This is a genomic window from Caballeronia sp. SBC1 (assembly GCF_011493005.1).
Taxonomy (GTDB): domain Bacteria; phylum Pseudomonadota; class Gammaproteobacteria; order Burkholderiales; family Burkholderiaceae; genus Caballeronia.
Map to the genome: position 1 here is coordinate 1,378,713 of NZ_CP049156.1, position 56,544 is coordinate 1,435,256.

Below are 56,544 nucleotides of genomic sequence, written 5' to 3' on the forward strand. Positions count from 1 at the left end.
TGATCATCACTATGTCAGCGCCTGAACAGTCACCTACGCCACCCACGCCACCGACCACCGCCAGTGCATGGATCGAGCAGTGGTCGCATCTGGTGGAGCAGGGCGGCGCGGTACTCGACGTCGCGTCGGGCAACGGCCGCCATGCGCGTTATTTTGCGTTGCGCGGGCATCCGGTGCTGGCGCTGGATCGCGATGAAACTGCATTGGCGAGTCTCGCTGCTGGGCAGCACATCAGCACGCGTTGCGCCGATCTGGAAAACGCAGGCTGGCCGCTACGGGAGGACGAGAAATTCGCCGCGATCGTCGTGACGAATTACCTTCACCGGCCTCTGTTCCCCTATTTATTCGATGCCCTCGCGCCCGGCGGCGTGCTGCTCTATGAGACCTTCGCGGCGGGCAATGAACGTTTTGGCAAGCCGTCGAACCCGGACTTCCTGCTGAATCCCGGCGAGTTGCTCGACGCCGTGCGGGGCCGGTTGCGGGTCATCGCTTATCAGGATGGTTTTATCAACGTGCCGCGCGCATCCTGCGTACAGCGCATCGTCGCTGTCGCTCCGGCGCGGCCCACGCTCACAGGCCTTACGGAACGTAACAATGCATCAGATCCCGTTCGTTACGTGCTGCAGGGCTAATCCGCTACAATCGCGGTTTACCGACCAATTTCATAGCGTTTCATGACAAACGGAACACACGGCGGCATCCAGATCCGCGGCAGCATTCCTGCCATCGTCACCCCGATGCACGAGGACGGTAGTCTCGATCTGCCGGCGTTTCGAAAACTGATCGACTGGCATGTGGAAGAGGGCTCGAACGGCCTCGTCGTGGTCGGCACGAGCGGCGAATCGGCCACGCTCTCAGTGGACGAACACATCCTGATGGTGAAAACCGCCGTCGAACACACGGCCAAGCGCTTTCCGATCATCGCTGGCGCGGGGGGGAACTCCACGTCGGAGGCGGTCGAGCTGGCAAAAGCGGCGAAGGAAGTCGGCGCTGACGCCACGCTGCAAGTAGTTCCTTACTACAACAAGCCGACGCAAGAAGGCATGTACCAGCACTTCCGCAAAATCGCGGAATCCGTCGACCTGCCCGTCATCCTGTATAACGTTCCGGGCCGGACGGTTGCCGACATGAACCACGACACCGTGCTGCGTCTCGCCGACGTGCCGGGCATCGTGGGTGTGAAAGAGGCAACGGGAAATATCGACCGTGCGGCAAACCTGATCAAGTACGCGCCGGCGCATTTTGCAATCTACAGCGGTGACGATCCGACCGCGATCGCATTGATGCTGCTCGGCGGCCACGGCAACATTTCGGTGACGGCGAACGTCGCGCCGAGAGCGATGAGCGAACTCTGCCGCGCGGCGCTGGCCGGCGACGCGATCACCGCGCGCAAGATTCATCTGAGCTTGCTGTCGCTGCACAAGCAGATGTTTTGCGAGTCGAATCCGATCCCCGCGAAGTGGGCGCTGGCTGCGCTCGGGCGCATGGAAAGCGGGATTCGCCTGCCGCTGACGCCGCTCGACGCGCGCTATCACGACGTTGTGCGGGACGCGTTGCGCGAAACAGGACTTCTGGCCTGACGGCCGGCAGTGGGGCGCAGTTAAAACATGCGCCCCACTGCAATGCAGTGGTTTCGGCCTTACTACCGTTTGGCCAGCCAGCGAGTGTCATCAACCCGTCGTTCATCGACCCGTTTCCGGCTTAGCTTTCACGCTTAGCTTCCAGGCAACGCGCATTCAGCATCACGAAGGACCTCATGAAACGTTCCGCCTTATTCAATCACGCTCGCACCCTGAGCGTGCTGTCGCTTGGAATCGGCACGCTGATCTCGCTTGCCGGTTGTGACACGTTGAACGACTGGCTCGCGCCGGATCGGGTCAATTACAAGGGTGCTGAAACGGCGCCTGCGCTGACCGTGCCGTCAGATCTGAGCACCGCGGACATCAGCCAGCGTTATGCCGCGCCGCCCAAGCTGAATACGCTTGGCGGCGCTGCGCCGCGTGCGCTTACGCCCGCAGGCAATGCAACCGTCGGCGTGCCGAGCCCGCAAGACCCGTTCGGCATGCACGTGGAGCGTGACGGCGATCGCCGCTGGCTAGTCGTCGATGGCCGTTCCCCGGACCAGCTCTGGCCGCAGTTGCAAGAGTTCTGGGAAGAGAACGGCTTCACGCTCAAGACAGATGCTGCTGCTACCGGCATCATGACGACCGACTGGGCTGAAAATCGCGCGAACATTCCGGACGACTGGTTCAGGAAGAGCATTGGCAAGCTGGTCGACTTTGCGTATTCGTCGGGTACACGCGATCAGTTCAGTACGCTGGTCGAGCGCGGTGCGAGTGGTTCCACCGATATCTCCATCAGCCATAGCGCGATGGAAGAAGTGCTGACGGGTCAGGACAAGACATCGTCGAAATGGGTGGAGCGGCCGCGTAATCCGGCACTCGAAGCTGCGTTCCTTGCGAAGCTGATGGAGAAGTTCGGTCTCACCGACGCGCAGGCCAAGCAACTGTTGACCGATGCAACCCCCGCGAGCGCAACGGCGACGGCAGATCCGACACGTGGCGCCTCCACGCTCGATCTCTCCGAGCCATTCGACAGCGCCTGGTTGCGAGTGGGCCTTGCACTCGACCGGACCAACTTCACCGTCGACAACCGGGATCGTGCGAAGGGCCTGTATTACGTGCGCTTCTCGGACTCCATGCAGGAGTTGAAGAAGGAAGGTTTGCTCGGCAAGTTCTTTAGCGGTGGCACACCCAAGCCTTCGCGCGAGTTCATGGTCAACGTGCGTCCGAAGGCCGACACGGTTACGGAGATTGCCGTGGTAGACGCCAACGGCCAGGTGGATACATCGACCGACGCGCAACGCATTGTCGCGCTGTTGCACGCGCAGTTGAACTAGGTTTTCGCCGATGCCGATGCGGTTTGCCAGTCTCGGCAGCGGCAGCGAAGGCAACGCGTTGCTGGTCGAGTCGGTCAGCGGCACGACGACCACGCGCGTGCTGCTGGATTGTGGATTCTCTGCGAAGGAAGTCGAACGGCGCCTGGCGCGGCTCGACGTGCGGGCGGACCAGATCGACGCCATTCTCATCACGCATGAGCACGCGGACCACATTGGCGGCGCGCTGACTTTGGCGCGCAGATGGTCTATTCCGTTGCATATGAGCTGGGGCACTGCGCGCGCAGTAGGTGCGGACGATGCCCCGGTAGATCTTCACGTGCTCTGGGGCGATGAGAGCGTGATGGTGGGGGACCTGGAAGTGCTCCCTTACACAGTGCCCCACGACGCGCGCGAGCCCCTGCAATACGTGTTCTCGGACGGCGCAAGCCGTTTGGGCGTCCTGACGGATGTCGGGGGCGCGACAGCCCACATCACGAATGTACTGAGCGGTTGCGATGCCCTGGTGCTCGAATCGAATCACGATGTCGGGATGCTCGCGACAAGCCGTTATCCAGCCTCGCTCAAGGCGCGTATTGGCGGTATGCACGGACACCTGAACAACGACGCTGCAGCAGGGATTCTTGCTGCGCTCGATAGATCGAAGCTGCGCCATCTGGTGGCCGCTCACCTGAGTCGGGAGAACAACTTGCCTGAGTTGGCCCAGGCGGCGCTCGCCGCAGCGCTGGGCGGCACGCCGGCCGATGTCGTGGTCGCCACGCAAGGCGATGGGTTCGACTGGTTGTCGGTATGAAACCCCTCTGTATTTCCCTATAGGCGCTGCAACACGCGCTGCATAACGCCGCATATAGGCATTTCGCGTATTCACAGCAAGAAACACCAGACGTAAAAAAACCGGCCCGAGGGCCGGTTTTTTCATAAGCCTCCCAGAATGACTTCCCTGCGAGGCTTACTGCGGAGGCTTCGTTTTCAGCTAAATGGATCAGCTAAAGAGCGGAAAACTGGGCCCCTGACTAGGTGCTTACTGGCTTGCGCCCGAAGCAGGAGCAGCTGCAGAAGCTGCGTCGGTTGCCGATGCAGCAGCCGCAGTTGCGTCGCTTGCAGCAGCCGTAGCGCTCGAAGCTGCGTCGCTAGCAGCAGCTGCAGAATCCGAAGCAGCAGCAGCAGGTGCCGAAGCAGCCGAGGTATCGCTAGCAGCGCCCGGAGCAGCCGTATCGCTAGACTTGTTGCATGCAGCAAGAGCAACAGCAGCCAACAGGGATGCTACGAGGAGAGATTTCTTCATGATCACGTCCTTTTATGGTTAAAGGTAAGCAACAGCGCAAAGTACCGGTAATGTGTGCTCCAACACCGACCCGGGCCGTTGTGGACTCACATTATGTATGTCTGTGAGACTTCCTACGGCTTGGGCGGAAATTATATGCACTTTCGTATCGACCGTCGATAAATCAGGGGACAATACGTTGTCTTTCTCATACATTTCAACCCACGGAACAGCAAGACAGGCCAAACACTAGGCGTTTGCGTTGACTTGTATCCAGCCCGCACAATACCACTCGTGCAGTAGCACTGTCATTGACGAATCGCCTGAGAGTGTTACAAAGCGTTTCCCCTCCAAATAGCGTTTGTCGGCGAGTTCAGGTAGCCATTTTTTGACCTTTCCGGACAATAAATCCTGCTCGCCATTCATAAAATAAGCGTGCTTGTCATAAAGCAGCACGGTCTTTTTATCGAGCTTCAAACCAGACTGTTTCGCGCGTTCGATAAACCGGTTCTCATTCAAAGGGCGTCGCGGCGGATCAAATACGACATTCGGCTTGGGTTCGCTCAAGTAAGTGCCGAGAAACGAAGCAACGTCCTTCTCATTCCAATCAATGTTCGCAAGGATCGCGCCAACCCGTTCGATCATGAGCGGCGGGAGCAATGCCGGGTGGCTGACAGCGGGCTGAGCCGGGTCGCGGTAGCGTTGCGCGCCATCCTTGGCACCCTTCGCGCTGGCGCTGCAGGCATCGTCCAGGCGCTCCGCGAGGTGATATAGGAACTGGCCTGTCAGTTCGCTTGCAGAAGGCGCCCGGAAGCCGATCGAGGCGGTCATGCACTCGCCTTCGGCCACGCCGTCATGAGCAATGTGAGGCGGCAAATAAAGCATGTCGCCCGGTTCCAGCACCCACTCCTCATCCGCTTCGAAGTGCTGTAAAACTTTCAACGGCAACCCCTCTTTTAGCGAGAGATCGCGCTGCGCGCCGAAGCGCCAGCGCCGTTTGCCGTGCACTTGCAACAGGAAGACGTCGTAGGAATCGAAGTGCGCGCCCACGCCGCCGCCGTCGGTGGCGTACGAGATCATGAGATCGTCAACGCGGGCGTCGGGGATGAAACGGAAGCGGTCCAGCAGCGCGCGCGCACGGTCGTCGTGCAGGTTTACCCCTTGCACGAGTAATGTCCAGTCACGCTTTTTCACAGATGGCAATTCATCGGGCGCAAAAGGACCGTGCTCCATCGCCCAGGACTTGCGAAAATGCGTGATGAGGCGCGATTCCGCGTCTTCGCTGTCGGCGAGTTCGAACAGTTCGTCGCGCGACAGAGGGGGTTGAATGCCAGGAATCGCCTGACGGATCAGGAACGGCTTTTTCTGCCAGTACCGGCGCATGAATTGCGCAGGCGTGAGGTTACCGAGCAGGGTTGAAGGTTCGTCGGGAAGCGGCACCGCGAAAGGACTTGAGGGAACGTTAGGGGACCGCGCTGGCATCGTATAATTGAGGCTTGTATCTTGGAGAATCCAATGAAAATCGCAAAAGACACCGTCGTATCAGTAGCCTATAAGCTCTCAGACGCTCATGGCAATCTGATCGAGGAAAGCGACGAGCCGATGGTCTATCTGCACGGCGGCTATGATGGCACGTTCCCCAAGATCGAGGAAGCACTCGACGGTCAGGAAGCAGGCTATCAGACCCAGCTGCAGCTCGAACCGCAGGATGCGTTCGGTGAGTACGATCCCGATCTCGTGAAAGTCGAGGCGCGCGGCCGGTTTCCGGAACCGCTTGAAGTCGGCATGCAGTTTGAAGGCACCCCGGAAGACGGCGAGGACGAACTCGATTCGCTGATCTACACGGTCACCGACGTGGCGGAAGATAAAGTCGTGCTCGACGGCAATCATCCGCTTGCAGGTATGGCGTTACGCTTCGCGCTGAACGTGCAGGAAGTCCGCGAAGCCACCGAGGACGAGAAAGAACATCAGCACGCGCATGGCCTCGACGGTCTTGAAGTCCTTGACGAGGACGACGAAGAGCCGGGCAAGGACGTGGGCCCCACCTTGCACTGAGGGATTTGTTCAGGTTGAACGAAGCGATGTGAAACAAGGCGCAGGCAGTTTGCTGCGCCTTGTTTTATTTCGAACGGTTGATTTGTGGACGGGTTTATTGGCCCGTGCCCGTGCCTGTGCCCGATCCGCTGCTCGCGGGACTCGTCGGCACCGGCAGGATCGGCGGCAGGTTTGCGGGCGAGTTCAAGTTCAGCATTGGCGGCACTGAAGACGCGGGCGTGCCAGTGTCCGGTTGCGGCGCCGGCGCGGAGTGTTGCATTTGCTGCGTTGGCTGCACCGGTTGCATCTGCTGGAAAAACGATGAAGGCCCGGGGGTGTCGTTCTCAACGCCGGGTATTGACGAAGACGACGAAGGCGCAGACGCCGACGACGGTGCCGACGAAGACGCGGGCACGCTCGGCGCTGACGCCTGAGCGGGTGCCACCGGCCGCACGATCACGTCGCGCACGCGTACCCGAAAGGGTGGCCGCCATGCGAAGTCGGACTCCACTTCCAGCCATTGCGATTGCGGTTTCTTCAAGCCGATCGCGATGCGCGTCAAATTGGCCACCACCGTGCCTTTGTCGTTGCGCAGTGGCTGGTCGATGCGAAAGCCGCGGGGTATCGGCGTATCCGATTCGTGGATCACGATCACGGGTCCGCGAAACAATTCGGCGGCTTTGACAAGACTGCGCTTGAGTTCGAGAAAACCATCGCGCGTCGCGTCGCCGCGAGCAAAGTGCAGCCATGCGAAACGATCGCGACGCTCGTAACGCGCGAAGTCAGGGTCGCCCTGCAGGATCACGACGACCGCACGCATCTCCGAGCGTCGCGCGGTTTCCACCGCATGCTCCAGCCAGAATGCATTGGCGACAGAGCGGTCCTCAAATTCTCCGTTGCGTCCGCCCGCGGTCAGATAGTGATTGTTCGGCGCGGGCGCGTTCAAGCCAATGAACGCAACACCTTCGGTTTGCCATCGGACATTTTCGCGGAACGGCCGAAAGCGCGCGACATCGCTTTCGCGGATCACGGTCATCGGCGTCTGGCCGAGTGAACTCGAGTCACCGAAGAGCAACTGGCGGATGAAATCCAGCCGCTCGACCGGATCGTAACTGCCTGCTTGCGCGAGACTGCAAGACGCCCAGTCGTTGCCGCCGGGTAACAAGACGACTGGTTTGCGGGAGCTGTCGAAGATATGCTGACGCGTGTCGTAAAGCGAATCCCGACACGGTTCCGCTTCGCCTTTGATGTCGCCGTCGTAGACGATGAACGACGTGCTCCGTTCTCGTCCGATGGCGTCGAGCATATGCCGGAGCGCAGTTTCGCCGGTGGGTTGGTCTACTACATTCGACGCGATCGCGAATGTGAGTGGTGTGAGGGATGTGAGCGGCGGCGCTTCGGCTTGCGCGCGGGGCGATCTTCCGATCAACAGGAAGAGGGCGCTCAAGCCAGTAACGATGACGCGGGTGCACACCATGCGGCACGCGCCCGGCGAGCGGGTGCTTAAGTCCGCCTTAGCGCGACGCATCCGGAGCGTTCGACGCCAGCTCATGTAGTTCGTAGAGCAGATCGAGTGCATCGCGTGGGCGCAATTCGTTCGGATCGATTGCCCGGAGCCGGTCAAGCGCGGGGTGCGATTGTGCTTCGACCGGTTCATCATGTTGGTAGGCGTCAGCTATTTCCACCACAGGCGCTGCGAACAGATCGAATTGCGGCGACGGCTGGCCGATCGACTGCTGCTCAAGATGCGCCAGATGTTTCCTTGCAGCCTTGATGACAGCCGGCGGTACACCTGCCAGTTGCGCGACCTGCAAGCCATAGCTCTGGTTCGCCGGACCTTCGTTTACCGCGTGCAGGAACACGATGCCGTGATCGTGTTCGACCGCCGACAAATGCACGTTTGCTGCCTGAGCGAACTCGGCCGGTAACTGCGTCAGTTCGAAATAATGCGTGGCGAACAGCGTATGGCAGCCGTTATGCGACAGCAGATGGCGCGCGATGGCCCATGCGAGCGCGAGGCCGTCGAAGGTGGACGTACCGCGGCCGATCTCGTCCATCAGCACCAGGCTTGACGGTGTGGCGTCGTTGAGAATGGCCGCCGCTTCCGTCATTTCGACCATGAACGTGGAACGACCGCCGGCGAGGTCGTCAGCGGCGCCGATGCGCGTGAAGATCCGGTCGATCGAGCCAAAGCGCGCGCGTTTCGCGGGCACATAGCTGCCCACATAAGCGAGTAGTGCGATCAATGCGGTCTGTCGCATGAACGTTGACTTACCGCCCATGTTTGGCCCGGTGATCAGCAGCAGCTTGCGCTCGCTATTCAGGGAGCAGTCGTTCGCGATGAATTGCTCGACCTGTGCTTCCACCACTGGATGCCGCCCTTGCTCAATATCGATACCGGCGTCGCCCGCGAACTCCGGCGCGATCCAGTCGAGCGCGAGCGCCCGTTCTGCGAACGCGCCAAGCAGGTCGAGCTCAGCGAGCGCAGCCGCTACGCGCTGGCAGTCACCAATGTGCGGCAACAGCGTTTGCAGCAGCGCGTCGTAGAGCAAACGCTCGCGGGCTAGTGCGCGATCCTGCGCGGACAGCGCCTTGTCTTCGAAGGTCTTCAACTCCGGTGTGATGTATCGCTCGGCGTTTTTCAGTGTCTGGCGACGCCGGTAGTCATCTGGAACCTTGTCCGTCTGGCCGCGCGTGACTTCGATATAAAAGCCATGCACCTTGTTGTACTCGACCCGCAGGTTCGTAATGCCCGTACGCGTGCGTTCACGCGTTTCCAGGTCGATCAGGAACTGGTCGCAGTTCTCGGAGATGTCGCGAAGCTCATCGAGGTCGGCGTCGTAACCGCGTGCGATCACACCACCGTCACGGATCAGCGCCGCGGGTTCGGGCGCGATTGCGCGGCTCAGGAGCGCGAGGCATTCGGGCGGTGGCTCGAGCGATAGATCGATACGTTCAAGCGATACCGCATTCATCTTGACGGCGTCAAGCCGTTCGCGCAGTTGGGGGAGTGCAGCGAAGGTATCGCGCAGGCTGGAGAGATCGCGCGGCCGGGCCGACAGCAGCGCCAGCCGTCCCGTAATCCGTTCAATATCAGAAATCTGCCGCAACGCTGCGCGCAAACCATCCAGGCTCGCGGCTGCGGGTGCGTCGAGCAATGCGCCAATTGCACGTTGCCGGCTTTGCGCGATGGTGAAGTCGCGCGGCGGATGATGCAGCCAGTGCCGCAGCAGACGGCTGCCCATGGTCGTGCAGCAGGTGTCCAGCAGTGAGCACAAGGTGGGAGATTCCGTGCCGCGCAGGGTCTCGGTCAGTTCGAGATTGCGTCGCGTGGCCGGGTCGAGGCCGATGTACTCGGATTCGTACTCTACTTTCAGGCTGCGTACGTGCCGCAGTTGCTGGCCCTGGGTGGCGGCTGCGTACAGCAGCAGCGCACCCGCGGCGCCGCACGCGCAGGTCAGCGAGTGCGCACCGAAGCCGTCAAGGCTGGCGACATCGAGTTGCTCGCGCAGACGTTGCGTGCCCGAGTCGATATCGAAATGCCACGCGGGCGCCCGCGTCGTCGCCCCTATGTTCGGCACTTCGAACGGCGCGTTGGTCGTAGAAAACGAGTCGGCTATCAGCGTTTCCGCCGGGCGAATGCGTTCAAGCGCCGCGCTCAATTGATCGGGCGCGACTTCGGCGAGGCGCAATGCGCCACTCGCCAGGTTCAGCCACGCGAGGCCGACGCTCGTGACCACGCCGCGGCGATTATGTGCCGGGCAGAGGGCGAGCAGGAAGACGTCGTTTTTGTCCGAGAGAAGCGCTGCATCAGTCAGCGTTCCGGGCGTGACTACGCGCACGACCTTGCGCTCGACCGGTCCTTTCGATGTTGCCGGGTCGCCGATCTGCTCGCAAATAGCGACGGATTCGCCAAATTTTACGAGCTTCGCCAGATATTGCTCGCACGAATGATGGGGGATGCCGGCCATCTTGATCGGGTTTCCGCCTGACGCCCCGCGTTGTGTGAGCGTGAGGTCGAGCAGGCGCGAAGCTTTGACGGCGTCGTCGAAGAATAGCTCATAGAAATCGCCCATCCGGTAGAACACGAGCGTGCCGGGGTGCTCCGCTTTGATTCGGAGGTACTGCTGCATCATGGGAGTGTGATGCGACAGATCGACGGCGCCGCCGGGTTCTTGCGCGGCGGGGCTCGGATCTTGAGCGGTAGACGAAACGGAGATATGCGTAGCCATCTTGCGTGCTTGAATGTGCGAAAGTCCTAAGGGCACGAGTGTACCGCGTCGGCTGGTTGCGGGAATGTCGGCCGAATGGCTAACGCGGGGTAGGATATTTCCAGGAAGGCGGTCAATACGCGGCCAATACGGGAATCATCACAAAACGGCGCCTGTAAAGTAAAACCGCCGGATGTCCCGGCGGTTTTACTTCTTCGGGAATCTCATGCAAGACCAATCATGAACGCCCAGCCAGGAATTCGACCAGCAGGGCGGATCCTCTGGCAGCGCCGAGGATCGTCGAAAGGGTGGCTCATGCCAAAGGTCACATTACCCTCTGTACTATCGCTTCGGCGCCAACTGTCGCAGCCGTTGCGAGCGCGAGGCTTACCTCGGAATGAATCAGATAGTCAGCTTTCACGCGGGCATCGATCAATGGACGGAGATTTTTACTGAGCGCCTGGGAGACAAAGTAGTTGTCGGTTTGTTTGCTGCATGTTGGATTTGCCAACTGAGCGAGCAACTGCTGATGGCGTCCCCGCGCGGTGCCCACCGATCCTGGCGCGGAAAGGGCATTGTGAAACGCGTTGGCAGCGTGAAATGCGCCGTAGTACGCGCGACTGCATACCGCGCGATACCGCGGCTCGCCCACAGCCTGCTTCAGCAAGTCAACAGCGCAGTCAACCAGCTCTCGGGGCGTGGAACTCACTATGCCACCGCTTCAAAGACGACGTCGAATGCAACGTTCTTGTTGATCCCCGCTTTATCTTCTGCTCTCGCCAGTTCCACGTTCATGTCGAACGCTTTTTCGGCCCCCACGGGTACCGCAAGAGAGTAAGTGACGCCGCTAAAAAAATCGTCCGCCGACGTTACGAGCACTGACGCGTTCGGCCGGATTTGATAGCGCCGAAGGACCACACCTGCCACGTCGAGTTGCCGCCCGATCTGTTGGTCCGAAATTCCGGCGTGACGAAGAATGGCGTCGGCCTTCATGATTTCGCGGACTTGATTCTCATCCCATTTGATGCGCATTTCTCTAGCCCTCTCGATAAACGAGGCTGCTTGCCCAATTGCGCCGGCTTTGTAGCCGTCCTCGAGCAGCAGTGTGAAGTAACCTGTTGCTGGATGTCCAATAGCCGCGTAAAGGCTCTGGGCAGCAGAAAACAGGCCAGATTCAAGCGGTTTCTCATCCAGTTTTCGCGGTTCGAACCGGAGTTTCCCAGTCGAACGCTGTTCGCAAATGCGGCTTCAGTCCCTGCCACGTCTCCAGCGAGACTCTTCCATGCGCCGGCTGTTTCCCAGGCGGCGCACGCGTCCACCTTCATTAGCGAATCAATTTCGTTCCTGATCTCCCGCCACTCACGCACGAGAGGCGTTAATTGCGATGAGTTGAAGTAGTGCGAAGTTGTTGCCTGTAGCGCGTTAATCCGGTCAAGAATTTGCGCTGTCTTTGGTTGAGCTATCGCTTTCATTAGTCCTACTGTGCTGACGTCAGGAGCGTACGCTTGTTGGGGATTCTTCGCCTGTCAAACTCGGACGCGTGAAGAAATAAATTTTTTACTTAACCATGCAAGTTGTTGTTGACAGCTTCTACGGACCGTCCGGCCAGGTATTGGGCGTGTTGAAAAGCGTTGCAGACTTGTGATCGTTCGTACGCGGAAGTGCCAAGACCTAAGCCTACCGCGTTGGCTCCACGCAGTAACCCTGACCGGACGGCTAACGCCGAACCGGACGCAATTTTTAGTCGCGCGTGCAGATGATAGAAAGCGTGCGTCCAAAAACCAAAACGCCGGCATGCCGGCGTTTTGGTTTTTGCTCGAATCTCACGCAAGACCGATCAGGATCGTCCCGCCAGAAATCCGACCAGCAACGCGAGTCCTGCCACCGCGCCAAGCGTATGCCACGGCTTGTCGTGTACGAATTCATCGGCGTAACCGGCGGCGTCGTTCAGCCGTCCTGCAATGGCGGAGGACGAACCGTCGAACTGGGCGCGCGCCGCCTTCAACTTGGCTTGCAAGTCTTTGCGCAGCTTGTCGACATCGATGTCCTTCGCATCGCGGATTGAACTGTCGAGGTCGTCGAGCAGGCCGCGCAACTGCGTGCTCGCGGTATCAACCGCGTCACTTGCGCCCTGAACCGCGCGATGGCCCACTTTGGCCGCGCCATTGATGTTGCTATCGAGTGTGGAACGTGTGAACAGACCCATTTGCAGCTCCTTTGACGTGTCGTTTGTTTGCTTTAAATCGCCCACTCCGCGGAGGGTGCGACTTCTTTCCGGCCGAACAAAGCATGCAGCAGATTTCGTTCCCGCACTCTGATCGCCGTCACTCTTGAACCAATGCGCCCAGATCCACCGTCCGCTCATTGCGTGCATGGCGCCGCATGGCAAGCCACATCATCAGGCAGATAAACACGCCGAACACCACGATAATCCATTCCACAGGCAGGTTGGTCGTCAGCAGAAGCGCGTACGCGCCGAGCATCGATAAAACGGCAAGATTCTGGTTGAAATTCTGAACTGCTATGGATGCCCCGGCGGACAGCAGCGTCGCACCGCGATGCTGCAGAATGGAATTCATCGGCACGATGAAAAAGCCCGACAGCGCGCCCAGCAGAATCATCAGCGGATACGCGCCCAAAATATAGAGCGGCGCGAACAGCGGGCCGATATGCACGCCGGAACCCACCGGAAACAGATCCTTGTTGTAGAACGCCATGCCGACGGCCACAGCACCGGTCACCACGCCGATCGGCAGGACCTTGAGCGAGCTGCGCAACGGCACCCACGCGGCGGCGGCACTCGCGCCGATCGCAATACCGAGCCCCGTCACGCCCTGCAGCACCGCCGCTTTCGATAATGACAAGCCCAGGTTCGCCGCCGCCCATTTGAGCACCAACAGTTGCAGCGTGACCGCCGCACCCCACAGCAAGGTCGTGACCCACAATGCGATCTGCGCCAGCTTGTCGCCCCATAACACCTTGAATGCATGGATGAAATCGCCGACGAGCTTCGACGGTTCCTTCAGCCGGTTAGGGTATCGCGCGCCGGTATCCGGAATCCCGATATTGATCACCGCGGCCGCCGCATAAACGATCATGACGGCAAACATGGCTGCGTCGGCGGCGGAGCGGATCAGGACCCAATGCGCGCCGCTAACAAAGTGCTGAACGTACTGGCTGACCAGCGCACCGCCGATTACGGTGCCGAGAATTGTCGATCCGACTGTTGCCGACTCAAGCCACGCATTGGCCGGGATGAGCTTTTCGGGCGGCAAAAGCTCAGTGAGGATGCCGTATTTCGCCGGGGAATACGCTGCGGCGCCAAGACCGACCACGCCGTAAGCGATCATGGGGTGCACGCCAAAAATCATCAGCGCGCAGCCGCCGGCCTTTAGCGCGTTGGAGACGAACATGACGTAGCGTTTCTGGATGGAATCAGCGAATGCACCCACGAACGGCGCGAGCAGCACGTACGAGACCGTGAAGAAAATCTGCAACAGCGGCGTGACCCACGACGCGGAATGCATCACCGAAAGCATCGCTATGGCGGCGATCAGCAGCGCGTTGTCGGCGAGCGACGAAACGAACTGCGCGGCAATAATCGTATAGAAGCCTTTTTTCATTAGACAGAAAGGAGGGCGGCAGTAAGAGTGGGGATGCCGCGGACGGCGAGCAGGACACTTTAGCGGAGCCGGCGGCGGCGCGCAGAATCGCACGGGCGAACGTCAGCCTTTCGGACGCTTGCAGCGCGTTTCGGCACGCGTGGAGCAAGACGGCTTCAAAGCCGCTGCGTACCGACGTTGCGCGTGGGAAACCGCGCGCTCCAAAACAAAAAAGGCGGCCGCAGCCGCCTTTTTCAACCGTTACGCGCTCTGGCGCGTGGTGGTGAAGGGATCAAGGATCTTGATCATCTGCGCGTAGACCTTCGGATTGCCCGCTACGATCTCGCTCTTGTGCAGGAAATCCGATTCGCCAGTGTAGTTACCCACCAGCCCGCCTGCTTCGGTGATCAGCAAGCTGCCTGCCGCCACGTCCCACGCGCTGATCCCTTGCTCGAAGAACGCATCGAGGCGGCCTGCGGCCACATTCGCCAGATCCAGCGCGGCGGCGCCTGGGCGGCGCAAGCCGGCACAGGCTTCAGTCATCTGCGCAAAGAGTTTGCAATACGCGTCAAGGCCCGCGCCGTCGCGGAACGGGAAACCCGTGCCGACGAGCGCGTCGTTGAGCCGGTCCAGTTTTGCCACGCGAATGCGCCGCTCGTTCAGATAAGCGCCGCTGCCGCGCGACGCAGTGAACAGGTCGTTGCGGGTAGGGTCGTACACAACCGCTTGCGTGATGATGCCCTTGTGAGCGAGCGCGATGGAGACGCAGTAATACTGGAAACCGTGGATGAAGTTGGTCGTGCCGTCGAGCGGATCGATGATCCACTGGAACTCCGAGTCCTTGTCCTGCACGCCCGATTCCTCGGCGAGGATGGAGTGTTTCGGATAGGCGGTGGTCAGCGTTTCGATGATCGCTGCCTCGGAGGCCTTGTCGACTTCCGTCACGAAGTCGTTATGCTGTTTTTTGCTGACCTGGATGCGGTCCAGGTCCAGCGACGCGCGGTTGATGATCTGTCCGGCGCGGCGAGCGGCCTTGACAGCAATATTGAGCATCGGATGCATGAAAATAGTCCTTTGGCCGGCGGCTGTGCTCCACGCACGCGCGTGAAGTCTCAACCCCGAACGGAAAACGGCCCAAACCAGCGGGCAAAACGACGTGTGTCGACGGCAACGAATTGAAGAAGAGCGGGGCGCGTGCCTTCTTGGAACCTGCAAAAACGCCTGATTACAGCGACTTGCAACAGCGGACACACGCGAACGGCGTATTTTACCCGAGTCGGCCGCCGGCGCGTCATGCGCAGTCAGCTTATGTGGCCGGAGAGGTCGCCGGATGGACCGCGCGGCGCTACCATGATGTCTCTTTCAACCTTCCTGCAAGCGTTTCCCCTTGGACCTGAACTCCTCATCAAACTCCCCGGATCGCCCGGACGACGCTTTTGCGTCGACCCGCTTCGTGCTGGTCGAACCGAGCCATCCTGGAAATGTCGGCGCGGCCGCGCGCGCGCTCAAGACGATGGGATTTTCCCGGCTAGTTGTTGTCGCACCGAAAATCGCGTTCGTCACGCGCGAGCCGGAAGCGATCGCGATGGCGAGCGGCGCAGACGACGTGCTCGCGTCGGCGCAAGTTGTCGAAACACTCGCCGATGCCCTGACCGGCGTGCATTGGTCGATCGCGTTGACGGCGCGTTCGCGGGAGTATGGGCCGCCGCAGATGGCGCCGCGCGCCGCGGCGGAGAAGGCCTGCGAGTTTGTGGGGCAAGGGCGCGGCGGGAGTTCGGGCGCCATCGCGCTTGTATTCGGTAATGAGCGCGTGGGCTTGTCGAATGCCGACGTGGAGCGCTGTAGCGCCCTCGCGCACATTCCGGCGAATCCTGCCTATAGCTCGTTGAATCTGGCGCAGGCGGTTCAGGTTCTGGCCTACGAGCTGCGGCTGGCGCTACTCAGTCGCGCGAACGCAATTCCAGCCATTCCCGCGACGGCGAGCCCGATAACGTCTGCCCCAAGCGCGTCCAGTGACGAGATAGAAGGCATGTACACGCATCTGGAACAAGCGCTGGTCGCACTTGATTTCCTCGATCCGGCCAACCCGAAGAAACTGATGTCGCGGATGCGACGGCTTTTCTCGCGCTCGGGACTGGAGCACGAGGAAGTGAACATCCTGCGGGGTATCGCCAAGCATATTCTTCTAAAGATCAAACGATAGGAAGGTCGCGGGCGCTTCAGAGTCGCAGGGAAGCAGTGGTTTTATCCCGTTAGGCAGCAGCGAAGACGAGCCGCGCCGCCCGCGTTTCGCCGCTCGCGGATTCGTGATCAACGCCAATACCCAACCCTACCCGTTTTGCCAGCGGGGGCATCGCAGCGAATTTCCACGGCTCGTCCTACAATCTGCGGAAATCAAACTATTGATTCCCGAATTCGTGCTGAGCCGCGCGTTCGAGAGTCCGCCCCCGGTCATCCACAGAGCCACCGCCATGTTTAATCGACTCCGCGAAGACATCGCCGCCATCCGCGAGCGCGATCCGGCCGCCCGCAGCGCTTGGGAAGTCGTGACGTGTTATCCGGGCTTTCATGCTGTCGTCCTGCACCGGATCGCCCACGCTTGCTGGCGCGCGGGCTGGCGCTGGCTCGGGCGGTTTGTCTCGCAGTTCGGGCGATTCATGACGGGCATCGAGATCCATCCCGGCGCGACGCTTGGACGGCGGGTGTTCATCGATCACGGCATGGGCGTGGTGGTTGGCGAAACGGCGGAAATTGGCGACGACTGCACGATCTATCAAGGCGTGACGCTTGGTGGCACGTCGCTCGCGCGCGGCGCGAAGCGGCATCCGACGCTTGAGCGCGGCGTGATTGTGGGGGCGGGCGCGAAAGTGCTCGGCGGGTTCACGGTCGGCGCGGAAGCGAAGATTGGGTCGAACGCGGTGGTGGTGAAGCCGGTTCCGGCGGGCGGGACGGCCGTGGGAAATCCGGCGCGCGTGGTCGTGCCGGCAGCCGTCAAACCCGCGCAAAAAGGCTCGGGCGTTTTTGAGCGTGCCGCATTCTGTGCGTACGGCATTACGCCGAACGCCGACGATCCGGTGTCGCTCGCCATCCACGGCCTGATTGATCACGCGTCTACGCAAGCGCATCGGGTGGATGAAATTGTTGCGGCGCTTGAGAAATTGGGCACGCGCATAGATGCGATGAGCGGCGTCGAGAATGCCGCGTTCATCGATCTAAAGCGTCTCTCCGATGCAATGAAAGGCGAAGCAGCGCGGCGCTGAAGCGACGGCGGTTTTCCATCATCGGGCATTGGCACGATAGCGTGCAAGAAACAGCCCGTTGGAGTTCACTCCAGCGGCAACGCCCGAATACCGTCCGCGTCCACGCGCAGATATCCGCCGCGTGGCTCGCCGTGATCCAGTTCCCAATCCGGCATGACCCAGCGCACGCCATCTGTTTCCCGGTGGCGCGCGGGCAAATGCGTGTGGCCGTGGATCATCGTGTGGGTGTTGGTGCTCGCGAACAACTCCGCCACCGCCTCGCGCGTCACGTCATATTTCGCCTGCGCCGGACGCGTCCTGCCGTCTTCGCTGGTCGATCGCATGCGCTCCGCAATCAATAAGCGCAGCTTCAGCGGCAAGCTCAAGAATAGTTGTTGCGCTACCGGGTTACGCGCAAACCGGCGAAAGCGCTGATATGCGGGGTCGGCCGTGCAAAGCGCATCGCCATGCGCCACCACGATGCGCGTGCCGAACGCTGTGATAACGAATGGATCGGGCAACCGCAGCGCCCCGGCGGCTCGCATGAAACGCTTGCCTAGCAGGAAATCGCGGTTGCCGTGCATCACATACAAGGCAATGCCGCGTTCGGACAAGGTATGCATCAACGCCGTCATGCGCCTCGCAAACGCGGCGCGTGGACCTGGCACCGATGCATCCAGCACGTCGTCGCCCACCCAGAATTCGAACAGGTCGCCGAGGATGAACACCGAGTCGGCATCGTTCGCCGTCACCTCGATGAAATGCTCGAACGCCGCCACGGTGCGCGGAATGGCGTCGCTCAAATGGAGATCGGAAATGAAAAACAGCGGGCGCGCTGTATCTTTCGCGCCCGCTGTTTCTTCTGAATCGATCACGCTGTGCGTCGAGTCGATCATTCCCCGACGACGACAGCCTTTTCGATCACGACGTCATCCACCGGCACGTCCTGATGAAAACCCTTCGAGCCCGTCTTGACCTTGCGGATCTTGTCGACGATATCGAGGCCCTCCACGACCTTGCCGAATACCGCGTAACCCCAGCCTTGCGGCGACGGCGACGAGTGGTTCAGGAACTCGTTGTCACCCACATTGATGAAGAACTGCGCGGTGGCCGAATGCGGGTCGTTGGTACGCGCCATGGCGACGGAACCGTGTTCGTTCTTCAGGCCGTTATTTGCTTCGTTGTCAATAGGTGCGTCCGTCGGCTTTTGCTTCATGCCCGGTTCGAAACCGCCGCCCTGGATCATGAAACCGTCGATCACGCGATGGAACACGGTGTTGTCGTAGTGGCCTTTCTTTACGTAGTTCAGAAAGTTTTCGACCGACTTCGGAGCCTTCTCAGCGTTCAGCTCGATCTTGATGATGCCGTGATTCGTATGCAGTTCGACCATGATGAGTTCCTTTCCTTTTCAAGAGTAGATGGGGCAATACGCGACGCGCACGGCGCATGCCTGCTTTTTGCCTGCTCGCCATGAAGGCGAGCGGCCACGGACTTGTTCCCCGACTTGGCTTTTGAGGCCTGCTTCAAGGCTTATTGCCCTGCTGATTCCCCAGCATACTTCCCAACGATTACTTCCCGACGACGCTAGCCGACTGGATCACGACGTTCGTTTGCGGCACATCGGCCATCGGGCCGCGCGTGGTAGTCGGCGTGCCTTCAATCTTCTTCACTACGTCCATGCCCGCGACCACCTTGCCGAACACGGCATAACCGTTGCCGTCGCCGTTGGGGTAATCGAGGCCGGTGTTATCGACCGTGTTGATGAAGAACTGCGATGTCGCCGAATCCGGATCGCTCGTGCGTGCCATGGCGAGCGTGCCGGTCGTATTCTTCAGCCCGTTCTTGCTTTCAAGCGGAATGGGCGCCCGCGTCGGTTTTTCGACGAAGCTGGTCGTGTACCCGCCGCCCTGAATCATGAAGCCCGGAATCACGCGATGAAAAATCGTGCCGTTGTACTGGCCGGACTTTACATAGTCCAGAAAGTTGGCGACGCTTTTCGGCGCCTTCTCAGGATACAACTCAACCTTGATGTCGCCTTGTGAAGTCTTGAGCAGCACGGTCGGGTGAGCAGCAGTCTGCGAGGACTGAGCAAAGGCGGGTGCTTGGGCGATGAGTGCAGCGCTGCCAAGCGCCAACAACAAACTTTTCATGAGTAATCGATCCTCTGGTTGGAGCAGCTACGGGTGAAGACTTTGTCGAACGTTCAAACGTCCAGGTGTCTGGCCGTCTGAACGTTCGATCGTGCCGGATTATCGGATTATCGGATTGTCGGATTATGGATTCGTGGGCGCGAAGTAAGGCGTGGTCGAAAGCGGCACGCTCGGTCCGGAGAACGGCGAGTAAAGCGGCGACGACATGTCGTTGGACGTGGTACCCGAAGTCGTGCTCGTCCAGTCATTAGAGGTTGCACTCGACGAAGACGCGGCCGTTGCCGACGAAGCCGCCGCCGGCGCCGACGCGGCCGACACATGCGAGGCGCCCGACGCGGCCGCCGCTGCGGCTGCTGCAGCCGCGGCTTCCGGACGGCGTCGCGGCGGCGGCGACACGATGTTCTGGATGTCGCCCACGCGCTGCGCCGTCAACGGGCTCTTTGATCCGAGCGCCTGCGCCCGCTTATACGATTCGCTCGCAAGCCGCAAATACAGATCGCCAAGATTTTCGTACGCCAGCGCGTAACTCGGATTCGCCTTCGTCGCCGTTTCGAGCGCTACGCGTGCTTCATCGTAGCGGCCCTTCTTGGCGTAGAGCGCGGCAAGGTTGTTATACGGCTCGGGCAGTTCGGGGTAGGCCTGGGTGAGCTCGGTGAACGCGGCTATGGCTTCGTCGTCCCGGTTCAAGCGCGCGAGTACGGTCGCGCGCTTGAACTTGGCCTGCACGTCGCGCGGATTGGTCTTGATGCGTGCGTCGAGTTGCGCGAGCGCGCTTGGCCATTGCTTCTGCGCAATAGCCTGGTCGATGGCGGGCGTGTCGTCCGCGGTGGCGGTGGAGACTTGCGCAAGCGCTGGCGTAACCGCCAAAAACGTTGCGCCAAGTCCGAATGTGACGGTTGCAAGGGCGGTCGCCGCTAGCTTGGCAACGCTTGATGCGCGGCCGCTGGAAGGTTTCATAGGCTCTGGTCTGGATGTTATACTCCGACCCATTCTAACAAAACGTCTGTAACGTTCCGTTGAACGTCCAGACAGTCTTTACGCCACTCGCGGCCGCCTCCGTTTTGATCGCAGCATGACCGTCATGTTTCTCGCGACGGCACGCACGGTTCCCAGCGCTTCAAGTTCGAAGCCGGGCCGGGTCAAACATGTTGAACGTGCTGGAACTTGCTGGAACGTGTCATATCGCTGATGTCGCGTTGACGTCGTTCTCGTCGCTGGTCTCATTGTCGTTCTTGATGTTGCTGTCGTTTCACGGCTACCTGTAGCATGGGTCGCAGCAGTGCAGAATGCACCGTTGCTATCGGCAGCCGGAAACGAATGCGAACGAACGCGGACATGCGGCATGCCGTCACAATCGCCGTCACAACCAATCGCCGTCACAACATTGGCCAGCAGTCGAAACACGGATGTCCCGGCCCACGCACCATCGCTTATGAACTCATTGCGCATCTACAACACGCTCGCGCGTGACAAGCAACCTTTCGTGCCGCTCCGTGCAGGAGAAGTGCGCATGTATGTTTGCGGAATCACGGTGTATGACTATTGTCATGTCGGGCACGCACGCATGATGATCGTGTTCGATATTGTCCAGCGCTGGCTTCGCACGCTTGGATACAACGTGACTTATGTGCGCAACATCACAGACATCGACGACAAGATCATTCGTCGCGCGGTGGAAAACGGCGAGTCGATCAAGGCGCTGACGGGGCGATTCATCCAGGCCATGTACGACGATCTCGATGCGCTCGGCGTAGCCCGTCCCGATCTCGAACCGCGTGCGACCGACTTCGTTCCGCAGATGCTGGGCATGATCCAGACGCTCGTGCAGAACGGTTATGCGTATCAGGGGAAAGACGGCGACGTGAACTATGCGGTGCGCAAGTTCGAGGGCTACGGCAAGCTGTCGGGCAAATCGATCGAAGACTTGCGTGCGGGCGAACGCGTGGCTGCAAACGACGCTAAGCAAGATCCACTCGACTTCGTGTTGTGGAAACGCGCGAAGGAAGGGGAGCCGCCGGACACGGGCTGGGATTCGGCATGGGGGCGCGGCCGGCCGGGCTGGCATATCGAATGTTCGGCCATGGGCTGCACCTTGTTGGGCGATCGTTTTGACATTCATGGTGGCGGTCAGGACCTGCAGTTTCCGCACCATGAGAATGAAATTGCGCAGAGCGAGGCGGCAACGGGCGTTCAGTTCGTGAACTACTGGATGCATAACGGCTTCGTGCAGATCGACAGCGAAAAGATGTCGAAGTCGCTGGGCAACTTCTTTACCATCCGCGAAGTCCTCGAAAAATTCGATGCGGAAGTCGTGCGTTTTTTTATAGCAAGGGCACACTATCGTTCGCCGCTCAATTACAGCGACGTTCATATAGAAGACGCACGTGGGGCGCTCACGCGTTTGTATACAGCGCTGAAAGACGTGAGCCCGGATGTGGCGCCGCTCGACTGGAACGAAGCGCATGCGCAACGTTTTCGCGCGGCGATGAACGACGATTTCAACACGCCGGTTGCGATCGCCGTGTTGTTCGAATTGGCAAGCGAAGTGAATCGCTCGCAGGACACTGTGCTCGCACGTCAATTGAAGAAACTGGCCGCTGTGCTCGGGTTGTTGCAACGTGAGCCGCGTGCGTTTCTTCAGGACACGCCGCGTAGCAATCGCAATATGGTTGGCCAAGAGGGTGCAGAAAGCCTCACGCCTGCCGATATAGAAATGAAGATTGCCGCTCGTGTTGCTGCGAAGCAGGCAAAGAACTATGCCGAAGCAGACCGGATTCGCGCCGAATTGCTCGAAGCCGGGATTGCACTTGAAGACAAACCGGGTGGGTTGACCGAATGGCGTCGTGCTTAAGCGCCTCTCGTTCCCTTTGATCGACTCGCCAGGTAGGAGGCATGATGGCAACGGCCAGAAAGGCGCCGGCTAAACGAGCCGCGTCCGGTAGTATCGCAGTGCCCGCGAGCAGGGTCGCGCGGCGTGCGCAGGTGAAAACGTCGAAGGTGTCGACGCCCGAGGCGAAACTCGCCAACGGTGCTGCCCACGACGGAGAACGCAAGACGGCATCGAAAAAACGTGCGGTCAATGGCGTAGTTCATGACGGCGTTGCTAAAACGAACGGCCTCGTTCGTGCACACAAGACAGTGCGGGCAACCGCGCCGAAAGTGGCATCCAAGGTGGCGCCCAAGAAGGCGAGCGGCGACGCTAATGGCGTGCTCGACGTGAAAGCCGTCGAGACCAACGTCAGCGCTGACGCAATGCAGGCGCTCGTGCGTGCTCCGCAGAGCGACGGCGAGATTGTCCGCAAGTCGCGTGCGATCACGGCCGAGAAAACTGTGCCGGTGCAGACGCCCGGCTTGTCGGTGGAAGCCGCTCGTCCCGAGTATTGGGACAAGGCGTGTGCCGACCTCGTCAAGCGCGACCGTATTCTCAAGAAACTGATTCCGAAGTTCGGCCCGGTGCATCTGATCAATCGCGACGATCCGTTCACCACACTTGCGCGTTCGGTTGTCGGTCAGCAAATTTCCGTGACGGCCGCGCAGGCTATCTGGAAGCGTGTGGAGGGTGCGTGCCCGACGCTCGCGCCGCAGCAGTTCATCAAGGTGGGACCGGCGAAGTTGCAGTCGTGCGGGTTATCGAAACGGAAGTCGGAATATATCCTCGACGTCGCGCAGCATTTCGTTTCGGGCGCGCTGCACGTGGATAGCTGGACATCAATGGAAGATGAAGCTGTGATCGCGGAGTTGACGCAGATTCGCGGCATTGGCCGATGGACGGCGGAAATGTTCCTGATCTTCAACTTGTCGCGCCCGGACGTCCTGCCGCTCGATGACCTCGGCCTGATCCAGGCCATCAGCGTCAACTATTTCAGCGGTGAACCCGTAACCCGCAGCGAAGCGCGCGAAGTCGCGGCCAACTGGGAACCGTGGCGCACCGTCGCGACCTGGTACATGTGGCGCAGCCTTTACCCCGTCCCCGCCGATCACTAAAATTCCCCGGTCGCATTATCCGGTGGCAGTCGGTGAGTCGATGAACTATTGATATCTTATAATCGATAGTTGCGACCCGGAATTTAGTGAGGCTGGCGCGGTTAGAATACGCGCTGCCCGATGCTCTAGGATTCGAACATATGAAGACCACGTTTCTGGATTTCGAACAGCCTATCGCTGAACTCGAAGCGAAGATCGAAGAATTGCGCTTCGTTCAGGACGATTCCGCTGTCGATATTTCGGAAGAAATCGAGCGGCTGTCGAAGAAGAGCCAGCAACTCACCAAAGATCTTTATGCAAACCTGACCCCCTGGCAGGTTTCGCAGATCGCGCGCCATCCGCAGCGCCCGTACACGCTCGACTATGTGAACGAGCTTTTCACCGACTTCCACGAACTCCATGGCGACCGCTCTTATGCGGACGACCTGGCTATTGTCGGCGGTCTGGCGCGATTCAACGGCCAGCCTTGCATGGTGATCGGCCAGCAGAAGGGCCGCGACACGAAAGAGCGCGCAGCGCGCAATTTCGGCATGCCGCGCCCGGAGGGGTATCGGAAGGCTGAGCGGCTCATGCGTCTGGCCGAGAAATTCGGCTTGCCGATTTTTACGTTCATCGATACCCCCGGCGCGTACCCTGGTATTGGGGCAGAGGAGCGTGGGCAGTCGGAAGCAATCGGCCGTAATCTGTATGTGATGGCCGAACTGAAGACGCCGATTGTGGCGACCATCATCGGCGAAGGTGGTTCAGGCGGCGCGCTGGCTATTGCCGTTGCTGACAGCGTGCTAATGCTGCAATTCTCAACTTATTCGGTGATTTCGCCCGAGGGTTGTGCGTCCATTTTGTGGAAAAGCGCCGCGAAGGCGCCGGAAGCGGCCGAAGCGCTGGGTTTGACGGCTCATCGGCTGAAGGCGTTGGGATTGATCGACAAGATCGTCAACGAGCCGCTGGGCGGCGCGCATCGCGATCCGAAAGGCATGGCGGCATTGCTGCGCCGTGCACTAGCCGATACCCTGCGCCAGTTCCACGGCATGAATGCGCTCGACGTTCGCGCGCGCCGCTTCGACAAGCTGATGGCATACGGCAAGTTCAAGGAAAACCTGCCGGGTGCGTGAAGCTTGAGCGCGGCGCTCGCTGTTCCCTGTGCGCAGCTTGCCCTGACAGGCTGCCTCGAAGGTGCCCTGAAGGCACCTTAACAAGCCGACTTCCGTGACATCCGACACTGATACTCCCGCCAGCCGTCTCGTGATCGATGCGGTGCGCGCGGCGTTCGCCGATGTGCCGGCCTCTCCCCAAAGCGCGATCGCCGTTGCGTTCAGCGGCGGTCTCGACTCGACTGCGCTGCTCGATGCAGCGGTTCGATGCGCGGGACCAACGCGTGTCATCGCGTTGCACATTCACCATGGTTTGAGTCCGAACGCAGATGCCTGGGCCGCGCATTGTCGCGCGTTCGCGCAGACGCTGGGCGTGAGGTTCGCGTCGCGTCAGGTCGACGTGGTACGCGAAGGCGGCGAGAGTCTGGAAGCGGCGGCACGTGATGCGCGTTATCGTGCGCTCGACGCGCTGTGCGACGAGCAGGGTGCGAGCGCGCTTTGGCTCGCGCATCATGCCGACGATCAGGCGGAAACCGTGTTGCTGCAATTGCTGCGCGGCGCGGGCGTCGCCGGGCTTGCCGCGATGGCGCCGCAACGGGTGGATGGCGCCTCCACGCCGCGCGTGCGGCCGTTATTGCATCTGTTGCGTGCACAACTCGAGCATTACGCGCATGAGCGCGATTTGCGCTGGATCGACGACGAATCCAACGCCGATACCCGCTATGCCCGCAACGCGCTGCGTCATGACGTCCTGCCTGCACTCGCTGTGCATTTTCCTGGTTTCCGCGATGCGCTTGCGCGGACCGCGTCCCATGCGGCGTCGGCGCAAAGGTTGCTCGATGAACTTGCTCGCATCGACATGGCATCGGCACAAGGCGATGATGAGGGCGCGTTGAGCCTATCGGCGGTACTCGCTTTCGACGATGAACGCGCGATCAACTTGCTGCGTTACTGGATGCGTTCGCTCGGGCTGCAGGCGGCATCGGCAGCGCGTATTGGCGAGGTGCTGCGGCAATTGCGCGACGCCGCGGTTTCCCGGAACGGCCACGCGTTGCGCATCGATCACACCGGGTCTTGCTTGCGGGCGTATCGCGATGCGATTTTCTGGGAAAAGGGCGATAGCGCGGACCCCGCCGATCTCGACGATGGGGCACATCCCGCCCGCATGGCGAGCGTGCTGAACTGGGACGGCGAAAGTATTTGGCGCCTGCCGCATTGGCGCGGGACGTTCGTGTTCAAACCCGCGGCACACGGCGATGAGGACGCGGTCTCCGAAGCCACGCTGCGCGCCGCGCCGCTCGGAGCGCGTTCGCGCGCGGGCGGCGAGCGCTTGCGCTTGAGCGCGGATGGACCCGGCCGGACCCTGAAAAACCTGTTTCAGGAGCGCGGCGTGCCGGCCTGGAAACGCGACGTCCCTCTGGTGTTTCTCGGCGAAACCTTGTTGTTCGTGCCGTTCATTGGCGTCAATCGCGCGTACGCCGAAGTCGGCGGTGAGGACGCCGTGTATAGGCGGATTGAGTGGCGGCCGGATCTGGTGATTGCCTGAGCGCTTGAACGGATAGCCGGCGCGCTCACGCGCTGTATCTGCGGCGGGTCCGGCGGGCGAAACTCGATCTGCCCCAATTTTCAGTGTTTCATGCGCGGGAACAAATCCCGGTCAACTTTTCCTGGCGAACGCCTGCGAGCGGTCTGCAAACGGTCTGCGAACGAGTCGAATCGGCCGTTCCGGCTTGTGTTTTAGACCTCGATCGGGTACGTTTACCGGTTTCCCGCAACGCTTTTCAAGCAGCTTTTCCGTCCAGAAGACGCGTTTTTAGCCGCCAGAATTGCATTTTGCGCGCGAGCCAACCTTGCGCGTGCGGCTACCGCGCTTCGTCGTCACGCTTAAGTCGTCGATCGCACCGATCCAGGGTTTGCTTGTGTTTCTTCAAGCCGGCTTCTGATGCAATACGTGAAACACGTGCAGTACGCGGCGCATCAAACGGCGCGCCAGCGCGGCTTTTTCTCCTGTTCAAAACGACAATGGCACTCATCGTACATAAATACGGCGGCACTTCGATGGGCTCGGTCGAGCGCATCAAGAACGTCGCCAAGCGCGTCGCGAAATGGCACAAGGCCGGCCACAAGATGGTCGTCGTCCCGTCGGCCATGTCCGGCGAAACGAACCGCCTGCTGGGCCTCGCGCGCGAAATCACCCCTCATCCGGACCCGCGTGAACTCGACATGATCGCCTCCACGGGCGAACAAGTCAGCGTCGGCCTGCTCGCCATCGCGTTGCACGCCGAAGGGCTCGAAGCCGTCAGCTATGCGGGCTGGCAAGTGCCGATCAAGACGGACAGCGCGTTCACGAAAGCACGCATCAGCGACATCGACGGCACGCGCGTGCTCGCCGATCTCGACGCGGGCAAAGTCGTCGTGATCACGGGCTTCCAGGGCGTTGACCCAGAGGGTCATATTGCCACGCTGGGACGCGGCGGTTCGGACACCTCGGCCGTGGCAATTGCGGCGGCATTGAAAGCCGACGAATGCCTGATCTATACGGACGTTGATGGTGTCTACACCACGGACCCGCGCGTGGTCGAAGAAGCGCGCAGGCTGGATCGCGTGACGTTCGAAGAGATGTTGGAAATGGCGAGCCTCGGGTCGAAGGTGCTGCAGATCCGTTCGGTGGAATTCGCCGGCAAATATCAGGTCAAGACGCGCGTGTTGTCGAGCCTGACGGACCCGTTGATTCCGCTCGAAACCGAAATGCGCTCGGGCACCCTGATTACTTTTGAAGAAGACGAGACCATGGAAAAAGCTGTTATCTCGGGCATCGCATTTCAGCGCGACGAAGCGCGTATTGCCGTGATGGGCGTGCCCGACAAGCCGGGCATTGCGTACCAGATCCTCGGGCCGGTGGCCGATGCGAATATCGACATCGACATGATCATCCAGAACACGAGCGTGGACGGCAAGACAGACTTTACGTTCACGGTCGGCCGCGGTGATTATGCGCATGCCATGGAGATCCTGGCGAACCAGGTGAAGGACCACGTCAAGGCCGAGCAGGTTCGGGGCGATCCGAAGGTGTCGAAGGTGTCGGTGGTCGGCGTGGGCATGCGCTCGCACGTGGGTATTGCGAGCACGATGTTCCGTACGCTGGCGGAAGAGGGCATCAATATCCAGATGATCTCGACGTCGGAGATCAAGATCTCGGTGCTGATCGACGAAAAATATACCGAGCTCGCCGTGCGCGCGCTGCATAAGGTGTTCGAACTCGATCGCGGCTGAAGACACGCGGGAAACGGCGTGGGTGTGACAGCTTGCAGTGTGTTTTTTGGCCGTAGTCGAAACAAGCGGCGCAATAAGCGGCGAAACACTGTTCGATGCAATTCATGAGATGAAAAATTTTGTCTCACGAAATTGACCCGCAGCCGCTAACCCGCTATCATCTTGGCTTCGTCGCGCTGACTCCCGCGCGGCAGAAAGTGCAGGAGACGTGGCCGAGAGGTTGAAGGTACTCCCCTGCTAAGGGAGCATCTGGGCTAAAACCTGGATCGAGGGTTCGAATCCCTCCGTCTCCGCCAGAAGAATGCAAAGCCCCGTAGGTCTAACGACTTACGGGGTTTTTGTTTTTTTGGCCCCTATTGGGTGTTCCACGGGCGGAAGGCAATGCGTGTGTCCCAATGGCTCCGCTCAATGCGCGTGTTTGTCACCCTTTCGGCGCGCTGCTCGGTTTCCACTGCAACACACGCATATGGACGGTTGCAGGTGCGGCGTCCGGTTCTTGGAGCGTGGATCAACGGCGTTTGGAGAGCTGATGGATAACGGGGCCACCGCTGAGTTGCAACGCCGCCGCAGTCGCTTCATCTGCCGGAAAAAACAATTCGATCGCGAGCTCCGACAGCGTGATATCAATTGGGGTGCCAAACATCATCGTTGTACTAATGAATGATAGTTGCCCTGCGGCAGTGCTCAATACGAACGGGATCACGATAGAGGATTCCATCGTGTGATTCCGGCTGGATACCCCGGGATAACTCTTCAACTCATCGCGCAACGCGGCCAACTGCGGATCGGCCGTGAGTGCGATCTGACGCCCCAGCCGTTCAAGTAAATGCGCGCGCCATTGCCCGAGATTCGCAATCTTCGGCGCCAACCCCCGCGGATGCAGACTCAACCGCAACACATTCACCGGCGGTTCAAGCAAAGACGGATCAGCATCGGCGATAAGCGCAGCCACCGCACCATTCGCCGACACCAGATTCCAATGCCGGTCGATAGCCAGCGCCGGATAAGGCTCGTGCCCCTTCAGGATCTGTTCGACTGCGGTTCGCGCAGGCTGCATCGATTGATCATCGAATGGACGTTCCTGGAACACCGGCGCGAACCCCGCCGCGGTCAGCAACTGGTTGCGTTCGCGCAGCGGCACCTCGAGATACTCGGCAAGCCGCAGCACCATCGCGCGGCTCGGCACGGCGCGTCCCGTTTCGATAAAACTCAGATGCCGGCTCGAAATCTCCGCTTCGCTGGCCAGATAAAGCTGGCTCATGCGGCGTCGTTCGCGCCAGTGCTTGATCATCGGGCCAATACCAACAGCCGTCGCAGTCAGTGTGTTCATGGTCGTACCTTATCAAACCGCCGCACGCAGCTCCATTACCTGCCAGGTAATCGACGCACGACATGCCCGTCCCGATGATTGATCCCAGGCCGCGCTAATCCGGTGCCGCCATAGCCTGGAAGATTATCGAAGGAGAGAATCATGACTGAGCATGACGTGCTGGTGGGTCGCTATATCGATACATGGAACGAGACGAATCCGTCGCGACGCAACGCTCTTGCAGAGTTGGTTTTGCTTGACGGCGCCAGTTACACCGATCCAATGATGAGCAGCACTGGCCCGAAAGAGTTCGCCGAGATGATCGGCGCGTTCCAGGCGCAGATGCCTGGGTTGACGTTCGAGCGGGTCGGCGGGATTGATGCGACGGGTGCAATGGTCCGCTTCAGTTGGCGTCTGGTCGATGCTGCCGGCCGGCAACTGGCGAGCGGGACGGATTTCGGCGAATTTTCCACCGATGGCCGGTTCGCCGGCATCACGGGTTTTCTCGACAGCACGCTGATGGGCCCGGCTTGGTGCGTGGAAAAGTACGCCGCGTTCTGGGCGGCGCCGGACTTCGGCCGGCCGAGCGATGAACTGGCGGCGGATATCGAAGGATATTGGCCGGGTTTGCACGCGCCATTGAAAGGCGTGGACGCCTATGTACGGCCGCTGCATGAGCTGCTGCGCCAGGTTCCGGATTTCAGGCTTGAAGTTGCCGACCACGCGAGTCGCGGCGATACCGTCTTCATCCGATGGATTGCCACGGGAACGCACGGCGATGTGCCGTTGCGCTTCGAAGGGGTGGACTGCGTGCGTCACAGTAATGGCCAGGTTTATGAGAACCGGATCTACTGCGATCATCCGCTGATTCAGGCGTTGAACCGCTAACCGAATCTGAAACCGTGCTTTTTCCCGATCGAGCAGGGCGCTGCGTTGGGCCGATATGCCCGCGCGAGCGCCCGAGGACGCTCAGACTTCGTCGCCGTCTAGGTCGTCCGGTCCCTGCAGGTCCGTTTGTCCCGTTTCACCGCGCACGACTCGACGTTTGCGCTGCACATGGTAGGCCGTTAGTACAGCGTGCACGACCATATCCAGCGCGGGTTTCGCATTACCTTGCTTGTCAATCCAGGTTTTCGGCGTCAGTGCGCCGGCGAGCGATACGCTGTCGCCGTCATCGAGCGCCTGGAGCGCGTCCTTGACGGTGTCGTCGAAGGCAATCACGTTCACGAACAGACTCTCGCCGTCACCGGCCGAGGCGCGAACACGACATGTCACGAAGTGAGTGCCGTGCTGACCCGTACGCACTTGCGCCGTGCCGTATAGACGTCCGGAAACCAGGCCGTCAATCATGATGTGCCTCTCCAAAATTCACCGATTGTCTCACTCGTACGCAGTTACTTCCGCTTCGCTTCTTCGAGACACGCCGCCAGCTTCTCGAAATACTCGAGCGCCTTGCGCGTGGGTACGACGGTCTTGGACCGCAGATCCGTACTTGATTCATCGACCGAGACAAGTCCTTCCCGTCTGAGCCGCGCGAGTTTGCGGTGCACCGTCGCCGGCGCGCCTGCGACCGATAGCGCCATCGTCTCGGTCACGGTCAGCGTACGCCCGGCGTGCCAGGCCGCTGTCAGCGCTTCGAGCAGCCGTTCCTCGGCGGCGTCGAGTTTGGGAACGGACGGCAACGCCTGCACCGCCTGAGCGAGATTCAGGAAGCGAAAATAGGTATCCACAAGGTGTTTTTTTGCCATGGAGGCGGACTCGAAATGCGTCTGTGAATCATAGCATCGCCCAGTAAACCGTCTTCCAAACCCTTATCAGTTTGATAATTAAATGTTACGATTCGTGAAAGAGGGCGCTTGCCGATGTAATGAAGTAGCGCGTAACTAGACCTGAGAGCCACAAGAAAAGAGCACGTTGCCCTGCGGTGGACGCGGGGCAACGTAGCCAATTGAGCCATCATGATGGAATCAAACAAGCATCGTGAAGCGGCGACGGCAGGGCGCTTTGGAGCGCAATATGCCGACGGCGAAATTGCTCATCTGCGGCATATGATTCGCTGCGTGAACCGGGCCGGTGCGATGAATGCCGATTATTGGCGTGCCCGTATAGAGCGGCTGCAACTCGACGCCGATCTGCTCCCGCAACAATGCGATTGCCTGAAAGCCTTGGTGCGTGAACTGGAAACCCTGTCCGCCCAGCTTCATGGCTCCTTTGACGGTGCTTGAGCTACGCTCGCGAGAGAACCGCTAATGCGCTGACACGGAGGTTCAGCGTCAGCGCGATGCCCGATGCATCGACGCATGCGTGCGCGTGACGAACCAAAGACCCAGCTTGAGCGTGTAGATAATCACGAGCGTACCGGTCAAGTCCCCGATAAACATCACGATAAACCGTTCGCCGAGATTGGCGGTATCGCCGCTCAACGCACACCACGCTTGCTGCATTGCAGGGCCCGCGATCGAATAGAGCAGGATCAGGACTAACAGACGTCCGGCCGTGAGATTAGCGAGTGACTCACTGAGCCCAAGTTTGCGCGTGGCGAAGAGATACACGAGATACGGCGCGAGCGCAGAGATAATGCCGCCGAAAGTCGCGCGAACTGGATCGTTCGGAAAATAATAGAAGAAGCAACTGATCCAGGACGCGATGAGTATTCCTGTCGCACCCAGCGCGCCGAATAACAGCGTGCACAGCAGGCGTATGCCGGCAGGCAAGTAGATCCAGTTGACGCCGCGCACAAACTCGGAATGCCTGAAAATCCATTCGTTCGCGACCAGCGCCAGCAGGAACACAAGGGTGGTGCCGCAGACCACAGCGAGGCGATGGCGGATATGCATAGATAAATCAGAACCCAAACGTGGTTGCGCGCAACTCCGGCGGGAGGCAAAACTGAACCGTCGCCCGCACGTTGCGAACATCACTCGGGCTGCGGTGATCGATGAACAATACGTGAACGATAAGTGAACAATGGCTGCTTTAGTATCGAATTCTATCAGCCACCTCAATCCACTCGGTGCGCGTGCCCAATCCAGCGAGCATTTCAGCAAGAAAGGACGCTCAGCTAAAGAAATGTTGTGTCACACCCTGTTGGCACCCGTAATTCGGAGTTACCAACTTGAAACATCTAGAGCCGGTCGTTCCGCTAAGATTTACTCAACGAACCTACTCCGTTGAGGTGCACTTCAAATGAACAACAAACTGAAGACTTCCATTTTTGCCGGCGCAGTTGTAATCGGGGCGCTTGGAATGTCCGGCGCGGCAATGGCCCAAGTGCGTCTTGGTATCAATATCGGCGTGCCCGCGCCGGTGTACGTTGCGCCGCAGCCGGTCTACGCACCGCCGCCGCCCCCGGTCGTCTACGCGCCGCCTCCACCGGTGTATGCTGCAGCGCCGGTCCTGGTAATCGGCTGGCATGGCGATCGTTACTGGGACGGCCGCCGCTACTGGAACCGTAATGACTGGTACCGCTATCACGGCGGTCCGCGATACGACCATCGCGGCTGGCACTAAATACCGGCTGCAATCGGCTGCAATCAGCACCCGTCAGATATCTGGCCCAAAGGCCATCCGGCGAAAGCCGGGTGGCCTTTGTCTTTCCAGCGTCCCGCCGGCTCTTGATCCAGTGCGGTCCCCGTAATTGCGTTTTTTCATGATGTAACAAAGAGTAAGCTTTCAGCAGACAATACCCCTGCGCCAAAGAACAACTTACAAAGTCGAAGTACCGGATTGAAGGCGATCCGCTATATTCGCTTCCACCTGAACAATGATGGTCAAAGGCGCGCCTTTACATGAATAAGATAAAAAGCATCCGGATCCTGACTGGCGTTGCCGGTCTGTGCCTCGTAACAATGTCCTGCGTGGCCCACGCCCAAGTGCGGCTGGGGATCAACATCGGGGTTCCTGCCCCGGTCTACGTCGCGCCGCAGCCTTACTACGCACCGCCGCCGCCACCGGTCGTCTATCAACCGGCGCCGGTCTATGTGCAGCCGGGCATCGTGATCGGCTGGTACGGCAATCGTTACTACGATGGTCGCCGTTATTGGGGGCGTGATGAGTGGTATCGGCACAATGGCGGCCGTCCGAATTATGGCCATGGCGGCCCGGGATACGGCCATGGTGGCAATTACAACCACGGCGGGAACTACAATCATGGCGGGAATGGCGGCCACAACGGCTATCGCAATTAAGCACCTTGGCCAGACGCATTAAAAAAGCCGTCCCGCGCAAGCGGGACGGCTTTGATTTTATCGGCGGCTGGAAAGAGAGGCCGCTATCTGACCACTATTCCGACACCGCCGGCGCAGTCATCCCGCCAACCACGGCGTTAAAGCCGCCATCGACGTGGATGATCTCGGCGCTCACGCCGCCCGCCAGGTCCGACAACAGGAACGCGGCCACATTGCCGACTTGATCGATGCTCACATTGCGCTTCAACGGCGCATTGTTTTCGACGAACTCGAGAATCTTGCCGAAGCTCTTGATGCCGCTTGCTGCCAGCGTCTTGATCGGCCCCGCCGAGATGCCGTTCACGCGCACCCCCTTGTCTCCAAGCGACACCGCCAGATACCGCACGCTGGCTTCGAGCGATGCCTTCGCCAGGCCCATCGTGTTGTAGTTCGGGATCGCGCGCTCAGCGCCGAGATAGCTCAGCGTGAGCAACGAAGCGCCGGGGGAGAGCATGGATTGCGCGGCTTTGGCGAGCGCCGGGAAGCTGTACGCGGAAATATCGTGGGCGATGCGGAAGTTCTCGCGCGTCATGCCGTCGAGGAAATTCCCCGTGATTGCCTCGCGCGGCGCAAAGCCGATGGAATGCACGAGACCGTCGAGTGTGTCCCAGCGGTCTTTCAGCGAGACGAAGAGGGCGTCGATTTCCTCGTCGCTACCCACGTCGCAGGGAAACACGAGGTCACTGCCGAATTCGGTCGCGAACTCGGTAATGCGGTCCTTGAAGCGGTCACCGACATAGGTGAATGCGAGTTCGGCGCCTTCGCGCTTGCAAGCCGCCGCAATGCCATAGGCGATCGAGCGGTTCGACAACAAGCCCGTCAGCAGAATCCGTTTTCCAGCGAGAAATCCCATGAATGCTCCTTAAGAAGTCGATATCGCACATGCCCGGATCGAGCGCGCGCAAGCGGTGCGCACGTCGTTACAATGCCCGGGACAGTGGTTTTAGTAGAATTCTCTCACATCACCTCATGTCGCTTAAGGCGCGTAGCGCTTTGGGGCGTTACGAGTGAGCCGGGAGCTGGCTCTGAACGGCAGGCTGATTTTCCGATTATCGTTTCACTGGTACTTATGAAGGCACTCATGGCGACTGGCTCCCGACGGGTCCTCGGTCTTCTGTTTGGAAGCTTGCTGATTGGCCTCGGCGGGCTCGCGGTACCGAAAGCCGCATTGGCCGTCTATGCCATCGCGCAGTATGGCGAGCCGAAATATCCTGCAAATTTCAAGCACTTCGACTATGTGAATCCGGATGCACCGCGTGGCGGCACGCTGGTTCTGGCGAATCCGGACCGGCTTACGAGCTTCGATAAATTCAACCCGTTCACCCAGCGCGGCAACCCCGCGCCCGGCCTCGGTTATATGTTCGAGAGTTTGACAACGGGTAGTCTTGACGAGGTATCGACGGCGTACGGTCTTCTCGCCGACGACATCAACATCGCGCCTGACGGCCTGTCCGTCACGTTTCAAATCAACCCCAAAGCGCACTTTTCGAACGGCGATCCGGTCACAGCGGAAGACGTCAAATATTCGTTCGATACCCTGAAAAGCCCGCAGGCCGCGCCGCAATATGCGGTGCTTTTCGGCCAGATCTCGGACGCGGTGATTCTTGATCCGCTGACCATTCGCTTCGACTTCAAGGTGCGCACGCGGGAGATGCCGTTTATCGCGGGCACAATGCCGGTGTTCTCACGCAAGTGGGGCATGAGGCCCGATGGCAGCCACATTCCCTTCGATCAACTCGCGTTTCAGAAGCCGATAACAAGCGGTCCGTATGTCATCGAACAATACGACAACGGCCGCACGCTCACCCTCAAGCGTGATCCCGGGTATTGGGGCAATACGTTGCCGGTACGCGTGGGGACGTTCAACTTCGAGCGCATTAACTACAAGCTCTATTCGGATGGCGTCGCGCGGCTCGAGGCGTTCAAGGCCGGCGAGTACGACGCGCTGGTCGAATATGTTGCGCGTAACTGGGTGCGTCGCGACATAGGCAAACGCTTCGACAACGGTGAGCTGATCAAGCGCGAATTCCGCAATCACAACGGCACGGGCATGCAGGGTTTTTACATGAACCTGCGCCGGCCGATTTTCCAGGACGTGCGCGTGCGTCAGGCGCTCGATCTCGCGTTCGACTTCCAGTGGTTGAACCGGCAACTGTTTTTCAACCAATACACGCGCACCGACAGTTTCTTCGCGAACACCGACTTGCAAGCGACGGGCAAACCGAGCACGGGCGAACTCGCGATCCTCTCGCCGTTACGCGCGCAGCTCGATCCCGCTGTATTTGGCGACATGGTGAAGCAGCCCGACACCGATCCACCCGGTTCGCTGCGAGCGAATCTGATCAAGGCGCGCAATCTGCTGGCCGATGCGGGCTGGACCTTTAAAAATGGCGCGTTGCGCAACGCGCGCGGCGAGCCCTTCGTGTTCGAGATTCTCGACGACTCGGGCGGCGGGGCGTCGATGGAACCCGTGGTCGCCACGTTCCAGCGCAATTTGCAGAAGCTGGGGATTGTCGTGAACTTCCGCACGGTCGACTTTGCGCTGATCCAGAAGCGGCTCGACGCGTTCGACTTCGACATGACCAGCCTGCGCATGCCCGACGTGCAAATTCCAGGCACCGAACAGGATTCACGTTTTGGCAGCAAGTCGGCGGATCAGCAGGGCTCGGATAACATCAACGGGCTCAAGTCGCGTGCAGTCGACTCGATCGTGCATACCTTGCTTGGCGCGCAGACCCGCGAGCAACTTCTCGATGCCACTCACGCGCTCGACCGTGTCCTGATGCACGGCTACTATGTGATCCCGCATTGGTACACGGCTTCGCACAGGGTGGCGTACCGCAACACGCTCGCGTATCCGGCGACGTTGCCGCTGTATTACACGGCCGAGGACTGGATCATATCGACATGGTGGATCAAGCCGGGCGGCGCTCCGTCCAACCCTGCGTCGGCCGCTGCCGCCGCAAAGTAAATCCACGCACTTAATCACTGAAGCGGACCGCGCCCATGTGGAGCTACATCCTAAAACGCATTTTGCTGATGATCCCGACGTTGCTCGGCGTCCTCACGCTGACGTTTGCCGTGATCCAGTTCGTGCCGGGCGGACCGGTCGAGCAAGCCGTGCACGAATTGCGGCGCGGCGAGCAAGGCACAAGGTTCGGCATGCGCCTGCACACGGGCGTGGATGCGCAGCAAGTCGCGCAACTTCGCGCGCTCTACGGCTTCGATAAACCGCCGCTCGAACGCTACTGGCTGATGCTCGGACGCTTCGCCCGTTTCGATCTCGGCGACAGCTATTTCCGTCATCAAAGCGTGTGGTCGCTGATTGTGTCGAAGCTGCCAGTGTCGATCAGTATCGGCGTGTGGACGTTCTTTCTGACTTATCTGATTTCAGTGCCGCTCGGGATAGCGAAGGCGGTGCGCAACGGCTCCACGTTCGATTTCACCACCAGCCTGCTCGTGCTCGTCGGTTTCGCCATTCCTGGCTTCGTGCTTGGCGTGCTGCTTCTTGTGCTGTTCGGCGGCGGGTCGTTCTGGCAACTGTTTCCGCTGCGCAACCTCACCTCCGACAACTGGGCAACGTTGAGCCTCGGCGGGAAGATAGCCGACTATCTGTGGCACATTACGTTGCCCATCATTGCGTCGGTGGTCGGCAGCTTCGCGGTCGTCACCATGCTGACCAAGAACGCGTTCCTCGATGAAATCCGCAAACAATATGTGCTGACGGCGAGGGCCAAGGGGTTGTCGGAGAGAAGGGTGCTGTGGAAGCACGTGTTCCGCAACGCGTTGTTGCCGCTGATCGTGGGCTTTCCGGGTGCGTTCATCGGGGCGTTCTTTACCGGCAGTTTGCTGATAGAAACGCTTTTTTCACTCGATGGCCTCGGCCTGCTTTCCTATGAGTCCGTCGTGCGGCGCGATTATCCGGTGGTGCTCGGCACGCTGTATCTGTTCACGCTGATTGGACTTGCCACCAAGCTGATCTCCGACCTCTGCTATGTCTGGGTCGATCCGCGCATTCAATTCGAACAACTGGAGCGTTGAGTTGAACCGTTCCCTGCTCCGTACACCTCAAGACAGCGACGCCCAGCCGCTCAGCGTGCCTGTGTCGATCACGCCGGGCCAACGCGTCTGGCAACGTTTCAAACGCAACCGGCTCGGCTACTGGAGCCTGGTGATTTTCGTGATCGCGTTCGCGATCAGTCTCGCGGGACCGTTGTGGTCGAACGACAAACCATTGGTCGTCCGTTATCAGGGGCATCTTTATTTCCCGCTGGTCAAGACGTACGCAGAGACCACGTTCGGCGGCGATTTTCCGACACCTGCCGATTACCTCGATCCGTATATTCGCGACCGTTTTAGCGAGGGCAGCAACTTCGCCGTTTATCCGCCGAACCACTATTACTACGACACGCTCAACTATTTTTCCAAGGCCTCGAACCCGGCGCCGCCATCGCGTGAAAACTGGCTCGGCACCGACGATCGCGGCCGCGATGTGTTCGCCCGATTGCTCTATGGCTTTCGCGTCTCGGTCATCTTCGCGCTCGTCCTGACGGCCATAGGGACCGTGCTTGGTCTGCTTGCAGGCGCGGTGCAGGGTTACTTCGGCGGCCGTACCGACCTGACCGGACAGCGTCTGATAGAAATCTGGAGTGCGTTGCCGGAGTTGTATCTGCTGATTATTTTCGCGTCCATTTTTGAGCCAAGCCTGGTTCTGCTCGTTGTGCTGTTGTCGTTGTTCGGATGGATCGGGTTATCGGACTATGTGCGCGCCGAATTTTTGCGCAACCGCACGCAGGATTACGTGCGGGCGGCGCGGGCGATGGGCTTGTCGAACGCCCAGATCATCTGGCGTCACATCCTGCCGAACAGCCTCACGCCCGTTATCACCTTCCTGCCGTTTCGCATGAGCGGGGCGATCCTTGCGCTGACCAGCCTCGATTTCCTGGGCCTGGGCGTGCCGCCGCCTACGCCATCGCTCGGCGAATTGCTCGCGCAAGGCAAGGCTAATCTCGACGCGTGGTGGATCTCCCTGTCCACATTCGGCGTGCTGGTCGCGACCTTGTTGCTCCTCACGTTCATGGGCGACGCGCTGCGTAACGCGCTGGACACACGCATCTCCGACGCCGTCAAGGCCGGAGGTGGTCAATGAGCGCGCCGTTGCTGGAAATCACGGATCTGCGGGTGCGCTTTGGCGAGACCATGGCTGTTGATGGCGTGAGCCTGAAGATTGAAGCCGGCGAACGCGTGGCGCTGGTTGGTGAGTCGGGCTCGGGCAAGAGCGTGACGGCGTTGTCTATCCTGCGGCTTTTGCGTGACGCCGACCTGAGCGGATCGATCCGCCTGGACGGTCAGGAGTTGCTGACCAAAAGCGAACCGGCAATGCGCAAGCTTCGCGGCGCCGACATCGCAATGATCTTCCAGGAGCCGATGAGCGCGCTCAACCCGCTGTTCACCATCGGCGACCAGATCGTGGAGACAATTCAGCTGCACGACGGCGTGTCCGCTCGCGATGCCCGCCGCCGCGCGATCGATCTGCTCGCGCGCACGGGAATCACGGAGCCGGAAAAACGTATCGACCGATACGCGCATCAGCTCTCGGGCGGACAACGCCAGCGCGCGATGATCGCGATGGCGCTCGCATGCCGCCCGCGTCTCCTACTCGCCGATGAACCCACGACCGCGCTCGACGTGACCATCCGTGCGCAGATCGTGGAATTGCTGCTGGAGTTGCAACGCGACGAAGCCGCTTCGCGCGGCATGGCCGTGTTGCTGATCACCCACGACCTGAACCTCGTGCGTAAATTTGCGCAGCGCGTGGCGGTCATGGAGCAGGGCGTGCTGGTGGAAAGCGGCACGGTGGAGGACATATTCGCGTCGCCGCAGCATCCCTATACGGTGCGATTGCTTGAGAGCAAGCCGGAGCGCACGGTGTTGCCCGTGCTGCCGCTGTCGCCCATATTGCTCGACGCGCAAGAGGTATCCGTGGAGTTCGCCACGAAGACGCCAGGCGTGGGCGGCTGGTTCCGGCGTGGCGCGTTCAAGGCGGTGGATCGGGTATCGGTGACGGTGCGGCAGGGTGAAACGTTGGGTATCGTCGGTGAGTCGGGTTCGGGAAAATCCACTTTGGCGATGGCGCTGCTAGGTTTGCAGCGCACGTCACACGGCAAGGTGGAGTTTCAAGGACGCTTGCTGGGCGATTACCGCGGCCGCGAAAAAACCGTTTTGCGGTCAAATATGCAGGTGGTGTTTCAGGACCCGTATAGCTCGCTGTCGCCACGTCAGACGATTGAGCGGATCGTAGGCGAGGGGCTTGGTTTGCATCGTCCGGAACTTGATGCCGCCGCACGCCACGCCAAGGTGGTGGCCGTTCTGCGCGAAGTAGGAATGGACCGGACGGCGCTGAACCGATACCCGCACGAATTCTCCGGCGGCCAGCGGCAGCGCATTGCGATTGCCCGCGCGCTGGTGCTCGAACCGCGCATTCTGATCCTCGATGAACCCACCAGCGCGCTCGATGTCTCAATTCAGCATCAAGTTTTGCGTCTGCTTGCCGATATACAACGAAAGTACAACCTGGGCTATGTATTCATCAGTCATGACCTTGAGGTCATTGGCGCGATGGCGCATCGGGTTGTGGTGATGCAGAACGGAACTGTCGTGGAAACCGGCGATGTGGAGAATATTTTTGCGATGCCGTCTCACGAATACACAAGAAAGCTGCTGAAAGCAGCAATCGTGGCCTAATTTTCACCAATTAGGTGCGTATCTCAATTGTATTTTTCTATGCCTTTTGACATGTAAATAATATCTGGCTAGTATCAAGCCAACTTTTCCGCATGACTCTGATTTTTCAGTCTTTTTTACCAAAAACTACCGACCGATGCAGCAATTAACTTTGACTCAGACATGCGCGCGAGCAGCAGCCAGCATGTTGATCGGCCTGATGATGACAGCAACTTCGGGCGCGTTCGCCGACGAAGTCAACAATTCAAGCCAAAATGCCAGCAATGGCATCTCTACGTCGTCCAAAGCAGCTAACGACATTTATCCCGTTGCTGATTCCGGCAATGTGACAAGCAACCCATCCAGCGGCACGCGTTCTTTTCTTTCCGGCATGGCGAGCAAGGCGGGCGACGTAGTCGTCGGCGCGCTCAATATGATCGGCGTGCGCTATCGCTGGGGCGGTAATACGCCGGATTCCGGTCTCGATTGCAGCGGTTTTGTGCGCTACGTGTTCCAGGACACGCTGGGCATGACCTTGCCGCGGCGTGCCGAAGAGATGAGCCGGGTTGGCGAGAAAGTTCGCGTGAGCGAGCTGAAGCCGGGTGACCTCGTGTTTTTCAACACAATGCGTCGCTCGTTCTCGCACGTCGGGATTTATATCGGCGACAACAAGTTTGTTCATTCGCCGTCCACGGGCAGCACGATCCGTGTGGACGACATGGACAACAGCTATTGGGAAAAGCGGTATACGGGCGCTCGGCGTGTTGAAGCGACCTTCCCAATTGACGGCGTCGATCTGCGTCAGCGTGTCAGTGCCACGATTGGTAACAACGACAATTAAGTCGTCGTCACGCATCTGACCAGTTTCTGATGGCCAGTAGATGTACAAGAGCCTGCCTTCCAAAAGGGCGGGCTTTTGTCGTTGCCGGAAGGGTTGTCGGAAGAGTGGCCATGCCCGTTGCTGATGGTTGGCTGTCTCAGCATTGCCGCGTCCGCGCTTCAAGGTCACTGATTAAGTTCACGTAATAACCGTGGTTCTCTCCTGGAAGCCGGCCTGAACCCGAACACATTCGGACGTTTCCGAGTGACATTGATGCCGCTCATCGAAACGAGTTTTCACTCTCCGCGCTAATACCTGCCAAGCACAAAACTTGACATGCCGATTGCTGCTTGCCGGCAAGCTTCGCACGTACAATCGCCCCCTTTTCCCGGCAGTGCAGAACGCCGCGCAGCGAGGAATCCCGCTCAAGGCAAAGTCTGAAAAAGCCAGCTAAACGTTGAAACAGGCTGGTGCAAATTCTTGCACGTTGAAGAACCCGAAGGGCGATTACGATTGAAGATACGCAGTTATCTCACCGTGGTCTCGCACCGGATCAAACGGTTGTATAAATAAGTTAATCATTTCGGAATGCAAAATAAAAGCCGAAACCCGAAGCAGCCTGGCTTGAGGTTCTCAGCCGATCATTCAAGGAGAGGACTATGAGAGAACTCGACCGATCGCGTCGTGGCTTTCTGAAGGCGAGTGCAATTGCAGGACTGACGGTCATTATTGCGCCCCTTGGCAGTCGCGCTTTCGCCGCGCTATTCGAAGAAAAGATTCTGACGCCGATTCAGTGGGATACGGCGGCCGGCAGCGCGAAATTTCGTATCGATGGAATCGCGAAGGTCACCGGCTCAAAGGTATTCGCGCGCGACGTGCGCGCGGCCGACATGCCGCACTGGCCGAACAGCCAGGCGCACGCGTTCATGTTGCGCACGACGCAGGCTGACCGGGTGTATGAGGGTTTCGACCTGACCCTGCTTGGCGATGACCTTCAGCCGGACCGGATCGTCACGGCCGCGGAGCTTGTCCGCGACGGTATCGCATTTCCCGCTTTCTATGGCGACGACATGTTGCTGCCGCCGGGCAAGACACCGGCTTATCTTGGTCAGGCCGTGGCCATGCTGATCTATCACGATTTCGCACGCTTTCGGTTCGCCAAAGACAAGCTCCAGTTCCGCGATGAAATCATCCGCTACGGCGAGAAGACCGGGCCGCTTGAACGCGATCCGTGGGGCACGTTCCGCTTTGTGCGCGTAGGCGGTGCGACGGCCTATGACGAGGACACGTTCTCGAGCTTGAAGGACACCATGTTGTTCCCAAGCGCCATGCGCAAGCACGAGCCTGTGTGGGCGGCGGGCCGGCAGGACGGCAAGCTCGACGAGCAGGGTATGTTCCATGCGCAAAGCATGCAGGGCGAACTCGACCATCCGCCCGCGGACTGGCTTGTCCTGGAGCGCAACTACAGTACGCAATCCATCGATACCGCCGCCCTCGAACCTGACAACACGAACTGCTGGTACGACGCGGCAACGCAATCGCTGCATATGGTCGTGCCGACGCAAGGGCCGCACGAAGTGGCTGAGAGTGCTGCCGGCATGGCGGCGAAGTGCCGCTTCCCGGTGAAGAACTTGTTCGTGCATCCGGTCTATACGGTTGGCTATGGGTCGAAGGATCACTTCACGGTTCCGTTCTACGGACTGGTGGCGGCGATGTATGGCGATGGCCGTCCGGTACGCCTCGCGTTTGACCGCTACGAGCAATTCCAGACATCGATAAAACGTCATGCGTCGAAGATGCGTTATCGAATCGCGATCGATAAGAAAACGAACCTCCTGCAGTCGTTCAAGGCCGAGCTCGAAGTCGACGGAGGCGGGCGCTGCAACTTCTCGCCATCGGTGGCCATGGTGGGGGCATCCGCCGCGCAGTCGATCTACTACTTCCCTAAGAGCGACCTGACCGGCGTGGCGATCGCGTCGCGTGCCATCGACGCCGGTTCGGCGCGCGGTTACGGCACGCTGCAGACCATGGCTGCAACTGAGATGCTGATCGATGAGATCGCGACGCAGCTTGGACTCGATGCTATCGACTTACGGCTGACGAACGCGCTGCGCTCGGGCATGAAAAATACCCAGGGCGCGATTCCCGCCGGCGCGATTCGTGTCGATGAAGTCCTGCAGAAGGCCAAGGTTCACCCGCTCTGGACCGGGCGCGCACAGAAGAAAGCGGAGTATGAGCTGGCGCATCCCGGCAACCGCTACGGCGTGGGATTTGCGTGCGTGCAGAAAGACTTTGGGACGGGCGCGGAAGCGTCGTTCGCGAAGGTTGAAATCGCGGCCGACGGCAAGATCACGTTGCATCATACGGCCGCCGAGATTGGCACGGGCGTGTCTACATCGCAGGCAATCGCTTGCGCGAAGTGGCTCGGCAAACCGGCCGCCGAGGTGCGCATGGCGATTATCGACTGGCCCGAGTTGCCACTCGTAACAAGCGGCGATCCATACATGATGTCGCAGGGCGAGCAGGACAAGCTGTCGGCTAATCCGCGCTGGTCGCCGGGATTGATATCGCCATCGAGCGCGACGAATTCAGCCTTCTATTTCACGCATAGCACGCAGGAAGCCGCGCGCGTGGTCTTCACGCACGGTTTGTGGCCGGCGGCGATGGCGCTATGGACCAGCGGTATAGGCGGTGGTCAAGCTGCGCCGCTCGTCGTGCGTCGTGAAGATGCACGCTGGGCGGAGGGCAAGCTGACGGCGGCAGGTCTCGAGTCGTTGTCGCTCGAACAACTTGCGAAGAAAGCACATGACCTCAGACTGGTCACGGGCGCGGTTGTGCACGTGTTTAATCGATGGCAATGGAGCGAAGCGGAATTCGACATTGACGGCGTGACCGAGCGTCTGCCCATCGACGGCCTGTCGCTGCTTCACGGCGCCGGCAAGGCCGATGCCAGCAAGACCAACGCTGCACCGGTCCAGCCTGTTTATCGCGCCCTCAATCGCAAACGCGTCTTCATCGCGCCGGTGAGTCGGAACAACGCTGCGGTCACCTACTACAGCGCGGTCGGCACGCTCGTCGAACTCGTGGTCAACGAAGCCAGCGGCCAGGTCAGCCTGCTCTCGCATCACTCGATCATGGAGTGCGGCAACATGCTTTCGCCGCAACTGGTCTCGGGCCAGTTGCAAGGCGGCCTGGCGATGGGTATTGGACACGCATTGCATGAATATCTGCCGCTCTACGAAGACGGTCCCGGCAACGGCACCTGGAACTTCAACCGCTATCACCTGCCGCGAGCAAGCGATGTCGCCGTCTGGGCCCAGACCGGCGAAGTGCTGCCGCCGCTGTCCGAGACCGATCCGCCGAAGGGCATTGCAGAGGTCGTGATGATTCCGGTCGTCGGCGCCATCGTTAATGGTATCGCGCACGCTATCGGGCATCGGTTCAACGACTTGCCGGTGAAACCGCAAAACATTCAGGAGGCGCTCGCATGACCGCTGCCAACCCCACTCCGACACCGCTCATGCAACAGCCCTTGATACAGATGAAACCCATTTCGCTGACGATCAACGGTGCCGCCATTGGTCCGATCCAGACTCCCGACGGCCTCATGATGATCGACTTCCTGCATGAGTACGTGGGCTTGACAGGCTCACGGCTTGGCTGCGGACAGGGCGTCTGCCACGCGTGCGTGGTGATTCTCGACAAGCTGGACGGGTCGAGCGAAGAAGTGCGCTCGTGCATCACAGGCGCGCATTTCTTCGATGGTAAAAAGGTGCGGACTATTGAAGGCCACGCCAAGCGTAACGAGCAAGGCGAGGTGGTCGAACTCTCGCCGGTACAACAAAAATTCCTCGAGCACTTCAGCTTCCAGTGCGGCTACTGCACGCCGGGATTCGTCAACGCGGCGACCGTGCTGATCGAGCGGCTAAAACGCGAGCCGATTGCCAAGGAGTCAGTGGAGCACGAGATCACGAAAGCACTGGACGACCACATCTGCCGCTGCACCGGTTACGTACGCTACTACGAGGCGGTCAGGGACGTCGTGCTGAACACGCCTGGACTTGTCAAGGATTCCGCATGAACCGGGCAATTTCCCTTCGCCTCGGCGCGCTTGCGCTCTGCGTCGCCGCTCTGTCCGGCCTGTCCGCTTGCAGCGAACGTCCCGATGAAACTGCGGCCCCCACACATGAAACGGCCGCCGAGCAGATCGTGCGTGGCAGCTATCTTGCGAAAGCGGCCGACTGCGCCGCTTGTCACACGATCTCCGGCGGCGCTCCGTTTGCCGGCGGCGTGAAGCTTGGGTCGCCGTTCGGCACCTTCTATGGCACGAACATTACGCCGGATCCTGTGCATGGCATCGGCAAGTGGAGTGCTGCGCAGTTCTACAAGACCTTGCACGACGGCGTGACGCCTGACAAACAGCTGTATCCGGCCATGCCTTACACGTCTTACCGGACAATGTCCCGTGCCGACAGCGACGCCATTTATGCATATCTGATGGCGCAGAAACCGGCCGCCGTGCCGAACCGGGAGCCCGATCTGACGTTCCCGTTCAACGTGCGGGTTGCGGTGATGTTCTGGAACATGCTGTTCCTCAAGGACACGTTGCCGGACGCATCGGTGGGAACCTCGGCTGACTGGACCCGCGGACGATATCTCGCCAATGCGCTGGGTCACTGCGCCGAGTGCCATACGCGGCGTGGCGTGTTCGGGGAGATGAACGGTGCGAAGGCGTTGCAAGGCTCGATGCTCGGTCGTGTCGTGCCACCGGATATCACACCCGCGGGCCTTGCCGCGCGCGGCTGGACCAGCGCTGACTTGCAGGCATTCTTCTCTACGGGAATCAGCCGGCAGGGTTCTGCGCTCGGCGAGATGCATCCGGTGGTCATGCTGAGCACCCAGCACCTGAGCCAGGGTGATCTGCGCGCGCTGTCGACCTATCTGCTCGGCGATGCACCGCTTCCACCCACGCCGGTTCAACCCGGTTCCGCCGATGCCGCTCAAGTGGTAGCCGGCCGGGCGAGTTATGTCGCCGTATGCGCGGGGTGCCATGGACGCGAGGGAGAGGGTAAGCCTCACGTCGCGGTATCGATGCAAGGAAGCTCGACGCTGCGTCAGGCCGATCCGCATAACCTGATCGTCGCGATGCTTGATGGCGTGGACGCCACCGATTTCGCTGGAACGGAGAGCATGCAGGCAATGCCGGGATTTGCCGCCACGCTCAGCGACGACGAACTCGCGCATTTGGCCAACTACTTGCGCTCGAGCTGGGGCGGTCAGCCGGGGAACGTAACGGCGGCGAGGATCAAGGCGTTGCGCTAAGCCGCCTGGCTCCACAAACGCAGGCGCTACCGTTTATTCAAACGGTAGCGCCTTTCGCTGCCATTTGCCGCTGCAGTTCCGGCCAGATCTTCGCGACCGCTTCCTCACCGGCCAGGATCGCCGCGTTGCGCTGGCCGAAGTCGCTGCCGCTCATGGCGGCAAGGTTCGGGCGGATGACGAAGTCGGCGTATTTATCGAGTTCGTAAGCCTTGATGGTCTGGCCCATGATCGTGAAGGTCTGCATCAGGACGTCGAACGAGCTTTGCGTCAACCCCGTCTCCGGGCGCGCCGAAATATCCACCGCGATCACAAAATCCGCGCCCATCTTGCGCGCGAACGACGCCGGCACCGGGCTGACCAGACCGCCATCCACGTACTCATGACCGCCGATCTTCACTGGCTCGAAGATGGACGGCACGCTGCACGACGCGCGCACGGCAACGCCGGTATTGCCGCGCTGGAACAGGATTGGCTGGCCGGTCTTCAGGTCCGTCGCGACAATGCCAAGCGGTTTGGCCATCTTCTCGATCGGCCGGTTATCAAGCGTCTTGTTCAGGTAGTTCTGCAGCGCGACGCCTTGCAGGAAACCGCGCGTGCGAAATGGCATCGCCCAGTCGCTGATCGAGGCTTCGTCCATGGTCAACGCGAGCTTGTTGATGGCAATGCCGCTCATCCCCGACGCCGATAACGCCGCGATCACCGAGCCCGCGCTTGTGCCGCTCAGCAGGTCCACCTTCAGGTTGCGCGCTTCGAGCGCCTTGATTACACCGATGTGGGCAAACCCCCGCGCCGCGCCGCCGCCCAATGCGAGGCCGACCCGCACGGGCCGCTGGGGCGTGCTGGTGGCGGCCACTGGCGACGCGGGCGGCGTGACTGCGGTGCTGGAACCAGTCGTTGTGGTGCACGCCGTGAGCACGGCCGACGCGCAGCCAAAAGAGAACGCGCGCCGTGACAACTGAGGCAGCGACGAAAGCGAGGGCGACGATGTTTTCAAGAAGTTCTCCTGCGATGCAGCGGGGACGAGCGTGGAGCGGTGGGACCGCACAGGCGGCTCGGATAGCCGCTCGAATAGCCGTTTGGTCAAGCCATCCGATGACGGCGGACATGATAAAACATGATGACCCCCGGAAGCGGGCCAAAAGCGCCCGGCGGGTATAATTCACACTCGTTTCGACCGCTCGCCAAGTTCGTCCAGAAGACGTGCCGAAGCCGGTCCCCGATATATCGCTTGCCTGGCTCCTCCCGTGCCAGCAAACGCATTTGAGCTATCGAGCACACCGCACATGACCCAAGTCCGTACCCGTTTCGCTCCCAGCCCCACAGGCTTCATCCACCTCGGCAACATTCGCTCCGCGCTTTATCCGTGGGCGTTCGCGCGCAAGATGAAGGGCGTTTTCGTGTTGCGCATCGAGGACACTGACCTGGAGCGCTCGACCGACGCGTCTGTCGACGCCATCCTTGAAGGCATGGAATGGCTCGGCCTCGACTACGACGAAGGTCCGATCTACCAGATGCAGCGCATGGACCGCTACCGCGAAGTGCTGAAGCAGATGCTCGACCAGGGCCTGGCCTACCACTGCTATATGTCGACGGAAGAGCTCGACGCATTGCGTGAACGCCAGCGCGCGGCCAATGAAAAGCCGCGTTACGACGGCACGTGGCGCCCGGAAGAGGGCAAGGTGCTGCCTCCCATTCCGGAAGGCGTCTCGCCGGTCATTCGTTTCCGCAATCCGCTGGGCGGCGTAGTGAGTTGGGACGACGCGGTGAAGGGCACGATCGAAATCTCGAACGACGAGCTGGACGACCTCGTGATCGCGCGGCCCGACGGCACGCCAACTTATAACTTCTGCGTGGTCGTGGACGATCTCGACATGAAGATCACCCACGTGATCCGCGGAGACGACCACGTGAACAACACGCCGCGCCAGATCAACATCCTGCTCGCGCTGGGTGGGGAAGTGCCGGTGTACGCGCACTTGCCGACTGTGCTCAACGAGCAGGGCGAGAAGATGAGCAAGCGCCACGGCGCGATGAGCGTGATGGGTTATCGCGATAACGGGTATCTGCCGGAAGCCGTGATGAACTATCTTGCGCGGCTTGGCTGGTCGCATGGCGACGCAGAGATTTTCTCGCGCGAACAGTTCGTCGAGTGGTTCGACCTGGACCATCTGGGCAAGTCGCCGGCGCAATACGATCCGGACCGTCTGAACTGGCTGAACGCGCACTACATCAAGGAAGCCGACAACGCACGGCTGGAAACGCTCGTGAAGCCCTTTCTGGCCGAGTTGGGTATCGACTCCGCGATGATCGAGCAAGGGCCGCCGCTCGAACTTGTGGTCGGCTTGTTGAAGGACCGCGCATCAACGGTAAAGGAAATTGCCGATAACGCCGCCATGTTCTATCGGGAACCCGTGATCGATCCAGCGGCGCTCGCGCAGCATGTCACCGAAGCCGTGCGTCCCGCGCTCGCTGACTTGCGGCAGGCCCTGAGCGAAGTGGAGTGGAGCAAGGAAGCCATCTCGGCGGCATTCAAGGCCACGCTGACAAGCCACAAGCTCAAGATGCCGCATCTCGCCATGCCGGTGCGCCTGCTGGTCGCGGGTACCACGCATACACCGTCTATTGACGCGGTGCTGATGCTGTTCGGCCGTGAGACGGTGCTGGCCCGGCTCGACAAGGGCATTGCCTGAACGTAGGGCGGGGTGCTTCATGGGCGCTCATGAAAGACTCATGGGCGCGTGGCATCGGCGGGAACGGTGTCCGGTTTGCGCCCCGAGTTTGCACCCTAAGAACGAACTATTTTCAGATGCTGGGCTAAAAGGTATTTACAACTTCAAAAGTGCCCTTTAGAATCTCGTTTCTGTTCTGCAAGGGGGGTATAGCTCAGCTGGGAGAGCGCTTGCATGGCATGCAAGAGGTCAGCGGTTCGATCCCGCTTACCTCCACCACAGAACGGAAACGAAGCTTTTTAAAGCGCCAGAGCATCGGAAAAAAAGCTTCACAAGAATCACAAAGCTGTTTATAATGTCGTTCTTCGCTGCTGACTGACAAGAAACTGATTAATAAGTACCAAGCGATTAAGAAAGTGTTAATCGGAGTTAATCAGAAGCAAGTCAGGATTTAAGCGAAAAGAGTAAAAGACATTAACTGAAAAGTTTATGTCCCCATCGTCTAGAGGCCTAGGACATCACCCTTTCACGGTGAGTACAGGGGTTCGAATCCCCTTGGGGACGCCAAAACATCGGCGGCTGCCAGAAGCGCTGCAAGTTTGATGAGTCAACCAACCTCACGAACTGATGGAAAGAAGTGGAGCGGTAGTTCAGTTGGTTAGAATACCGGCCTGTCACGCCGGGGGTCGCGGGTTCGAGTCCCGTCCGCTCCGCCAACGAGTTGTAAAAGAAAATCCAGCTTAAAGCTGGATTTTTTTCGTCCACGTTTTTCGTACACATTTCTCGGCCATCTTTTTTACCCCCCCCCCCGCCTTTTTCGTCCTTCCTCGTTCTTTCCTTCGTCCTCTTCGTCTTTCCCGATTCTTCGTCTCAGTTCCTCCGGCTATTCTTCGTACCACTATTGCGTTGCATCTTGTTGAACGTGTGGCGTGCGTGACATCGAACGTGCGCGCTCGTAAAACTCTCCATTGCCAGCGCGCGCCGGCTGACTTAGTGTTGATGACTTGATTCAGTGCTTTCATCGCGCAATGCTCGATCCCACCGAAGCTCTCTCGCCGTTTCAGTTGCGCCTGGCGTCGATGGACGATTTTTCGTTCGCCGAGGCGCTCACGCGCAACAACATGAACGGTTACTACCGCCGCCACAATCTCGTGTGGCGAAGCGATCTTTTTTTGGGTAGCTGGCGCGAATCCGAAAACTTCGTGCTCGAGTGCGACGGCCAGGCTATTGGCGTGATGCGCGTGACGGAAGAAGATCAGTCGCTCCACATCCGCGACGTACAAGTGGTGGAAGGGTGGCGCCGCACGGGCGCGGGAACATTTCTCCTCGATACCGCGCACCGCTGGGCACGGGCACGCGGACTAACGGAGACACAGTTGCGCGTATTCGTCGATAACCCCGCTGCCCGGCTGTATCTCCGCATGGGCTACAAGACCGCCGGTTCGCGGCTCGCGCAATTCGGTGCGATCCGGCATATGGTGCGGGGCGTTTAGGATTTAGCTTTTCAGCGCTCGCTCGATGCGCCGTTCTGACTATCGTCTCGCGGCTCGCCGTCGCGGACAAAAAATGCTCGCGGACTTTCGCCGAACGCCCGTCTGAACATCGCGGAAAAGGCGCTCTGGCTTTGATAGCCGAGCAGCAACGCAACTTGTGAGAGCGGTCGGCCCTGGCTCAGTAATGGAATCGCGCGCGCCAGCACGGCCTGCTGGCGCCATTGTGAAAAACTGACGCCTAGTTCACGCCGGAACAAGCGTGCGATCGTGCGAGTGCTTGCACCCGCGAGCGCGGCCCAATGCTCGAGCGAATCAGCGGAAGCAGGGTCGGCGAGGACGGCCTCGCATAACGCCAGCAGGCGTTTGTCGGTAGGCATCGGGATGGAGAGGGGCAGCGGGCGTGAGCGCGTGATTTCATCGAGTGCAAGCGTGCCGAGCAACCGTTCACGCTCGCGTGAAATCGTGCGATCGTCCAGCGCAACGGCCACCTCCCGCAGCAGCGGCGACACCTCCACCACGCGGCACGCATCCAGTCCCGGTGGCACCACGCTCGCATCTATATACAACGTCCGCAGAAACGCGTCTTCCACGATCACCACTTCATGCGTCACGTTCGGCGGGACCCAGATTGCCCGCGATGGCGGCACCATCCACGTCGACCCTTCCGCTGCGATTCGCAACACGCCGCGTGTCGTACACGCGACCTGCGCCCACGCGTGCGTGTGCCGCGCAATCCGGACGCCGGCCGGCACGGGCCGCGAGCGCACGCGGATAGGATGCGCAAGCGTAGGCGACGACTCGGCCGGAATGTCGAGATGCTCGACTTCTTCCGGTTGCTGCGGCTGCAATGGTTGATCGGTTGTCGAAAACATGGTTTTTTAAGCGCTCCTCCACCGTGATATTAAAGGCATCGGGTGGGATTGGCTTTGAAGTCGGGCGCGGGAACGCGTTTGCCTGGCCACGCCATCTTCACGTAACGACTGTTTCATACGCTTGGCATAATGCGCGCTGGATCTTCATGGAAGGAATAAACGCATGCAACACGTATTCGTCTACGGCACGCTGCGAGCGGGCGAGAGCAATGACATTTGCCGCGCAGCAGAGCGCAACGGGATCGCCGCGCCGGTGCTTATCGGCTCGGGTCATATCAATGGCAGGTTGTACGACTTCGACGCTTATCCCGGACTCGTGCTCGATCCCACCGCGGAGCCGGTTCGTGGCGATATCTATCGAATCGATGAAACACTCGTGCCCGTGCTCGATGAGATCGAAATGATCGTGCCGGGTGTGATCGGCTTGTATCGCAGCGAGCGGTTGCCGGTGACGGTTCAGATAGATGGATGCGCGCAGGTTGTCGATTGTCTGGTATATCCGGTCGGCGACGAGGCGGTGAAAGGTTTGCCGCGTATCGATAACGGCGATTGGGTTGCGTATCGACGAGCAAGGCTGGCAACGCAGTAGCCGGTTCAACGCCGATAAAAAAGCCGCCCTGAATGTCCAGAGCGGCTTTGTTTGATAGAAGCCCCGCGATAAGTCTTAAATCTCTTCGTAAAGCGGCAACGTCAAAAATTCCGCGAACGTATCCGATGTCGACATCGCTTCGAAAATCGTCGCTGCCCGGTCGTACGGTGCGGTGTCGCCGGCAACGACCTCTTTCACCTTCACCAACTCTTCCTGCGTGAAGGCGCGAACCATCTCGGCGGTCACTTTGCGGCCATCGTCGAGCTTGCCTTTCGGCGAGCGAATCCACTGCCACACTTGCGAGCGCGAAATTTCCGCGGTCGCCGCGTCTTCCATGAGGTTGTGGATCGGCACGCAACCATTGCCCGCGAGCCACGAACCAAGATAGTGGATGCCCACGTTGATATTGCCGCGCACGCCGCCTTCGGTGATGGGATCTTCGGGACGGAAATCGAGCAGATCGGTCGCTGTGACCTGCACGTCGTCGCGTTGCTTCGCGATCTGGTTCGGCTTGTCGCCGAGCACCTTCACGAACTCTTCCATCGCGATCGGCACGAGGCCGGGATGCGCGACCCAACCGCCGTCGTAACCGTCGCCCGCATCGCGTGCCTTGTCTGAACGCACGCCGCCCATCGCTTTGTCGTTGGCTGCCGCGTCGCTCTTGATCGGAATCAACGCACTCATGCCGCCGATGGCCGGTGCGTTACGCCGGTGACATGTCTTTAACAATTGCAGCGCATAGGCGCGCATGAACGGCACGGTCATCGTGATCTTCGCGCGATCGGCGAGGCAGAAATTGGCGTCGTTCTTGAACTTCTTGATCGCGGAAAAGATGTAGTCCCAGCGGCCAGCGTTCAATCCCGACGAATGCTCGCGCAACTCATACAGGATCTCGTCCATTTCGAACGCGGCCAGGATGGTTTCGATCAGCACCGTTGCTCGAATCGAGCCACGCGGCACGCCTACCATCTCCTGCGCGGCCACGAAGATCTCGTTCCACAGGCGCGCTTCGAGATGGCTTTCCAGCTTCGGCAAATAGAAGTAAGGACCCGCGCCGCGAGCCAGTTGCTCCTTCGCGTTGTGGAATAGGAACAGCGCGAAATCGAAGATGCCGCCCGATACACGCTGGCCATCCACGGTCACGTGTTTTTCATCGAGATGCCAGCCGCGCGGACGCACGATCAGCGTCGCGGTTTTATCGTTGAGCTTGTATGACTTGCCATTCTGTTCAAGCGAAATCGTGCCGCGTACCGCTTCCTTCAGGTTGATATGACCGGTCAACTGGTTGTCCCAGTTTGGCGTGTTCGAATCCTCGAAGTCCGTCATGTACGCATCCGCGCCGGAGTTCAGCGCGTTGATGATCATCTTGCGTTCGACCGGTCCGGTGATCTCTACTCGGCGGCATTCGAGCGCCTTGGGCAACGGTGCTATGGTCCAGTCGGCATCGCGGATGGCTTGCGTTTCGCTGAGGAAATCCGGACGTTCACCTGCGTCCAGCCGCTTCGTGCGTTCTGCGCGCGCTACGAGCAAAGCCTGACGACGCGGCTCAAACGCCCGATGCAGGGTTGCCACCAGCTCAAGCGCCTCGGGCGTGAGGATGGTCTCGTAGCCGGGTTTGATTTCAGCCGTGATGGTCATGCCCTTCGGCATGTGGGTCAGCGTGTTCGCCATGTTCTACATCTCCTTGGTCGGTCAGACGGTTTTGCGTGCTGCGTGAATCAATGAGTCGGTTATTTGGTGGGACTGCGGGGCATGCGCTTGGAAAGATCAAACGGCGCCGCTTGCTGATGCCGGGGGCAGCCTGCATCGATGAAAGCAAGCAGATCGGTCATATCGCGTCCGGTGCCGCGCGGCAGGACGCCGAGTTGTTCGGCGGGCAGCGCCATGCGGTTGAGCCAGAAGGTGGTGTAGCCAAACCACGTTGCGCCCGTCACGTCCCAGCCATTCGACGATACAAACACGATCTCGGAAGCCGCCACGCCGATCGCTTGCGTTCCTAGCGCATAGGCGGCGTGAGCGGGTTTGTAGGCGCGCACGGCGTCCACTGAGAGGACATGATCGAAGAGACCCGACATGCCCGCGCTTTTCACCGCGATGTCCAGCATCTGCGGATTGCCGTTCGACAGGATCGCGAGCTTCAGATCCGGGCGTTTGCGTAGCGTTTTTAGCGCGGTGACCGTGTCCGGAAACGCCGCGAGGCAGGCGTATTCGTCCATCAGGCGCTTTTCCGCAGCCGGAGTGAGTGCATGGTCGAGCTTCAGGCGCGTGGCGGCGTAGCGCAGCGCGTCGAGCGTGATTGCCCAGAACGGTTCGTATCGGGCACCGGCGGGGTCCGAGAGCGTGCGCAACTGCGTGTATTCGATCTGCTTTTGGCGCCACAACTGCGAAAGCGCGTCGCCGTGGCCGGGGAATAACTGCTCGGCGGCCGCCACGACCGAGTGCACGTCGAACAGCGTGCCGTAGGCATCAAAGATGACTGCGCGAGGAGGCGAAATCGATGTCGGTGACATGGCTGGCGCTCCATAAGTAGATATCGGCTCATTTTATTAGTGCGTTGGAACGACCGGAAGATGCGTCCAGATCACTTGATCTTTGACTTTTTCACGCCTAATCTGGGCGCCCTGGCATTCGAACGCACGCTTATGGACCGCTTCAAGCAAATAGAAACGTTCGTGGCGGTCGTCGCGAAGGGCAGCCTGTCAGCAGCGGCGCAGGCCGAGGGCGTTGCGCCTGCGGTGATTGGTCGCCGACTCGACGCACTTGAAGAGCGGCTCGGCGTAAAGCTGCTCGTGCGCACCACGCGCCGGCTGACGCTCACCTTCGAAGGGTCGGCATTTCTGGAGGATTGCCAGCGGGTCATCCATGACATGCAGAGCGCGGAGGCGAGCGTGTCGGCCGGGGGGGTGAAGGCGAGCGGGCATCTGCGGGTGTCTGCCCCGGCGGGTTTCGGACGGCGTCACGTTGCCGCGCTCGTCCCCGTTTTCACTTCGATGCACCCGGATGTATCGATCACGCTCGACCTGACGGACCGTATGGTCGACCTGGTCAACGAAGGCTTCGATTGCGCGGTGCGGCTTGGTGAGTTGCCGGATTCGTCGCTGGTGTCGTTGAAGCTGGGGGAGAACCGGCGAGTTTGCGTGGCGTCGCCGGAATATTTGCGGGCGCGCGGGGCGCCCGTCGATCTCGACGCGCTCGCGCAGCACAACTGTCTGCCGCTTGGGGCGAGCGCGAATCAGCAGCGCGGCTGGGTGTTCCAGAAAGACGGCAAGGTCGTGCAGATGCGTGTTTCCGGCACTATGGAATGCTCGGACGGCGCCGTGCTGCATGAGTGGTGTCTTGCCGGATACGGGCTGGCGTGGCGCTCATGGTGGGAAGTCGGCGATGACATCGCCCAGGGGCGTCTTATCAGCGTGCTCGATGCTTTCGCAGCGCCACCTATCGGGATTCACGCCGTGTTTCCGCAGCGCCGGCATTTGCCGCTGAGAGTGCGTCTGTTTCTCGATCTGCTGAAACACACGTTCGGTGCGCCAGGCTATTGGGGCTGATTGCGGGCTGCTTGCCCTGATTCAGTTACTACAATGGAAGTGCACGATGGCCACTGCTGAGGAGTCGACCATGTTCAAGCACATTCTGGTTCCGACGGACGGATCGGTTCTTTCGCAGAAAGCGATTGATGGCGCGATCGATCTTGCCCAGTCGGTGGGGGCGCGGATTACGGCTTATGCCTGTTTGCCGCTGTATCCGTATTCCCCTTTCGCCGATGTCGCCGTCGAGCCGCCCGGGGATTTTCATGAGCGCGCGGAACGCGAGGCACGGGAGCATCTTGGAGCTGTTGAAAAGGCCGCTGCCGCTGTTGGTGTTTCCTGCAACTCTGTCACGAGCGTCGAATCCGCGCCTTATATTGGCATTATCGATATTGCAGAGCGCGACGGCTGCGATGTGATTTTCATGGCGTCACACGGGAGGAGGGGATTAGGCAGTTTGCTGATCGGCAGCGAAACTCAGCGGGTGCTGACCCACACGAAGATTCCGGTGATTGTTTATCGGTGAAGGGGCCGGTCAGGCCTAGCGCCTATTGTGCGCCAATGCCGGGAAGGCAAACGCGGCGCTGGTCCATTTTCCCGGCCAGAATGTGTTATACAGCAGCGATTTTCGTATGATTCAGGCAATGCGCGTAAATCTTGTACATGAACACGATATAGCCTAGACCCAGCGTGAGAACGCTAATGATTGCCCAGATAACAATGTTCCCGACTATGCTTGCCAGATCAATGGTGCATTCCAACCGGCCAATTCGCATGCCGCTTGCATCGACCACGTTGGTCCGGCCAATGATGAAGCGAGCCATATAATAGGGAAAAACAAACAAGGCCAGTCCGAACGTTACGATTGACAAAAGAATCCAGATAACAGCGTGTCCGATAATATCTCCGACGGAGAGATCAGATTTTAAAATCCCAGTTTGCATGCTTAACCCCGTTGTTATTGTTACGTTTTGTAAGAATTAGGGATAATACACGATTGCCGTGATATTTGAAGCGCATTTATGTGATATTTTTAATCGATATTGAGTTGTTTCGGGGCGGTAGCTCAGTGAGAATTATTCTGATTCCTTTAAACGCAAAAAGCACACGGCCAAAGAGCCGTGTGCTTTTATCTGCTTAAAACACCCTTGGCGTATTAAGCGACTTTCTCTTCGAAGAACTGTTCATCTTCGGTCGAGCCGTGCAATGCGGTCGTCGATGCGTCTTTTTCAACAGCCTGCGTCACCGCGTCG

Annotated in this window: 54 protein-coding genes and 4 tRNA genes (2 of these 58 running past the window's edge); 34 read left to right on the forward strand and 24 right to left on the reverse strand. The window is 59.9% G+C overall.

Annotated elements, in window-relative coordinates; translation table 11 throughout:
- The 5 genes from SBC1_RS05990 to SBC1_RS06010 all read left to right on the forward strand — a co-directional run.
- Positions 1-3: the final stretch of a tryptophan--tRNA ligase gene (locus SBC1_RS05990; RefSeq protein WP_165088568.1), read on the forward strand. 1,200 nt of this gene lie to the left of the window's left edge; the window shows 3 of its 1,203 coding nt (coding positions 1,201-1,203); the start codon falls outside the window, past its left edge; the stop codon is at positions 1-3.
- 8 nt (positions 4-11) lie between these two features.
- Positions 12-632, forward strand: a complete 621-nt coding sequence (locus SBC1_RS05995) for a bifunctional 2-polyprenyl-6-hydroxyphenol methylase/3-demethylubiquinol 3-O-methyltransferase UbiG (protein WP_165088573.1) — start codon at positions 12-14, stop codon at positions 630-632.
- Between the two features lie 42 nt (positions 633-674).
- Complete coding sequence (gene dapA / locus SBC1_RS06000) at positions 675-1,580, forward strand: 4-hydroxy-tetrahydrodipicolinate synthase (protein ID WP_165088576.1); 906 nt, start codon at positions 675-677, stop codon at positions 1,578-1,580.
- A 176-nt stretch (positions 1,581-1,756) separates the two neighbouring features.
- Positions 1,757-2,899: an outer membrane protein assembly factor BamC gene (gene bamC, locus SBC1_RS06005; protein ID WP_165088581.1), complete on the forward strand. Its 1,143-nt coding sequence runs from the start codon at positions 1,757-1,759 to the stop codon at positions 2,897-2,899.
- Positions 2,900-2,915: 16 nt separating this feature from the next.
- Positions 2,916-3,689 carry an MBL fold metallo-hydrolase gene (locus SBC1_RS06010; RefSeq protein ID WP_165093088.1) on the forward strand — a complete coding sequence of 258 codons (774 nt, stop codon included), beginning with the start codon at positions 2,916-2,918 and terminating at the stop codon, positions 3,687-3,689.
- A 228-nt stretch (positions 3,690-3,917) separates the two neighbouring features.
- Here SBC1_RS06010 and SBC1_RS39755 read toward each other — a convergent pair whose 3' ends face one another.
- Positions 3,918-4,181: a hypothetical protein gene (locus SBC1_RS39755; RefSeq protein ID WP_075583450.1), complete on the reverse strand. Its 264-nt coding sequence runs from the start codon at positions 4,179-4,181 to the stop codon at positions 3,918-3,920.
- A 228-nt stretch (positions 4,182-4,409) separates the two neighbouring features.
- A complete protein-coding gene (locus SBC1_RS06020) occupies positions 4,410-5,642 on the reverse strand; it encodes a cupin domain-containing protein (RefSeq protein ID WP_165088584.1) in 1,233 nt (410 codons plus the stop codon).
- A 33-nt stretch (positions 5,643-5,675) separates the two neighbouring features.
- Here SBC1_RS06020 and SBC1_RS06025 point away from each other — a divergent pair, with 33 nt between their 5' ends.
- Complete coding sequence (locus tag SBC1_RS06025; RefSeq protein ID WP_062091111.1) at positions 5,676-6,215, forward strand: peptidylprolyl isomerase; 540 nt, start codon at positions 5,676-5,678, stop codon at positions 6,213-6,215.
- A 94-nt stretch (positions 6,216-6,309) separates the two neighbouring features.
- Here SBC1_RS06025 and SBC1_RS06030 read toward each other — a convergent pair whose 3' ends face one another.
- From SBC1_RS06030 to SBC1_RS06060, 7 genes are all read right to left on the reverse strand, one after another.
- Positions 6,310-7,722, reverse strand: coding sequence for a hypothetical protein (locus SBC1_RS06030; RefSeq protein ID WP_241202032.1), 1,413 nt, complete (start codon positions 7,720-7,722; stop codon positions 6,310-6,312).
- Positions 7,709-10,330: a DNA mismatch repair protein MutS gene (gene mutS / locus SBC1_RS06035; protein WP_241202082.1), complete on the reverse strand. Its 2,622-nt coding sequence runs from the start codon at positions 10,328-10,330 to the stop codon at positions 7,709-7,711. Before mutS ends, SBC1_RS06030 begins: the two co-directional genes overlap by 14 nt.
- Before the next feature lie 400 nt (positions 10,331-10,730).
- Complete coding sequence (locus SBC1_RS06040; protein WP_165088592.1) at positions 10,731-11,114, reverse strand: hypothetical protein; 384 nt, start codon at positions 11,112-11,114, stop codon at positions 10,731-10,733.
- Positions 11,114-11,437, reverse strand: a complete 324-nt coding sequence (locus SBC1_RS06045; RefSeq protein WP_165088596.1) for a hypothetical protein — start codon at positions 11,435-11,437, stop codon at positions 11,114-11,116. Before SBC1_RS06045 ends, SBC1_RS06040 begins: the two co-directional genes overlap by 1 nt.
- 805 nt (positions 11,438-12,242) lie before the next feature.
- Positions 12,243-12,611: a YqjD family protein gene (locus SBC1_RS06050; protein ID WP_165088599.1), complete on the reverse strand. Its 369-nt coding sequence runs from the start codon at positions 12,609-12,611 to the stop codon at positions 12,243-12,245.
- 118 nt (positions 12,612-12,729) lie between these two features.
- Positions 12,730-14,028: a lysophospholipid transporter LplT gene (lplT, locus tag SBC1_RS06055; RefSeq protein WP_165088602.1), complete on the reverse strand. Its 1,299-nt coding sequence runs from the start codon at positions 14,026-14,028 to the stop codon at positions 12,730-12,732.
- Positions 14,029-14,268: 240 nt separating this feature from the next.
- Complete coding sequence (locus SBC1_RS06060; protein WP_165088605.1) at positions 14,269-15,069, reverse strand: inositol monophosphatase family protein; 801 nt, start codon at positions 15,067-15,069, stop codon at positions 14,269-14,271.
- 325 nt (positions 15,070-15,394) lie between these two features.
- Between SBC1_RS06060 and SBC1_RS06065 the strand changes: the two genes are divergently transcribed.
- Together SBC1_RS06065 and cysE are read left to right on the forward strand one after the other, a co-directional pair.
- The gene (locus SBC1_RS06065) at positions 15,395-16,210 is read left to right on the forward strand and encodes an RNA methyltransferase (RefSeq protein WP_370469585.1); all 816 of its coding nucleotides are present in this window, start codon (positions 15,395-15,397) and stop codon (positions 16,208-16,210) included.
- Positions 16,211-16,478: 268 nt separating this feature from the next.
- Positions 16,479-17,267 carry a serine O-acetyltransferase gene (gene cysE / locus SBC1_RS06070; RefSeq protein WP_165088608.1) on the forward strand — a complete coding sequence of 263 codons (789 nt, stop codon included), beginning with the start codon at positions 16,479-16,481 and terminating at the stop codon, positions 17,265-17,267.
- 65 nt (positions 17,268-17,332) lie between these two features.
- Here the strand turns inward: cysE and SBC1_RS06075 are convergent, their stop codons facing one another.
- The 4 genes from SBC1_RS06075 to SBC1_RS06090 all read right to left on the reverse strand — a co-directional run bounded on the left by SBC1_RS06075 (position 17,333) and on the right by SBC1_RS06090 (position 20,386).
- Positions 17,333-18,142 (reverse strand): UDP-2,3-diacylglucosamine diphosphatase, encoded by an 810-nt coding sequence (locus SBC1_RS06075; RefSeq protein ID WP_165088611.1) that lies wholly within the window; start codon positions 18,140-18,142, stop codon positions 17,333-17,335.
- Positions 18,139-18,636, reverse strand: coding sequence for a peptidylprolyl isomerase (locus SBC1_RS06080; RefSeq protein ID WP_165088616.1), 498 nt, complete (start codon positions 18,634-18,636; stop codon positions 18,139-18,141). The genes SBC1_RS06075 and SBC1_RS06080 overlap by 4 nt, the downstream gene beginning before the upstream one ends.
- A 178-nt stretch (positions 18,637-18,814) precedes the next feature.
- The gene (locus SBC1_RS06085; protein WP_165088619.1) at positions 18,815-19,396 is read right to left on the reverse strand and encodes a peptidylprolyl isomerase; all 582 of its coding nucleotides are present in this window, start codon (positions 19,394-19,396) and stop codon (positions 18,815-18,817) included.
- Positions 19,397-19,519: 123 nt separating this feature from the next.
- Positions 19,520-20,386, reverse strand: coding sequence for a M48 family metallopeptidase (locus SBC1_RS06090; protein ID WP_165088624.1), 867 nt, complete (start codon positions 20,384-20,386; stop codon positions 19,520-19,522).
- A 442-nt stretch (positions 20,387-20,828) separates the two neighbouring features.
- Between SBC1_RS06090 and cysS the strand changes: the two genes are divergently transcribed.
- The 6 genes from cysS (at position 20,829) to SBC1_RS06120 (ending at position 28,040) form a co-directional block, all read left to right on the forward strand.
- A complete protein-coding gene (cysS, locus tag SBC1_RS06095) occupies positions 20,829-22,247 on the forward strand; it encodes a cysteine--tRNA ligase (protein ID WP_165088628.1) in 1,419 nt (472 codons plus the stop codon).
- A gap of 44 nt (positions 22,248-22,291) precedes the next feature.
- Positions 22,292-23,380, forward strand: coding sequence for a DNA-3-methyladenine glycosylase (locus SBC1_RS06100; protein WP_165093091.1), 1,089 nt, complete (start codon positions 22,292-22,294; stop codon positions 23,378-23,380).
- Positions 23,381-23,520: 140 nt separating this feature from the next.
- Complete coding sequence (locus SBC1_RS06105; RefSeq protein ID WP_031363946.1) at positions 23,521-24,492, forward strand: acetyl-CoA carboxylase carboxyltransferase subunit alpha; 972 nt, start codon at positions 23,521-23,523, stop codon at positions 24,490-24,492.
- A gap of 94 nt (positions 24,493-24,586) precedes the next feature.
- Entirely contained in the window at positions 24,587-26,017 is a 1,431-nt protein-coding gene (gene tilS / locus SBC1_RS06110; RefSeq protein WP_165088632.1) for a tRNA lysidine(34) synthetase TilS, read from the forward strand.
- Between the two features lie 476 nt (positions 26,018-26,493).
- Positions 26,494-27,744, forward strand: coding sequence for an aspartate kinase (locus SBC1_RS06115; RefSeq protein WP_165088635.1), 1,251 nt, complete (start codon positions 26,494-26,496; stop codon positions 27,742-27,744).
- A 202-nt stretch (positions 27,745-27,946) separates the two neighbouring features.
- Positions 27,947-28,040: transfer RNA gene (locus tag SBC1_RS06120), tRNA-Ser, on the forward strand.
- A gap of 212 nt (positions 28,041-28,252) precedes the next feature.
- On the opposite strand, the gene SBC1_RS06125 is transcribed toward SBC1_RS06120, so the two are convergent.
- A complete protein-coding gene (locus SBC1_RS06125) occupies positions 28,253-29,074 on the reverse strand; it encodes a helix-turn-helix domain-containing protein (RefSeq protein WP_241202033.1) in 822 nt (273 codons plus the stop codon).
- Between the two features lie 141 nt (positions 29,075-29,215).
- On the opposite strand from SBC1_RS06125, the gene SBC1_RS06130 reads away from it, so the two are divergent.
- Complete coding sequence (locus SBC1_RS06130; RefSeq protein ID WP_165088638.1) at positions 29,216-29,941, forward strand: nuclear transport factor 2 family protein; 726 nt, start codon at positions 29,216-29,218, stop codon at positions 29,939-29,941.
- Positions 29,942-30,022: 81 nt separating this feature from the next.
- On the opposite strand, the gene SBC1_RS06135 is transcribed toward SBC1_RS06130, so the two are convergent.
- Entirely contained in the window at positions 30,023-30,403 is a 381-nt protein-coding gene (locus tag SBC1_RS06135) for a single-stranded DNA-binding protein (protein ID WP_165088641.1), read from the reverse strand.
- Positions 30,404-30,447: 44 nt separating this feature from the next.
- Positions 30,448-30,801: a winged helix-turn-helix domain-containing protein gene (locus tag SBC1_RS06140; RefSeq protein WP_165088645.1), complete on the reverse strand. Its 354-nt coding sequence runs from the start codon at positions 30,799-30,801 to the stop codon at positions 30,448-30,450.
- Between the two features lie 210 nt (positions 30,802-31,011).
- Between SBC1_RS06140 and SBC1_RS06145 the strand changes: the two genes are divergently transcribed.
- Entirely contained in the window at positions 31,012-31,278 is a 267-nt protein-coding gene (locus SBC1_RS06145) for a hypothetical protein (RefSeq protein ID WP_165088648.1), read from the forward strand.
- A 48-nt stretch (positions 31,279-31,326) separates the two neighbouring features.
- On the opposite strand, the gene SBC1_RS06150 is transcribed toward SBC1_RS06145, so the two are convergent.
- Complete coding sequence (locus tag SBC1_RS06150) at positions 31,327-31,890, reverse strand: hypothetical protein (protein WP_165088652.1); 564 nt, start codon at positions 31,888-31,890, stop codon at positions 31,327-31,329.
- Positions 31,891-32,239: 349 nt separating this feature from the next.
- Here SBC1_RS06150 and SBC1_RS06155 point away from each other — a divergent pair, with 349 nt between their 5' ends.
- On the forward strand, positions 32,240-32,563 hold the full coding sequence (locus SBC1_RS06155; RefSeq protein WP_165088656.1) for a hypothetical protein: 324 nt from the start codon (positions 32,240-32,242) through the stop codon (positions 32,561-32,563).
- Positions 32,564-32,850: 287 nt separating this feature from the next.
- Positions 32,851-33,240 (forward strand): hypothetical protein, encoded by a 390-nt coding sequence (locus SBC1_RS06160; RefSeq protein ID WP_241202083.1) that lies wholly within the window; start codon positions 32,851-32,853, stop codon positions 33,238-33,240.
- 94 nt (positions 33,241-33,334) lie between these two features.
- On the opposite strand, the gene fabI is transcribed toward SBC1_RS06160, so the two are convergent.
- Positions 33,335-34,132, reverse strand: coding sequence for an enoyl-ACP reductase FabI (gene fabI, locus SBC1_RS06165; protein WP_165088663.1), 798 nt, complete (start codon positions 34,130-34,132; stop codon positions 33,335-33,337).
- A gap of 228 nt (positions 34,133-34,360) precedes the next feature.
- Here fabI and SBC1_RS06170 point away from each other — a divergent pair, with 228 nt between their 5' ends.
- From SBC1_RS06170 to SBC1_RS06205, 8 genes are all read left to right on the forward strand, one after another.
- Complete coding sequence (locus SBC1_RS06170) at positions 34,361-36,250, forward strand: extracellular solute-binding protein (protein WP_165088666.1); 1,890 nt, start codon at positions 34,361-34,363, stop codon at positions 36,248-36,250.
- 35 nt (positions 36,251-36,285) lie between these two features.
- Positions 36,286-37,320, forward strand: a complete 1,035-nt coding sequence (locus SBC1_RS06175; RefSeq protein WP_165088670.1) for a microcin C ABC transporter permease YejB — start codon at positions 36,286-36,288, stop codon at positions 37,318-37,320.
- The gene (locus SBC1_RS06180; RefSeq protein WP_241202034.1) at positions 37,274-38,428 is read left to right on the forward strand and encodes an ABC transporter permease; all 1,155 of its coding nucleotides are present in this window, start codon (positions 37,274-37,276) and stop codon (positions 38,426-38,428) included. The genes SBC1_RS06175 and SBC1_RS06180 overlap by 47 nt, the downstream gene beginning before the upstream one ends.
- A complete protein-coding gene (locus SBC1_RS06185) occupies positions 38,425-40,023 on the forward strand; it encodes an ABC transporter ATP-binding protein (RefSeq protein WP_165088673.1) in 1,599 nt (532 codons plus the stop codon). Before SBC1_RS06180 ends, SBC1_RS06185 begins: the two co-directional genes overlap by 4 nt.
- A 136-nt stretch (positions 40,024-40,159) precedes the next feature.
- Positions 40,160-40,843, forward strand: a complete 684-nt coding sequence (locus tag SBC1_RS06190; protein WP_165987486.1) for a C40 family peptidase — start codon at positions 40,160-40,162, stop codon at positions 40,841-40,843.
- A gap of 638 nt (positions 40,844-41,481) precedes the next feature.
- Positions 41,482-44,313 carry a xanthine dehydrogenase family protein molybdopterin-binding subunit gene (locus SBC1_RS06195; protein WP_165088679.1) on the forward strand — a complete coding sequence of 944 codons (2,832 nt, stop codon included), beginning with the start codon at positions 41,482-41,484 and terminating at the stop codon, positions 44,311-44,313.
- Positions 44,310-44,903, forward strand: a complete 594-nt coding sequence (locus SBC1_RS06200; RefSeq protein ID WP_206366021.1) for a (2Fe-2S)-binding protein — start codon at positions 44,310-44,312, stop codon at positions 44,901-44,903. Before SBC1_RS06195 ends, SBC1_RS06200 begins: the two co-directional genes overlap by 4 nt.
- A complete protein-coding gene (locus SBC1_RS06205; protein ID WP_165088803.1) occupies positions 44,900-46,144 on the forward strand; it encodes a cytochrome c in 1,245 nt (414 codons plus the stop codon). The genes SBC1_RS06200 and SBC1_RS06205 overlap by 4 nt, the downstream gene beginning before the upstream one ends.
- A 37-nt stretch (positions 46,145-46,181) precedes the next feature.
- Here SBC1_RS06205 and SBC1_RS06210 read toward each other — a convergent pair whose 3' ends face one another.
- On the reverse strand, positions 46,182-47,138 hold the full coding sequence (locus SBC1_RS06210) for a patatin-like phospholipase family protein (protein WP_241202035.1): 957 nt from the start codon (positions 47,136-47,138) through the stop codon (positions 46,182-46,184).
- Positions 47,139-47,427: 289 nt separating this feature from the next.
- On the opposite strand from SBC1_RS06210, the gene gltX reads away from it, so the two are divergent.
- The 5 genes from gltX to SBC1_RS06235 all read left to right on the forward strand — a co-directional run bounded on the left by gltX (position 47,428) and on the right by SBC1_RS06235 (position 50,306).
- Positions 47,428-48,834 (forward strand): glutamate--tRNA ligase, encoded by a 1,407-nt coding sequence (gene gltX / locus SBC1_RS06215; protein ID WP_165088809.1) that lies wholly within the window; start codon positions 47,428-47,430, stop codon positions 48,832-48,834.
- A gap of 182 nt (positions 48,835-49,016) precedes the next feature.
- Positions 49,017-49,092, forward strand: a tRNA-Ala gene (locus SBC1_RS06220).
- Between the two features lie 212 nt (positions 49,093-49,304).
- Positions 49,305-49,380: transfer RNA gene (locus SBC1_RS06225), tRNA-Glu, on the forward strand.
- A 72-nt stretch (positions 49,381-49,452) separates the two neighbouring features.
- Positions 49,453-49,529, forward strand: a tRNA-Asp gene (locus SBC1_RS06230).
- Positions 49,530-49,841: 312 nt separating this feature from the next.
- Positions 49,842-50,306, forward strand: coding sequence for a GNAT family N-acetyltransferase (locus SBC1_RS06235; protein WP_165088812.1), 465 nt, complete (start codon positions 49,842-49,844; stop codon positions 50,304-50,306).
- Between the two features lie 11 nt (positions 50,307-50,317).
- Here the strand turns inward: SBC1_RS06235 and SBC1_RS06240 are convergent, their stop codons facing one another.
- Positions 50,318-51,178: a helix-turn-helix domain-containing protein gene (locus tag SBC1_RS06240; RefSeq protein WP_165088815.1), complete on the reverse strand. Its 861-nt coding sequence runs from the start codon at positions 51,176-51,178 to the stop codon at positions 50,318-50,320.
- Between the two features lie 163 nt (positions 51,179-51,341).
- Here SBC1_RS06240 and SBC1_RS06245 point away from each other — a divergent pair, with 163 nt between their 5' ends.
- On the forward strand, positions 51,342-51,767 hold the full coding sequence (locus SBC1_RS06245) for a gamma-glutamylcyclotransferase (protein WP_165088818.1): 426 nt from the start codon (positions 51,342-51,344) through the stop codon (positions 51,765-51,767).
- 75 nt (positions 51,768-51,842) lie between these two features.
- Here SBC1_RS06245 and aceB read toward each other — a convergent pair whose 3' ends face one another.
- Entirely contained in the window at positions 51,843-53,438 is a 1,596-nt protein-coding gene (gene aceB, locus SBC1_RS06250) for a malate synthase A (RefSeq protein WP_165088822.1), read from the reverse strand.
- A 59-nt stretch (positions 53,439-53,497) separates the two neighbouring features.
- Complete coding sequence (locus SBC1_RS06255) at positions 53,498-54,277, reverse strand: haloacid dehalogenase type II (RefSeq protein WP_165088826.1); 780 nt, start codon at positions 54,275-54,277, stop codon at positions 53,498-53,500.
- 132 nt (positions 54,278-54,409) lie between these two features.
- Between SBC1_RS06255 and SBC1_RS06260 the strand changes: the two genes are divergently transcribed.
- Together SBC1_RS06260 and SBC1_RS06265 are read left to right on the forward strand one after the other, a co-directional pair.
- Positions 54,410-55,312 (forward strand): LysR family transcriptional regulator, encoded by a 903-nt coding sequence (locus SBC1_RS06260; RefSeq protein WP_165093095.1) that lies wholly within the window; start codon positions 54,410-54,412, stop codon positions 55,310-55,312.
- A gap of 70 nt (positions 55,313-55,382) precedes the next feature.
- On the forward strand, positions 55,383-55,817 hold the full coding sequence (locus SBC1_RS06265; RefSeq protein WP_062090854.1) for a universal stress protein: 435 nt from the start codon (positions 55,383-55,385) through the stop codon (positions 55,815-55,817).
- A gap of 85 nt (positions 55,818-55,902) precedes the next feature.
- Here SBC1_RS06265 and SBC1_RS06270 read toward each other — a convergent pair whose 3' ends face one another.
- Together SBC1_RS06270 and aceA are read right to left on the reverse strand one after the other, a co-directional pair.
- Positions 55,903-56,235, reverse strand: a complete 333-nt coding sequence (locus SBC1_RS06270; protein WP_165088830.1) for a DUF898 domain-containing protein — start codon at positions 56,233-56,235, stop codon at positions 55,903-55,905.
- A 212-nt stretch (positions 56,236-56,447) separates the two neighbouring features.
- On the reverse strand, positions 56,448-56,544 hold the end of the coding sequence (gene aceA / locus SBC1_RS06275) for an isocitrate lyase (RefSeq protein ID WP_165088833.1). The gene runs 1,208 nt beyond the window's last position; 97 of the gene's 1,305 nt are visible here — the last part of the coding sequence; its start codon lies beyond the right edge, outside the window; the stop codon is at positions 56,448-56,450.

Excerpts from the sequence above, each read along its gene's own strand:
- SBC1_RS05995 (WP_165088573.1), top strand. The coding sequence starts at position 12 with ATGTCAGCGCCTGAACAGTCACCTACGCCACCCACGCCACCGACCACC.
- dapA (WP_165088576.1), top strand. The coding sequence starts at position 675 with ATGACAAACGGAACACACGGCGGCATCCAGATCCGCGGCAGCATTCCT.
- bamC (WP_165088581.1), top strand. The coding sequence starts at position 1,757 with ATGAAACGTTCCGCCTTATTCAATCACGCTCGCACCCTGAGCGTGCTG.
- SBC1_RS06010 (WP_165093088.1), top strand. The coding sequence starts at position 2,916 with ATGCGGTTTGCCAGTCTCGGCAGCGGCAGCGAAGGCAACGCGTTGCTG.
- SBC1_RS39755 (WP_075583450.1), bottom strand. The coding sequence starts at position 4,181 with ATGAAGAAATCTCTCCTCGTAGCATCCCTGTTGGCTGCTGTTGCTCTT.
- SBC1_RS06020 (WP_165088584.1), bottom strand. The coding sequence starts at position 5,642 with ATGCCAGCGCGGTCCCCTAACGTTCCCTCAAGTCCTTTCGCGGTGCCG.
- SBC1_RS06025 (WP_062091111.1), top strand. The coding sequence starts at position 5,676 with ATGAAAATCGCAAAAGACACCGTCGTATCAGTAGCCTATAAGCTCTCA.
- SBC1_RS06030 (WP_241202032.1), bottom strand. The coding sequence starts at position 7,722 with ATGCGTCGCGCTAAGGCGGACTTAAGCACCCGCTCGCCGGGCGCGTGC.
- mutS (WP_241202082.1), bottom strand. The coding sequence starts at position 10,330 with ATGATGCAGCAGTACCTCCGAATCAAAGCGGAGCACCCCGGCACGCTC.
- SBC1_RS06045 (WP_165088596.1), bottom strand. The coding sequence starts at position 11,437 with ATGCGCATCAAATGGGATGAGAATCAAGTCCGCGAAATCATGAAGGCC.
- SBC1_RS06050 (WP_165088599.1), bottom strand. The coding sequence starts at position 12,611 with ATGGGTCTGTTCACACGTTCCACACTCGATAGCAACATCAATGGCGCG.
- lplT (WP_165088602.1), bottom strand. The coding sequence starts at position 14,028 with ATGAAAAAAGGCTTCTATACGATTATTGCCGCGCAGTTCGTTTCGTCG.
- SBC1_RS06060 (WP_165088605.1), bottom strand. The coding sequence starts at position 15,069 with ATGCATCCGATGCTCAATATTGCTGTCAAGGCCGCTCGCCGCGCCGGA.
- cysE (WP_165088608.1), top strand. The coding sequence starts at position 16,479 with ATGTTTAATCGACTCCGCGAAGACATCGCCGCCATCCGCGAGCGCGAT.
- SBC1_RS06075 (WP_165088611.1), bottom strand. The coding sequence starts at position 18,142 with ATGATCGACTCGACGCACAGCGTGATCGATTCAGAAGAAACAGCGGGC.
- SBC1_RS06080 (WP_165088616.1), bottom strand. The coding sequence starts at position 18,636 with ATGGTCGAACTGCATACGAATCACGGCATCATCAAGATCGAGCTGAAC.
- SBC1_RS06085 (WP_165088619.1), bottom strand. The coding sequence starts at position 19,396 with ATGAAAAGTTTGTTGTTGGCGCTTGGCAGCGCTGCACTCATCGCCCAA.
- SBC1_RS06090 (WP_165088624.1), bottom strand. The coding sequence starts at position 20,386 with ATGGGTCGGAGTATAACATCCAGACCAGAGCCTATGAAACCTTCCAGC.
- cysS (WP_165088628.1), top strand. The coding sequence starts at position 20,829 with ATGAACTCATTGCGCATCTACAACACGCTCGCGCGTGACAAGCAACCT.
- SBC1_RS06100 (WP_165093091.1), top strand. The coding sequence starts at position 22,292 with ATGGCAACGGCCAGAAAGGCGCCGGCTAAACGAGCCGCGTCCGGTAGT.
- SBC1_RS06105 (WP_031363946.1), top strand. The coding sequence starts at position 23,521 with ATGAAGACCACGTTTCTGGATTTCGAACAGCCTATCGCTGAACTCGAA.
- SBC1_RS06115 (WP_165088635.1), top strand. The coding sequence starts at position 26,494 with ATGGCACTCATCGTACATAAATACGGCGGCACTTCGATGGGCTCGGTC.
- SBC1_RS06125 (WP_241202033.1), bottom strand. The coding sequence starts at position 29,074 with ATGAACACACTGACTGCGACGGCTGTTGGTATTGGCCCGATGATCAAG.
- SBC1_RS06130 (WP_165088638.1), top strand. The coding sequence starts at position 29,216 with ATGACTGAGCATGACGTGCTGGTGGGTCGCTATATCGATACATGGAAC.
- SBC1_RS06135 (WP_165088641.1), bottom strand. The coding sequence starts at position 30,403 with ATGATTGACGGCCTGGTTTCCGGACGTCTATACGGCACGGCGCAAGTG.
- SBC1_RS06140 (WP_165088645.1), bottom strand. The coding sequence starts at position 30,801 with ATGGCAAAAAAACACCTTGTGGATACCTATTTTCGCTTCCTGAATCTC.
- SBC1_RS06145 (WP_165088648.1), top strand. The coding sequence starts at position 31,012 with ATGATGGAATCAAACAAGCATCGTGAAGCGGCGACGGCAGGGCGCTTT.
- SBC1_RS06150 (WP_165088652.1), bottom strand. The coding sequence starts at position 31,890 with ATGCATATCCGCCATCGCCTCGCTGTGGTCTGCGGCACCACCCTTGTG.
- SBC1_RS06155 (WP_165088656.1), top strand. The coding sequence starts at position 32,240 with ATGAACAACAAACTGAAGACTTCCATTTTTGCCGGCGCAGTTGTAATC.
- fabI (WP_165088663.1), bottom strand. The coding sequence starts at position 34,132 with ATGGGATTTCTCGCTGGAAAACGGATTCTGCTGACGGGCTTGTTGTCG.
- SBC1_RS06170 (WP_165088666.1), top strand. The coding sequence starts at position 34,361 with ATGGCGACTGGCTCCCGACGGGTCCTCGGTCTTCTGTTTGGAAGCTTG.
- SBC1_RS06175 (WP_165088670.1), top strand. The coding sequence starts at position 36,286 with ATGTGGAGCTACATCCTAAAACGCATTTTGCTGATGATCCCGACGTTG.
- SBC1_RS06180 (WP_241202034.1), top strand. The coding sequence starts at position 37,274 with ATGTCTGGGTCGATCCGCGCATTCAATTCGAACAACTGGAGCGTTGAG.
- SBC1_RS06185 (WP_165088673.1), top strand. The coding sequence starts at position 38,425 with ATGAGCGCGCCGTTGCTGGAAATCACGGATCTGCGGGTGCGCTTTGGC.
- SBC1_RS06190 (WP_165987486.1), top strand. The coding sequence starts at position 40,160 with ATGCAGCAATTAACTTTGACTCAGACATGCGCGCGAGCAGCAGCCAGC.
- SBC1_RS06195 (WP_165088679.1), top strand. The coding sequence starts at position 41,482 with ATGAGAGAACTCGACCGATCGCGTCGTGGCTTTCTGAAGGCGAGTGCA.
- SBC1_RS06200 (WP_206366021.1), top strand. The coding sequence starts at position 44,310 with ATGACCGCTGCCAACCCCACTCCGACACCGCTCATGCAACAGCCCTTG.
- SBC1_RS06205 (WP_165088803.1), top strand. The coding sequence starts at position 44,900 with ATGAACCGGGCAATTTCCCTTCGCCTCGGCGCGCTTGCGCTCTGCGTC.
- gltX (WP_165088809.1), top strand. The coding sequence starts at position 47,428 with ATGACCCAAGTCCGTACCCGTTTCGCTCCCAGCCCCACAGGCTTCATC.
- SBC1_RS06235 (WP_165088812.1), top strand. The coding sequence starts at position 49,842 with ATGCTCGATCCCACCGAAGCTCTCTCGCCGTTTCAGTTGCGCCTGGCG.
- SBC1_RS06240 (WP_165088815.1), bottom strand. The coding sequence starts at position 51,178 with ATGTTTTCGACAACCGATCAACCATTGCAGCCGCAGCAACCGGAAGAA.
- SBC1_RS06245 (WP_165088818.1), top strand. The coding sequence starts at position 51,342 with ATGCAACACGTATTCGTCTACGGCACGCTGCGAGCGGGCGAGAGCAAT.
- aceB (WP_165088822.1), bottom strand. The coding sequence starts at position 53,438 with ATGGCGAACACGCTGACCCACATGCCGAAGGGCATGACCATCACGGCT.
- SBC1_RS06255 (WP_165088826.1), bottom strand. The coding sequence starts at position 54,277 with ATGTCACCGACATCGATTTCGCCTCCTCGCGCAGTCATCTTTGATGCC.
- SBC1_RS06260 (WP_165093095.1), top strand. The coding sequence starts at position 54,410 with ATGGACCGCTTCAAGCAAATAGAAACGTTCGTGGCGGTCGTCGCGAAG.
- SBC1_RS06265 (WP_062090854.1), top strand. The coding sequence starts at position 55,383 with ATGTTCAAGCACATTCTGGTTCCGACGGACGGATCGGTTCTTTCGCAG.
- SBC1_RS06270 (WP_165088830.1), bottom strand. The coding sequence starts at position 56,235 with ATGCAAACTGGGATTTTAAAATCTGATCTCTCCGTCGGAGATATTATC.